This window comes from Oryzomicrobium sp. (assembly GCF_021287045.1).
Taxonomy (GTDB): domain Bacteria; phylum Pseudomonadota; class Gammaproteobacteria; order Burkholderiales; family Rhodocyclaceae; genus Oryzomicrobium.
Window position 1 is genome coordinate 1 of sequence record NZ_JAJTBG010000001.1, and the last position, 55,628, is coordinate 55,628.

Annotated in this window: 52 protein-coding genes, 1 other RNA gene and 1 pseudogene (1 of these 54 running past the window's edge); 38 read left to right on the forward strand and 16 right to left on the reverse strand. The window is 68.3% G+C overall.

Annotated elements, in window-relative coordinates:
- Nucleotides 1–102 precede the first annotated feature (102 nt).
- Nucleotides 103–348 (forward strand): annotated as a pseudogene (locus tag LWW89_RS00005) (transposase); the annotation flags it as partial.
- A gap of 192 nt (nt 349–540) precedes the next feature.
- On the opposite strand, the gene LWW89_RS00010 reads toward LWW89_RS00005, so the two are convergent.
- Complete coding sequence (locus LWW89_RS00010) at nt 541–1,785, reverse strand: nitronate monooxygenase (RefSeq protein ID WP_293259201.1); 1,245 nt, start codon at nt 1,783–1,785, stop codon at nt 541–543.
- 112 nt (nt 1,786–1,897) lie between these two features.
- Complete coding sequence (gene chrA / locus LWW89_RS00015; protein WP_293259204.1) at nt 1,898–3,283, reverse strand: chromate efflux transporter; 1,386 nt, start codon at nt 3,281–3,283, stop codon at nt 1,898–1,900.
- Nucleotides 3,284–3,452: 169 nt separating this feature from the next.
- On the opposite strand from chrA, the gene LWW89_RS00020 reads away from it, so the two are divergent.
- On the forward strand, nt 3,453–4,979 hold the full coding sequence (locus LWW89_RS00020; RefSeq protein ID WP_293259207.1) for a CoA-acylating methylmalonate-semialdehyde dehydrogenase: 1,527 nt from the start codon (nt 3,453–3,455) through the stop codon (nt 4,977–4,979).
- An 87-nt stretch (nt 4,980–5,066) separates the two neighbouring features.
- On the opposite strand, the gene LWW89_RS00025 is transcribed toward LWW89_RS00020, so the two are convergent.
- The 4 genes from LWW89_RS00025 to LWW89_RS00040 all read right to left on the reverse strand — a co-directional run bounded on the left by LWW89_RS00025 (nt 5,067) and on the right by LWW89_RS00040 (nt 7,211).
- Nucleotides 5,067–5,759: a BON domain-containing protein gene (locus tag LWW89_RS00025; RefSeq protein ID WP_293259210.1), complete on the reverse strand. Its 693-nt coding sequence runs from the start codon at nt 5,757–5,759 to the stop codon at nt 5,067–5,069.
- Entirely contained in the window at nt 5,756–6,349 is a 594-nt protein-coding gene (locus LWW89_RS00030; protein ID WP_293259213.1) for a phosphoheptose isomerase, read from the reverse strand. Before LWW89_RS00030 ends, LWW89_RS00025 begins: the two co-directional genes overlap by 4 nt.
- Before the next feature lie 105 nt (nt 6,350–6,454).
- A complete protein-coding gene (locus LWW89_RS00035; protein WP_293259216.1) occupies nt 6,455–6,850 on the reverse strand; it encodes an HIRAN domain-containing protein in 396 nt (131 codons plus the stop codon).
- Nucleotides 6,837–7,211 carry a YraN family protein gene (locus tag LWW89_RS00040; protein WP_293259219.1) on the reverse strand — a complete coding sequence of 125 codons (375 nt, stop codon included), beginning with the start codon at nt 7,209–7,211 and terminating at the stop codon, nt 6,837–6,839. Before LWW89_RS00040 ends, LWW89_RS00035 begins: the two co-directional genes overlap by 14 nt.
- Before the next feature lie 112 nt (nt 7,212–7,323).
- Here LWW89_RS00040 and rsmI point away from each other — a divergent pair, with 112 nt between their 5' ends.
- The 22 genes from rsmI (at nt 7,324) to LWW89_RS00150 (ending at nt 30,043) form a co-directional block, all read left to right on the forward strand.
- On the forward strand, nt 7,324–8,181 hold the full coding sequence (rsmI, locus tag LWW89_RS00045; protein WP_293259222.1) for a 16S rRNA (cytidine(1402)-2'-O)-methyltransferase: 858 nt from the start codon (nt 7,324–7,326) through the stop codon (nt 8,179–8,181).
- A gap of 512 nt (nt 8,182–8,693) precedes the next feature.
- Nucleotides 8,694–9,740 (forward strand): dihydroorotase, encoded by a 1,047-nt coding sequence (gene pyrC, locus LWW89_RS00050; RefSeq protein ID WP_293260291.1) that lies wholly within the window; start codon nt 8,694–8,696, stop codon nt 9,738–9,740.
- A gap of 46 nt (nt 9,741–9,786) precedes the next feature.
- On the forward strand, nt 9,787–10,257 hold the full coding sequence (locus tag LWW89_RS00055) for a hypothetical protein (RefSeq protein WP_293259225.1): 471 nt from the start codon (nt 9,787–9,789) through the stop codon (nt 10,255–10,257).
- A complete protein-coding gene (locus tag LWW89_RS00060; protein WP_293259228.1) occupies nt 10,254–11,063 on the forward strand; it encodes a DUF3025 domain-containing protein in 810 nt (269 codons plus the stop codon). The genes LWW89_RS00055 and LWW89_RS00060 overlap by 4 nt, the downstream gene beginning before the upstream one ends.
- A 10-nt stretch (nt 11,064–11,073) precedes the next feature.
- An RNA gene (gene rnpB / locus LWW89_RS00065) (RNase P RNA component class A) lies at nt 11,074–11,513 on the forward strand.
- A gap of 511 nt (nt 11,514–12,024) precedes the next feature.
- Nucleotides 12,025–12,474 (forward strand): division/cell wall cluster transcriptional repressor MraZ, encoded by a 450-nt coding sequence (mraZ, locus tag LWW89_RS00070; protein WP_293259231.1) that lies wholly within the window; start codon nt 12,025–12,027, stop codon nt 12,472–12,474.
- Nucleotides 12,471–13,403, forward strand: coding sequence for a 16S rRNA (cytosine(1402)-N(4))-methyltransferase RsmH (gene rsmH, locus LWW89_RS00075; protein ID WP_293259234.1), 933 nt, complete (start codon nt 12,471–12,473; stop codon nt 13,401–13,403). Before mraZ ends, rsmH begins: the two co-directional genes overlap by 4 nt.
- Nucleotides 13,404–13,410: 7 nt before the next feature.
- A complete protein-coding gene (ftsL, locus tag LWW89_RS00080; RefSeq protein WP_293259237.1) occupies nt 13,411–13,701 on the forward strand; it encodes a cell division protein FtsL in 291 nt (96 codons plus the stop codon).
- Nucleotides 13,698–15,434 carry a penicillin-binding protein 2 gene (locus LWW89_RS00085; protein ID WP_293259240.1) on the forward strand — a complete coding sequence of 579 codons (1,737 nt, stop codon included), beginning with the start codon at nt 13,698–13,700 and terminating at the stop codon, nt 15,432–15,434. Before ftsL ends, LWW89_RS00085 begins: the two co-directional genes overlap by 4 nt.
- Nucleotides 15,434–16,915 (forward strand): UDP-N-acetylmuramoyl-L-alanyl-D-glutamate--2,6-diaminopimelate ligase, encoded by a 1,482-nt coding sequence (locus tag LWW89_RS00090; protein ID WP_293259243.1) that lies wholly within the window; start codon nt 15,434–15,436, stop codon nt 16,913–16,915. The genes LWW89_RS00085 and LWW89_RS00090 overlap by 1 nt, the downstream gene beginning before the upstream one ends.
- Complete coding sequence (murF, locus tag LWW89_RS00095; protein ID WP_293259246.1) at nt 16,912–18,309, forward strand: UDP-N-acetylmuramoyl-tripeptide--D-alanyl-D-alanine ligase; 1,398 nt, start codon at nt 16,912–16,914, stop codon at nt 18,307–18,309. The genes LWW89_RS00090 and murF overlap by 4 nt, the downstream gene beginning before the upstream one ends.
- Complete coding sequence (gene mraY, locus LWW89_RS00100; protein ID WP_293259250.1) at nt 18,309–19,412, forward strand: phospho-N-acetylmuramoyl-pentapeptide-transferase; 1,104 nt, start codon at nt 18,309–18,311, stop codon at nt 19,410–19,412. The genes murF and mraY overlap by 1 nt, the downstream gene beginning before the upstream one ends.
- Before the next feature lie 6 nt (nt 19,413–19,418).
- Entirely contained in the window at nt 19,419–20,822 is a 1,404-nt protein-coding gene (gene murD, locus LWW89_RS00105) for a UDP-N-acetylmuramoyl-L-alanine--D-glutamate ligase (protein WP_293259253.1), read from the forward strand.
- 44 nt (nt 20,823–20,866) lie between these two features.
- On the forward strand, nt 20,867–21,979 hold the full coding sequence (ftsW, locus tag LWW89_RS00110) for a putative lipid II flippase FtsW (protein WP_293260294.1): 1,113 nt from the start codon (nt 20,867–20,869) through the stop codon (nt 21,977–21,979).
- Nucleotides 21,976–23,061: an undecaprenyldiphospho-muramoylpentapeptide beta-N-acetylglucosaminyltransferase gene (gene murG / locus LWW89_RS00115; protein ID WP_293259256.1), complete on the forward strand. Its 1,086-nt coding sequence runs from the start codon at nt 21,976–21,978 to the stop codon at nt 23,059–23,061. Before ftsW ends, murG begins: the two co-directional genes overlap by 4 nt.
- Nucleotides 23,062–23,074: 13 nt before the next feature.
- Entirely contained in the window at nt 23,075–24,475 is a 1,401-nt protein-coding gene (gene murC / locus LWW89_RS00120) for a UDP-N-acetylmuramate--L-alanine ligase (RefSeq protein ID WP_293259259.1), read from the forward strand.
- Nucleotides 24,476–24,482: 7 nt separating this feature from the next.
- A complete protein-coding gene (locus tag LWW89_RS00125) occupies nt 24,483–25,403 on the forward strand; it encodes a D-alanine--D-alanine ligase (RefSeq protein WP_293259262.1) in 921 nt (306 codons plus the stop codon).
- Nucleotides 25,404–25,425: 22 nt separating this feature from the next.
- On the forward strand, nt 25,426–26,232 hold the full coding sequence (locus LWW89_RS00130) for a cell division protein FtsQ/DivIB (protein ID WP_293259265.1): 807 nt from the start codon (nt 25,426–25,428) through the stop codon (nt 26,230–26,232).
- Nucleotides 26,229–27,458, forward strand: a complete 1,230-nt coding sequence (gene ftsA, locus LWW89_RS00135) for a cell division protein FtsA (protein WP_293259268.1) — start codon at nt 26,229–26,231, stop codon at nt 27,456–27,458. Before LWW89_RS00130 ends, ftsA begins: the two co-directional genes overlap by 4 nt.
- Before the next feature lie 127 nt (nt 27,459–27,585).
- On the forward strand, nt 27,586–28,728 hold the full coding sequence (gene ftsZ / locus LWW89_RS00140; protein WP_293259270.1) for a cell division protein FtsZ: 1,143 nt from the start codon (nt 27,586–27,588) through the stop codon (nt 28,726–28,728).
- Nucleotides 28,729–28,889: 161 nt separating this feature from the next.
- Complete coding sequence (gene lpxC, locus LWW89_RS00145) at nt 28,890–29,816, forward strand: UDP-3-O-acyl-N-acetylglucosamine deacetylase (RefSeq protein ID WP_293259272.1); 927 nt, start codon at nt 28,890–28,892, stop codon at nt 29,814–29,816.
- Between the two features lie 29 nt (nt 29,817–29,845).
- On the forward strand, nt 29,846–30,043 hold the full coding sequence (locus LWW89_RS00150) for a hypothetical protein (RefSeq protein ID WP_293259275.1): 198 nt from the start codon (nt 29,846–29,848) through the stop codon (nt 30,041–30,043).
- 91 nt (nt 30,044–30,134) lie between these two features.
- Here LWW89_RS00150 and LWW89_RS00155 read toward each other — a convergent pair whose 3' ends face one another.
- The gene (locus LWW89_RS00155) at nt 30,135–30,560 is read right to left on the reverse strand and encodes a DciA family protein (protein WP_293259277.1); all 426 of its coding nucleotides are present in this window, start codon (nt 30,558–30,560) and stop codon (nt 30,135–30,137) included.
- A 14-nt stretch (nt 30,561–30,574) separates the two neighbouring features.
- Between LWW89_RS00155 and LWW89_RS00160 the strand changes: the two genes are divergently transcribed.
- From LWW89_RS00160 to LWW89_RS00175, 4 genes are all read left to right on the forward strand, one after another.
- On the forward strand, nt 30,575–31,528 hold the full coding sequence (locus LWW89_RS00160) for a M23 family metallopeptidase (RefSeq protein ID WP_293259280.1): 954 nt from the start codon (nt 30,575–30,577) through the stop codon (nt 31,526–31,528).
- 166 nt (nt 31,529–31,694) lie between these two features.
- Nucleotides 31,695–34,412: a preprotein translocase subunit SecA gene (secA, locus tag LWW89_RS00165; RefSeq protein WP_293259283.1), complete on the forward strand. Its 2,718-nt coding sequence runs from the start codon at nt 31,695–31,697 to the stop codon at nt 34,410–34,412.
- A 63-nt stretch (nt 34,413–34,475) separates the two neighbouring features.
- Complete coding sequence (gene argJ, locus LWW89_RS00170; RefSeq protein ID WP_293259286.1) at nt 34,476–35,726, forward strand: bifunctional glutamate N-acetyltransferase/amino-acid acetyltransferase ArgJ; 1,251 nt, start codon at nt 34,476–34,478, stop codon at nt 35,724–35,726.
- 159 nt (nt 35,727–35,885) lie between these two features.
- Complete coding sequence (locus LWW89_RS00175; protein WP_293259289.1) at nt 35,886–36,089, forward strand: hypothetical protein; 204 nt, start codon at nt 35,886–35,888, stop codon at nt 36,087–36,089.
- Between the two features lie 514 nt (nt 36,090–36,603).
- On the opposite strand, the gene LWW89_RS00180 is transcribed toward LWW89_RS00175, so the two are convergent.
- Together LWW89_RS00180 and apaG are read right to left on the reverse strand one after the other, a co-directional pair.
- Nucleotides 36,604–37,581 carry a cytochrome-c peroxidase gene (locus LWW89_RS00180; RefSeq protein ID WP_293259292.1) on the reverse strand — a complete coding sequence of 326 codons (978 nt, stop codon included), beginning with the start codon at nt 37,579–37,581 and terminating at the stop codon, nt 36,604–36,606.
- A gap of 154 nt (nt 37,582–37,735) precedes the next feature.
- Nucleotides 37,736–38,146 (reverse strand): Co2+/Mg2+ efflux protein ApaG, encoded by a 411-nt coding sequence (gene apaG, locus LWW89_RS00185; RefSeq protein ID WP_293259295.1) that lies wholly within the window; start codon nt 38,144–38,146, stop codon nt 37,736–37,738.
- 138 nt (nt 38,147–38,284) lie between these two features.
- Between apaG and rpe the strand changes: the two genes are divergently transcribed.
- From rpe to LWW89_RS00220, 7 genes are all read left to right on the forward strand, one after another.
- Nucleotides 38,285–38,974, forward strand: coding sequence for a ribulose-phosphate 3-epimerase (gene rpe, locus LWW89_RS00190; RefSeq protein WP_293259298.1), 690 nt, complete (start codon nt 38,285–38,287; stop codon nt 38,972–38,974).
- A gap of 23 nt (nt 38,975–38,997) precedes the next feature.
- Nucleotides 38,998–39,726, forward strand: coding sequence for a phosphoglycolate phosphatase (locus tag LWW89_RS00195; RefSeq protein WP_293259301.1), 729 nt, complete (start codon nt 38,998–39,000; stop codon nt 39,724–39,726).
- Nucleotides 39,727–39,983: 257 nt separating this feature from the next.
- Nucleotides 39,984–41,483 (forward strand): anthranilate synthase component I, encoded by a 1,500-nt coding sequence (trpE, locus tag LWW89_RS00200; protein ID WP_293259304.1) that lies wholly within the window; start codon nt 39,984–39,986, stop codon nt 41,481–41,483.
- Between the two features lie 9 nt (nt 41,484–41,492).
- A complete protein-coding gene (locus LWW89_RS00205; protein ID WP_293259307.1) occupies nt 41,493–42,065 on the forward strand; it encodes an aminodeoxychorismate/anthranilate synthase component II in 573 nt (190 codons plus the stop codon).
- A complete protein-coding gene (gene trpD, locus LWW89_RS00210; protein ID WP_293259310.1) occupies nt 42,062–43,093 on the forward strand; it encodes an anthranilate phosphoribosyltransferase in 1,032 nt (343 codons plus the stop codon). The genes LWW89_RS00205 and trpD overlap by 4 nt, the downstream gene beginning before the upstream one ends.
- Nucleotides 43,090–43,893, forward strand: a complete 804-nt coding sequence (trpC, locus tag LWW89_RS00215) for an indole-3-glycerol phosphate synthase TrpC (RefSeq protein WP_293259313.1) — start codon at nt 43,090–43,092, stop codon at nt 43,891–43,893. The genes trpD and trpC overlap by 4 nt, the downstream gene beginning before the upstream one ends.
- A gap of 237 nt (nt 43,894–44,130) precedes the next feature.
- The gene (locus LWW89_RS00220) at nt 44,131–45,357 is read left to right on the forward strand and encodes a porin (RefSeq protein ID WP_293259316.1); all 1,227 of its coding nucleotides are present in this window, start codon (nt 44,131–44,133) and stop codon (nt 45,355–45,357) included.
- A 173-nt stretch (nt 45,358–45,530) separates the two neighbouring features.
- On the opposite strand, the gene LWW89_RS00225 is transcribed toward LWW89_RS00220, so the two are convergent.
- From LWW89_RS00225 to LWW89_RS00240, 4 genes are all read right to left on the reverse strand, one after another.
- Nucleotides 45,531–46,352 (reverse strand): peptidoglycan DD-metalloendopeptidase family protein, encoded by an 822-nt coding sequence (locus LWW89_RS00225; RefSeq protein ID WP_293259319.1) that lies wholly within the window; start codon nt 46,350–46,352, stop codon nt 45,531–45,533.
- A gap of 1 nt (nt 46,353) precedes the next feature.
- Nucleotides 46,354–47,175 carry an orotidine-5'-phosphate decarboxylase gene (gene pyrF / locus LWW89_RS00230; RefSeq protein WP_293259322.1) on the reverse strand — a complete coding sequence of 274 codons (822 nt, stop codon included), beginning with the start codon at nt 47,173–47,175 and terminating at the stop codon, nt 46,354–46,356.
- 11 nt (nt 47,176–47,186) lie between these two features.
- Complete coding sequence (locus LWW89_RS00235) at nt 47,187–48,986, reverse strand: glutamine--tRNA ligase/YqeY domain fusion protein (RefSeq protein WP_293259324.1); 1,800 nt, start codon at nt 48,984–48,986, stop codon at nt 47,187–47,189.
- A 168-nt stretch (nt 48,987–49,154) separates the two neighbouring features.
- Nucleotides 49,155–50,135: a DMT family transporter gene (locus LWW89_RS00240; RefSeq protein ID WP_293259327.1), complete on the reverse strand. Its 981-nt coding sequence runs from the start codon at nt 50,133–50,135 to the stop codon at nt 49,155–49,157.
- A gap of 170 nt (nt 50,136–50,305) precedes the next feature.
- Between LWW89_RS00240 and LWW89_RS00245 the strand changes: the two genes are divergently transcribed.
- Nucleotides 50,306–51,235 (forward strand): LysR substrate-binding domain-containing protein, encoded by a 930-nt coding sequence (locus LWW89_RS00245; protein ID WP_293259330.1) that lies wholly within the window; start codon nt 50,306–50,308, stop codon nt 51,233–51,235.
- Between the two features lie 94 nt (nt 51,236–51,329).
- Nucleotides 51,330–51,722 carry a fluoride efflux transporter CrcB gene (gene crcB, locus LWW89_RS00250; protein WP_293259333.1) on the forward strand — a complete coding sequence of 131 codons (393 nt, stop codon included), beginning with the start codon at nt 51,330–51,332 and terminating at the stop codon, nt 51,720–51,722.
- A 21-nt stretch (nt 51,723–51,743) separates the two neighbouring features.
- Here the strand turns inward: crcB and LWW89_RS00255 are convergent, their stop codons facing one another.
- The 3 genes from LWW89_RS00255 to LWW89_RS00265 all read right to left on the reverse strand — a co-directional run bounded on the left by LWW89_RS00255 (nt 51,744) and on the right by LWW89_RS00265 (nt 54,331).
- On the reverse strand, nt 51,744–52,703 hold the full coding sequence (locus tag LWW89_RS00255; RefSeq protein WP_293259336.1) for a bestrophin family ion channel: 960 nt from the start codon (nt 52,701–52,703) through the stop codon (nt 51,744–51,746).
- 312 nt (nt 52,704–53,015) lie between these two features.
- Nucleotides 53,016–53,429, reverse strand: coding sequence for a YidB family protein (locus LWW89_RS00260; protein ID WP_293259339.1), 414 nt, complete (start codon nt 53,427–53,429; stop codon nt 53,016–53,018).
- Nucleotides 53,430–53,584: 155 nt separating this feature from the next.
- Nucleotides 53,585–54,331: an SDR family oxidoreductase gene (locus LWW89_RS00265; RefSeq protein ID WP_293259342.1), complete on the reverse strand. Its 747-nt coding sequence runs from the start codon at nt 54,329–54,331 to the stop codon at nt 53,585–53,587.
- A 354-nt stretch (nt 54,332–54,685) separates the two neighbouring features.
- Here LWW89_RS00265 and hrpA point away from each other — a divergent pair, with 354 nt between their 5' ends.
- Nucleotides 54,686–55,628: the 5' end (the start) of an ATP-dependent RNA helicase HrpA gene (gene hrpA, locus LWW89_RS00270; RefSeq protein ID WP_293259345.1), read on the forward strand. The gene runs 3,104 nt beyond the window's last position; only the first 943 of its 4,047 coding nucleotides appear in the window; it begins with the start codon at nt 54,686–54,688; its stop codon lies beyond the right edge, outside the window.

Below are 55,628 nucleotides of genomic sequence, written 5' to 3' on the forward strand. Positions count from 1 at the left end.
GTAAATTAACCTCGGATTCTAAAGCCCACTGCTACTGAAAACGGGGGGACGTCGATCCGTAGACACCTTTGAGCCTTAAACTTGAGGTACTAGGGAGGTGTCATGAGCAGCAAGCGTTACACGGAAGAGTTCAAAGTCGAAGCGGTCAAGCAGGTCACCGAGCGAGGCCATCCGGTGGCCGAGGTGGCGAGCCGGATTGGAGTGTCACAGCACAGCCTGTATGCGTGGCTGAGGCAGTACAGCCTGCCGGCGGAAGCACGGCAAGAACAGCAGAGCCAGTCCGTCGAGATCCGGCGGCTGACGGCCGAGTTGAAGCGCGTCACCGAGGAGCGCGATATCTTTAAAAAAGCCGCAGCGTACTTTGCCAAGGCGACGTCGGCACCTCAGGGTGAGAGAAGGGCTTGAGGCATTAGTCAGTCTTTCGAGAGGAGGTTGTCGCGCCTCACACAAGCTTGCGACGTCAAGATATGTAACGGCCAGAGAAAATCTCTGGCCGTTTGGATTTTGGCTCCCGGATAAGCAGGAACTGAGAGGGGCGGGTCACTCCGGCAGCGCAATCTTCCCATCAGTGCTGAACTGGTAGTCATGGAACACATGTTCAGCCGTCAGCAGCTGGTAGCTGCCATCCTCGTTCTTGCGGGTGGTGTCCTTCAGTCGATACGTGTAGTAGCCACAGGTCCAGCAGTCGAAGTTGCGCATGTGGGTGCATAGGCAGGTCTTGTCGAATACCTTGACCTTGCGTGCCTCGGGGTGGGCGGCCACTTCGCGGTTGTAGGCTTCGATGTACTGACAGTTGCCGGAGGCGTCGAGCAGGTAGCCGTAGGCTTCGCAGTTGGGGCGGATGCCGCTGCCGATGGCGGGGCTATTCTTGAGCATGCGCATCGGATAGCCGGTGGGCGAGATCTGGTTGACCTCGATCTGGTCTTCGCTGGCCTTGAAGTATTCCTGCTGTACATCTTCAGGCAGGCCGCATTCGTGGGTCACGGTGAAGCGGGTCGCGACCTGGACGGCGCCGGCGCCCATCTCCAGGAAGTTTGCCGCGTCGCTACCGGTGAAGATGCCGCCGGCGGGGATCAGGGGAATGTCCAGCTTTTCCGCCACCAGCCAGGCGTGGATCTCGGCGACGATGGCGGCCAGGTCGTACTTGGCCCAGTCCATGCCGAAGCCCAGGTGGCCGCCGGCGAGGGGGCCTTCCACCACCACGTAGTCGGGCAGACGGCCGTGGCGGGAATTCTTCTTGAGGAAGATCTGCAGCGCGCGCAGGGATGAGACGATGATGCCCAGCTTGGCGTCGTTGTAGCGCGGGTGGTCCTCGATCAGCGAAAAAGTGCCCAGATGCAGGCCGGCCGCCAGGGTGACGCCGTCGATGCCGGCGTCCAGGGCGGCGGAAAGGCGCACCCGTAGGGTGTCCTTGGGGGCGTTCATCGTCAGCTTTTCCATGCAGTTGATGAACACCAGTCCGGGGCCGCGCTTGGCTTCCATGGTGCGGCTGACGTGCAGCTTGGTGGCTTCCGCAAGCAGCCCCAGGTCGAACTTGACCACCGACTTGTCCGGGTTGGCCACGTTGAACTTGTACTGAGCGAGCTTGTTGCGCACGTACTTGGTGTTGAAGCGCCGGTCCGACACGGTCGGGACCATGGCGTCCGAGATATGGCCGATGCCACCCAGGCGTGCGGCCTCCAGCGAAAGCTCGGCGGTCGAGATATCGACCCCCATGCCACCAATTACGATCGGAACCAGCTCCTGGTTGCCCAGGCGCAGGCGAAAGTCATCCACTCGCTTCATGTAATTTTGAATCCGGTTTTTTTATGCCTAACCCCGCATTATCGCCGCTCGTGGGGGGGAAGGGGAAATTTCCACGAAAAAAACCGTGGGTCAGCGGGTAATAGGCGGCCGCTTAGTGGGGGAATTGGCTCAGCAGAAGCCCCAGCAAGGCGCAGCCGCCGATTACCTCCACCACGCCGCGCTTGAAGCGCAGCAGGGCCGTGGCCGCCAGGGCGGCGATGACCAGCGATGGCCAGTCGGGCCGGGCCAGGGCTGCCAGGTCCGGGCCGAAGCCGGCGGGCCAGAAGACGTGGTAGGCGAAGAACAGGGCCAGGTTGACGATCACCCCCACCACGGCAGCGGTGATCGCCGAAAGGGGGGCGGTGAAGCGCAGGTCGCCGTGGGTGGATTCCACCAGGGGGCCGCCGGCCAGAATGAACAGGAAGGAGGGCAGGAAGGTGAACCAGGTGACCACGGCCGCGGCGGCGGCGCCGGCCAGGAACGGGTTGGCCCCGGCCATGGCCAGGGTGGCCTCGGCGTGGCCGTAGCCACCGATGAAGCCGACGAAGGCCACCACCATGATCAGCGGTCCCGGGGTGGTTTCGCCCAGGGCCAGGCCGTCGATCATCTGGGCGGGCGACAGCCAGCCATAGTGGACCACCGCCCCCTGGTACACGTAGGGCAGCACCGCGTAGGCGCCGCCGAAGGTCAGCAGGGCCGCCTTGGTGAAGAACCAGCCCATCTGGGGTAGGGGGGCCTGCCAGCCGCCGGCCAGTGCCAGCAGGGCCAGGGGCAGCAGCCATAGCAGCAGTCCGATGCCCGCCACCCGGGCGAGCAGCGGCCAGCGGAAGCGGGCGTGGGGCGGCGATGGGGTGTGGTCGTCGATCAGGCAGGGGGCATGCCCGTCCTGGGCCTGGGAATTGGGTGCGGCGGCTTGTGCCGCCGCCGTGGCCGGGGCGAATCGGTTGGCCAGGTAGCCCGTCAGGGCGGCACCGGCAACGATCAGGGGGAAGGGAAGCGCGAAGGCGAAGATGGCGATGAAGGCCGCCGTGGCTATGGCCCAGTGCAGGGGGCGCCCCAGGGCCCGGCCGCCGATGCGCAGGGCGGCGTGGAGGACGATGGCGGTGACCGCCGGTTTGATGCCGTAGAACAGGCCGCTCACCAGGGGCGTGTGGCCCTGGGCGGCATACAGCCAGGACAGGCCGGTCAGGATCAGCAGGGACGGCAGCACGAACAGCCCGCCGGCGACGATGCCGCCCCAGGTGCGGTGCATCAACCAGCCGATGTAGGTAGCCAACTGCTGGGCCTCCGGGCCGGGCAGCAGCATGCAATAGTTGAGGGCGTGGAGAAAGCGCCGCTCCGAAATCCAGCGGCGCTTTTCCACCAGCTCCTGGTGCATCACCGCGATCTGCCCAGCCGGCCCGCCGAAGCTGATGAAGCCCAGCTTGAGCCAGAAGCGGAAGGCGGTGGCGAAGGAAACTGCGGGTGGCGGCGGGTGATTGGGCGGGGCGTCGGTCATGGCGGTGGGCGAATGGGTATGGCCGCTGGCGTGGCAGCATTGTTGGCGGCCTGCGGCATCCGGCGCAGTATGCGGCCTGGTTCTGGCAGGCCCATGACACAGTATGGAGTGGCGCGCCGCCGGACCGGCCGCCAGATTTTAGCCAGGCATGGACAAAGGAGATGCATCGATGACCGAACCGCAACAACAGGCCGCTTCCGGCCTGCCTCTGCTCGGCCACTGGATCGCTGGCGCCAATACGCCGGGGAGTTCCGGGCGCCGGGGCGACGTGTTCGATCCGGCCCGGGGCGTCGTGGCGCGCCAGGTGGCCCTGGCCGACGCCGCCGACGTGGCGGCCGCCGTGGCCGCGGCGAAGGCGGCCTTTCCCGCCTGGGCCGAGACTCCGCCGCAGAAGCGCGCCCGGGTGCTATTCCGCTTCCGCGAACTGGTGGAGCGCCACGCCGAGGAACTGGCGCGCTGGATCACCCGGGAGCACGGCAAGACCCTGCCGGATGCCCTGGGCGAGGTGCAGCGCGGGCTGGAGGTGATCGAGTTCGCCTGCGGCGCGCCGCAACTGCTCAAGGGCCAGCATTCGCCGGCCATTGGCGGCGGCATCGACCACTGGAACCAGCGCATGCCCCTGGGCGTGGTGGCCGGCATCACGCCGTTCAACTTCCCCTTCATGGTGCCGATGTGGATGGCGCCGGTGGCCATTGCCTGCGGCAACGCCTTCGTGCTCAAGCCCTCGGAGCGGGACCCCTCGGCCTCCCTGATGACCGCCGCCCTGTGGGCCGAGGCCGGGCTGCCGGCCGGGGTGTTCAACGTGCTGCAGGGCGACAAGGTGGCGGTGGACGGGCTGCTCGCCCACCCCGACGTGCAGGCCGTGTCCTTCGTCGGCTCGACGCCGATCGCCCGCCATATTTACGAGACCGGCGCCCGCCACGGCAAGCGCGTGCAGGCCCTGGGCGGGGCCAAGAACCACCTGGTGGTGATGCCCGACGCCGACCTGGACCAGGCTGCCGACGCCCTGGTGGGGGCGGCCTACGGCTCCGCCGGGGAGCGCTGCATGGCGGTGTCGGTGGCCGTGGCGGTGGGCGACATTGCCGACGAGCTGGTGGCCAAGGTGGCGGAGCGGAGCCGCCGCTTGACCATCGGCGACGGCCTGGAGCCGGGCGTGGACATGGGGCCGGTGGTTTCCGCCGCCCACCGGGAGCGCATCCTTGGCTATATCGAATCGGGCATCGCCGCCGGGGCCGAGCTGGTGCTCGACGGCCGCGCCCATCCGGTGCCGGCGCGGCCCCAGGGCTACTTCCTCGGCGCCACCCTGTTCGACCGGGTGCGGCCGGAGATGGACATCTACCGGGACGAGATTTTCGGCCCGGTGCTGGGCGTTGTGCGGGTGAATACCTTTGCCGAGGCGGTGGCCCTGGTCAACGGCCACACCTTCGCCAACGGCGTCGCCTGTTTCACCCGGGACGGCCGCACTGCCCAGGAATTCGCCCAGCGCATCGAGGTGGGCATGGTCGGCATCAACGTGCCGATTCCGGTGCCTATGGCCTGGCATTCGTTCGGGGGCTGGAAGCAGAGTCTGTTCGGCGACCACCATGCCTACGGCGAGGAGGGCGTGCGCTTCTACACCCGCTACAAGAGTGTCATGCAGCGCTGGCCGGACAGCATCGGCAAGGGGCCGGAGTTCGCCATGCCGGTCAACGGCTGAACCGCGGCCCCCGCGATTCGCACGGGTATGAAAAAAGCCGGAGCGTTGGCTCCGGCTTTTTTCGTCCTCGCGGCGGGAACGGGACGTTCAGCGCGAGGTGGCGTCGTTGTTGGCGTCGGTGGCCGGCTTGGCGTCGATCTCCTTGGCCTGGGCGTCGCTGATGATCTCCATCAGGTTCACCACCTTGCGCACGTCCCCGGTGGTGCGGGCGATCTGCACCGCATCGTCGGCCTCGCGCTGGGTGACCAGGCCAAGCAGGTAGACCACGCCGGCCTCGGTCACCACCTTGACGTGGTTGGCGGAGAACTTGTTGGCATCCACGAAGCGGCCCTTCACCTTGGAGGTGATGAAGGTGTCGGCGGAGCGGGAGGTGAACGGCGTCGGCGGGGCGATCTTGATTTCGTTGTACACGCCTGCCACGTTGGGGATGCCGCGCACCGTCTCTTCCATCTTGGCGCGCAGCTCTTCGCTGTCGGTCTCGCCGGTCAGCAGCACCTTGCGGTTGTAGCTGGTGGAATTGATGTGGGAGTTCTCGCCCATGATGTGGCCGATGCGCTGGCCGGCCTTGAGCGAGATGCCCTGGTCTTCGGTGTAGGTGCCGCTGGTGCGGCGGTCGGCCACGATCAGGGCGCCGGCGCCGACGCCGGCGGCGACCACCGGGAAGCAGCCGGCCAGGCCCGAGGCCAGGGTGGCGGCCACCAGGGCGGCGGCCACGCCGCGGACGGCGCGGCGGGGGAAGGTGTTGCGGGTGGGGGCGGATCGGGAAACGCGCTCGGTCATTCGTCTTCTCCTAACAGCATGCAGTCGATGCCATCGCACAGGCAGTGGATGGTCAAGAGATGCACCTCCTGGATGCGCGCCGTGCGCTTGGCCGGCACGCAGAGGTGGATGTCGTCGTCACGCAGCAGTTCCCCGATTTTTCCGCCTCCCTTGCCGGTCAGCGCCACCACTTTCATATCGTGGTCATGGGCGGCGCGGATGGCCTCGATCACGTTGGCCGAGTTGCCCGAGGTGGAAATGGCCAGCAGCACGTCCCCCGGATGGCCGAGCGCCCGCACCTGCTTGGCGAAGATCTGCTCGAAGGCGTAATCGTTGGCCACGGCGGTGATGATCGAGGTGTCGGTGGACAGGGAGATGGCGGCCAGTTCCTGACGCTCGCGCTCGAAGCGGCCCACCAGCTCGGCGGCGAAGTGCTGGGCGTCGCCGGCGGAGCCGCCGTTGCCGCAAGCCAGAATCTTGCCGCCGTTGAGCAGGGCACCGGTCATCAGCTCGGTGGCCGCCGCGATGGGGGCGGCGAGGAGTTCCACGGCCGCCAGCTTGGTGTCGGCGCTGTCCTGAAATTGCTGGCTGATGCGGGCGATGAGATCCATGGCGAGTCGTCGTCGGGCGTAGGGAGAAATGAAGCTTCAAGTTTAACACGGGGCCGTTTTTGCTCCGGCAGGCCGGTCATGGCGGAGCAGCGTTCGGCCGGCGCGTCAGGGGGCGATCCACACTTCGACGCGCAGGCGTTTCCAGGGGTTGGAATGGGGCACCAGGGCGGCGATGCGTCCCTCCACCGCCAGCCCGCCGTCCATGGCTGCCGCCACCGCCCGATTTTCTGCCCGGGGCAGGTAGCCGAGCTTCTCGCCGTACCAGTCTACCCGCACCGCGTTGCGGTCGTGGCGGTTGTCCGACTCCCGGGTCAGGGCCAGAGGATCGCCTACCCGCATGTCGGCAAAGCGCGTCTCCAGCGCGTAGTACTGGCTGCCGGCCAGGGGCGAGTCCTGCACCAGGATGCGCACCGTCTGGGCGGCGGCGGGCGCCGCCCAGACCGCAAGCAGCAAGATGAGGGTGGTCAGCCGTACGGCCCGGGCGGCCTCAGTCCGGTGCATGGAAGGCGTCCTTCAGCCAGGTCAGCCGGCCGGCGTCGAACAGCACGCAGTCGAAGCGGCAGGGCATGTCGTCCTGGCGGGTCCGTTGCAGGTAATGCCGGGCAGCCAGCACCAGGCGGGCCTGCTTGCGCGGGTCGATGCTCGCCGCCGCGCCGCCGAAGGCCCAGCCGGCCCGGGCGCGCACCTCGACGAACACCAGCGCCCCCCGGTCGCGGCAGATCAGGTCGATCTCGCCTCCCTTGACCCGGTAGTTGCGCGCCAGCACCGCCAGCCCGTGGCGAGCCAGGTGGTCGGCGGCCGCCTGCTCGGCGGCGGCGCCCCGGGCGGTGGTGCCGGACGGTGTGCTATCGTGCGTCGCCATTGCGCTTCCCCTTTGTTTCCGAAGCCGCCCCGCGCCTGTGCCTGCGCGCTTGCGGCCGCCTGCTCCGCGTGGTTGCACCTTGCCGGCGGCGGCCGATGTGAATGCAAAAAAAATGACGATTGAATCTTCCGCATTGTATGTGGTGGCCACCCCCCTGGGGAACCTGGCCGATCTTTCCCCCCGGGCCCAGGAGGTGCTGCGCGGGGTGGGCTGGATCGCCGCCGAGGACACCCGCCACACCCAGGGGCTGCTCAGCCATTTCGCCATCTCGGCGCGCCTGTTGGCGGCCCACGAGCACAACGAGCGCCAGGCTGCCGGGCAGATCATCGACAAGCTCACCGCCGGCGAATCCGTGGCCCTGGTTTCGGACGCCGGCACCCCGGCGGTGTCCGACCCGGGCGCCAAGGTGGTGGAGGCGGTGCGCGCCGCCGGCTTCAAGGTGATCCCCATCCCCGGGCCGAGCGCGGCGGTCACGGCCCTTTCCGCTGCCGGACTGGCGGATGCCCGCTGGCTGTTCGTCGGCTTCCTGCCGGCCAAGGCCGGCGAGCGGCGGCGCGAACTGGAGGCCCTCAAGGCGGTGGACGCCGCCCTGGTCTTCTACGAGGCGCCCCACCGCATCGTGGACATGGTGACCGACCTGGCCGCCACCCTGGAGCCGGTGCGCCCCCTGGTGATCGCCCGGGAGCTGACCAAGACCTTCGAGCAGATCCACGCCTGCCCCCTGGCCGACGGCCCGGCCTGGCTGGCCGAAGACCCCAACCACCAGCGCGGCGAGTTCGTGGTCATCGTCGGCGCGGCGCCAGCGGCGGTGGAAGAGGGGCTGCCCGCCGAGGCCGAGCGCGCCCTGGTCCTGTTGCTGGACGAGGGGCTGCCGGTGAAGCAGGCGGCCAAGCTGGCGGCGGCCCTGACCGGCTCCGCCAAGAACGCCCTCTACGCCCGGGCCTTGGAGCTTAAGGACGGGGCGGCGTGACGCGACACCGGCCGCAGCAGGCGCGGCTTGTGTGGCTTGTGAGCCGCTGCTGTCGGCTGATGTATTAAAAAAATTCAAGTAAGCAGCGGGCGAAAAAACCAAGGTCCGCGCCAGTATTGGAGTTTGGCCTGGTGTCTCCAGAAATACATTAAGAAAATTAATGTATCGATGATGGCCTCCCATGTGCCCATGTTCCGGCGCGGCATCGGGGGCGGCTGGGGGCGGCGCCTATTTAGTATGGTGCGACCGGAAGGCGGGGGCAGGCGCGAGGTTGGCGAGTCCGCCGAATCCCGCACCAGCCCTGGCGCTTGGCGGTGGGGCGGCGGAAGCCGGCCCGGGATGCGGGCCTTCCCATGGGATGCCCGGAAAGCAAGCACTGGCGCGAGGTTTCGACCGGTGCCGGCGGCACCTGTGCGGATTCCATCGGAGCCGGGGCGGTTCCCCGGTAAAATCCCGCCATTGTCCGTAACCCGCCGTCTGCCGAGCCTGCCGTGACCCAGCCTTCTTCCGCTTTGACCTCCCTGACCATCGCCCGTCCCGACGACTGGCACCTGCACGTGCGCGACGGCGCCGCCCTGGCCGCGGTGATGCCCCATACCGCCCGCCAGTTCGGCCGGGCCATCATCATGCCCAACCTGCGCCCGCCGGTGACCACCGTCGAGGCCGCCGCCGCCTACCGGGAGCGCATCCTGGCGGCCCTGCCGCAGCAAGGCCCGGGCGCGGCCTTCGAGCCGCTGATGACCCTGTACCTGACCGACAACACCCCGGCGGCCGAGATCGTCAAGGCGGCCGAGTCGGGCTTCGTCAAGGCGGTCAAGCTCTACCCGGCGGGTGCCACCACCAACTCCGACGCCGGCGTCACCGCCCTGGAAAAGGCCTTCCCGGCCATCGCCGAAATGGAAAAGCGCGGCATCCCCTTCCTGGTCCACGGCGAAGTCACCGACCCGGCCATCGACATCTTCGACCGGGAAGCGGTGTTCATCGAGCGGGTGATGCTGCCCCTGATCGCCAAGTTCCCCGGCCTCAAGGTGGTGTTCGAGCACATCACCACCAAGGATGCGGCCGAACTGGTCAAGGCCGCCGGCCCCAACGTGGGGGCCACCATCACCGCCCACCACCTGCTCTACAACCGCAACTCCATCTTCCAGGGCGGCATCCGCCCCCACTATTACTGCCTGCCGGTGTTGAAGCGCGAAACCCACCGGCTGGCCCTGGTGGAGGCCGCCACCAGCGGCAACCCGAAGTTCTTCCTCGGCACCGACTCGGCGCCCCACGCCCGCCACGCCAAGGAAGCCGCCTGCGGCTGCGCCGGCTGCTATACCGCCCACGCCGCCCTGGAGCTGTACGCCGAGGCCTTCGAGGCCGCCGGTGCCCTGGACAAGCTGGAGGGTTTCGCCAGCTTCCACGGCGCCGACTTCTACGGCCTGCCGCGCAATGCCGGCACCGTCACCCTGGTCAAGCAGCCCTGGACCGTGCCGGACGCCTACGACTACGCCCCGGGCGAAACCCTTACCCCGCTGCGTGCCGGCGAGACCCTGGCCTGGCGCTTGCAGGACTGACCCCGCGACCTTCTTCCCCCTACCGCCCAGCCCAGCCGAGGCCCCCATGCGCGCCCACCTGCTCCTGCCCCTCGTCGCCCTGCCGCTTCTCGCCGGGTGCATGCACGACGCTGCGTCCTACCAGATCGCCGGCCGCGACCATGCCCTGACCCTGATCGCTGACCAGCCCCGGTTTTGGAAGCCGGAGGCCGACCTGGCCGTGGTGGCGGCGCGCCTGCCCGACTGCCAGCGCCGCCACAACCTGAAGGCGGTGCCGATCGCCAGCATCGCCATGGAAGTGCATCGGGCCGGCGACAAGACCTACGTGCTGCGCCAGGGCAAGAGGCTTTACCTGGTGGAAACTCAGACCTGCGAGGGCTTCCGCGCCCTGGAGGAGGAGCCCCCGGGCGGCCTGGGCGAGTGGCTCGGCACCTTCAAGGTCGAGGGCGGCAAGCTGCGCTTCGCCGCCAATCCCGACCTCCAGGCTAAGGGCGCCAGCGGCACGGCCGGGGTTGCCGGGGCTGCCGCCGGGCAATGACCGGCGGTTCGGGCGCCTACGCCCATCCCCTATTCGACCCGCTGCGCCCCTGGCTCGACCGCCTGCCCGGCCGGCCCGACGGGCAGGCCCTGGCGGCGCTGGCCGCGGCCCTGCCGGTGTTCACCGAATCCGGATTGCCGGTGCGCTTCGTCCCGCCGGCCGACGACGGCCTGGGCTATGAGCGCCGGGTGTGGGAGCGGGGCGAGGTGGAAACCCGCCCCGACAACTGGCATGACTTCTTCAACGCCCTGGTCTGGCTGGCCTTTCCCCGGGCCAAGGCGGCGCTCAACGCCCGCCATCTGCGCGGCATCGCCGAGGCGGGCGGCGAACCGGCCCCCGGCCAGGCCCGCGGCCATGCCCGGGACGCCATGACCCACTTCGACGAGTGCGGCATGGCGGTGCTGTCCTCCGATCCGTCCCTGCTCGACCTGCTGCGCGGCTTCCAGTGGAAGACCCTGTTCTGGGAGCGCCGCGCCGACGTGGCCCGGCACATGCGCTTCATCGTTTTCGGCCACGCCACCTACGAGGCCCTGCTGGCGCCGTTCTTTGGCCTCACCGCCAAGGCCATCCTCTATCCGGTGGCGGCGGACGCCCTGGCCCTGCCCGCGGACGAACTGCGCGCGGCCCTGGACGGCTGGCTGGCCCGGGACCTGGCCGCCGGCACTTACGATGCCCCCCGGGCGCTCCAGCCGGTGCCGCTGCTGGGCATTCCCGGGGCGACTGCGGCCAACGCCGATCCGGCTTACTACGACGACACCCGGCAATTCCGCCCGGGGCGGCGGGAGAGGGCGTCTCTCGGGGTATAATCCGCCCCGGGAAGTCGGCCAGGCAGCCGCCGCGTGCGCAAGCACGGGGAGGAAAGTCCGGGCTCCGCAGAGCAGGATGCCGGCTAACGGCCGGGCACTATAACCAAGGTGACGGAAAGTCCCGCCCGCAGGGGTGGGCGGATCAGGCGGCGGTGCGGCTTGAAGGGCAACCTTCGCGCCGCCTGATTCCGGCAACAGAGAGATACCGCCGATGGCGCCGCACGCCAGGTAAGGGTGAAATGGTGGGGTAAGAGCCCACCGCGTCCGGGGCCAACGCCGGACGGCACGGTAAACCCCATCCGGAGCAAGGCCAAATAGGGGAGCAATGGCGTGGCTCGCGCTGCTCCCGGGTAGGCTGCTTGAGCGGCGTGGCAACGCGTCGCCTAGAGGAATGGCTGCCACGGTGCCTTCGGGCATCGACAGAACCCGGCTTACCGGCCGGCTTCCCACTTCGCGTTTCTTGCCGCGGCACACCTGTCCGGGTGCCGGGCTGTTTTATCGGTATTGGCTGTCTGGCGTTATCTGCTGTGTCGCACTTCCTTCCGGCCGTGCCCCTTCTGGGTCGGCCATCCGCCCCGCGCCGAGCGCGCCGTGGCGTCTCCTCCGGGCATCGCGCCTGCCGCTGCCCTCACTGCCGTTTTCCCCGCCTGTTCGCCCCTGGTATCGGCCGATGCGTCCGGCATGACCGTCCGTCGCCCGGGAATAACGGTTGTATTCCTCACAAAGCACTTTCAGATGCTTTTGTATCCCCATTGATTCATAAGGTTTATTTTTCGAGGTTTTTTGCGCAAAAGCGCTTCTAAGTCATTGTCTCCATTGAGAAAAACCCGTTTTCTTGCTTGACCGTGGGAAATCATTCCTCTAAAGTGGGTGAAAGTGGTAGGAAGTGGGAAAAACGGGTTTTTTGGGCTTCGCCTCGGTGAGGCGAAAACGGGTTTAACAGGGGAAGCGACAGGGCGCCATGTTCCAGGGGACGGTTTCGATCAGCCTCGACGCCAAAGGGCGGCTCGCCATTCCGGCGCGTCACCGGGAGGCGCTCGCCCAGGCGTCGGCCGGCGGGCTGGTGCTGACCGCCCATCCCCACGGCTGCCTGCTGCTCTACCCCCTGCAAGCCTGGGAGCCGATCCGCGACCAGATTCTCAAGGCCCCCAGCTTCGATCCCCGCTCCGCCGCCCTCAAGCGCGTGCTGGTGGGTAACGCCCGGGAAGAAGAGATGGATTCCGCCGGGCGCCTGCTGATCGCCCCCGAGCTGCGCGGCCACGCCAAGCTGGAAAAGCAGGTGTGGATGGTGGGTATGGGTTCCCACTTCGAAATCTGGAGCGACGAGGGCTGGCAGGCCCAGAACGCGGCGGCCCTGGCGGCGCTGCAGAGCGACGTTCCCCCGCCGGGCTTCGAGGCGATTTCGCTGTGACCGCGCCCCTCACCCACGTCACGGTCCTGCTTGAAGAGGCGATCGAGGCGCTGGCGGTGAAAGCCGACGGCGTTTACGTCGACGGGACTTTCGGCCGTGGCGGCCACAGCCGCCTGCTCCTTTCCAAACTCGGCCCCAATGGCCGGCTGCTGGCCTTCGACCGCGATCCCCAGGCGATCGCTGCGGCCGGCAACATCGACGACCCCCGCTTCACCCTGTTCCACGCCCCATTTGCCGAAATGGGCGAGGTGGTCCGGGGTGCGGGTTACCCGGCGGTGGATGGCGTGCTGCTCGATGTGGGCGTCTCGTCTCCCCAACTGGACGAAGCGGAGCGGGGGTTTTCCTTCCGTTTCGACGCGCCCCTCGACATGCGCATGGACACCACCCGGGGCGAAACCGCCGCCGAGTGGCTCGACCGCGCCAGCGAGCGGGAAATTACGGAGGTGATCAGGGACTATGGCGAAGAACGGTTTGCTTTCCAGATTGCAAAGAAGGTTGTGGCTGCTCGGCGGGAACGGCGTATTGCAACCACAGGTGAATTCGCTGCGCTCGTGCGCGAGGCCGTGCGTACCCGCGAGCCAGGGCAGGATGCGGCGACGCGGAGCTTTCAAGCTCTACGGATTCATATCAATCAGGAGCTCGAGCAGCTGGCGCTAGCCCTGCCCGCGGCCATGGGCCTGCTCGTCCCCGGCGGCCGCCTGGCGGTGATCAGCTTCCACTCCCTGGAAGACCGCATCGTCAAGCGCTTCATGAAGGCCGAGGCCAATCCGGACGACCTGCCCAAGAACCTGCCCCTGACCGCCGCCCAGTTGCCCCAGCCGCGCCTCAAGATCGTCGGCAAGCCGGTCAAGGCCTCCGCCGCCGAAGTGGCGGCCAACCCCCGTTCGCGCAGCGCCGTGATGCGCGTCGCCGAAAAACTGGCGGCCTGAGGCGACCATGCTGCGCTTCAACATGGCCCTGCTCCTCGCCGTGATGCTCTGCTCCCTGGGAGTGATCACCGCCCAGCACAAGGCGCGCAAGCTGTTCCAGGCCCTGGAGGCCGAACAGGAGCACGCCCGCGGCCTGGACGTGGAGTACGGCCAGATCCAGCTCGAACTGTCCACCTGGGCGACCCATCCGCGCATCGAGAAAATCGCCCGGGAGCGCTTGAAAATGCAGACCCCGGACCCGGCCAAGGTGGTGGTGGCCCGGGAGTCCTCGCCCCGGGGCGGCGGGGGGGCGAAATGAAGCCCCACAAATACACCGAGAGCCCCGTGCTCCACCTCAAACTCGACGCCTGGCGCAGCCGGGCGATCGTCGTTTTGTTGATGGCCGCCATGGTGTCCCTGGTGGGGCGCTCGTTCTACCTGCAGGTGATCAACAACGATTTCCTCCAGGAAAAGGGCGAATCCCGCTACCGTCGCGACATCGAGGTGTCCGCCTCCCGCGGCCGCATCACCGACCGCAACGGCGAGGTGCTGGCCATCTCCACGCCGATGAAGTCGATCTGGGCCATCCCCAGCGACGTCAAGCTGGCCCCGGACCAGTCCCGCGCTCTGGCCCAGCTGCTCGACCTGGAGCAGCGCGAGCTGAACCGCAAGCTGGCCACCGACCGCAACTTCGTCTTCCTGCAACGGCAGATCCCGCCGGACGCCGCCGACCGCATCGCCGCCCTCAAGCTGCCCGGTATCCACCAGGAAAAGGAATACCGCCGCTACTACCCCTCCGGCGAAATGACTGCCCACATCGTCGGTTTCACCGGTGTGGACGCCAAGGGCCTGGAAGGGGTGGAGCTGGCCTTCCAGAACCAGCTCGAAGGCAAGAACGGCAGCCGCAGCGTGATCAAGGACCGGCGCGGCCAGATCGTCGAGGACGTGGGCTCGATCAAGCCGCCCCAGGACGGCCGCGACATCCAGCTCGCCCTGGACGGCAAGATCCAGTACCTGGCCTTCAGCACTCTCAAGCAGACCGTGACCGACAACGCCGCCAAGGCCGGCAGCGTGGTGGTGCTCGACGCCAAGAGCGGCGAAGTGCTGGCCCTGGCCAACTGGCCCACCTACAACCCGAACAACCGGGAGCGGCTGTCCGGCGCCCAGCTGCGCAACCGGGCGGTGACCGACACCTTCGAGCCCGGCTCGACCATGAAGCCGTTTACCGCGGCGCTCGCCCTGGAAAAGGGCAAGTTCCGCTTCGACAGCCTGATCAACACCGCCCCGGGCAAGCTGACCATCGGCACCGCCACCATTTCCGACGCCCACCCCCACGGCGTGCTGACCCTGGCTCAGGTGATCCAGAAGTCGTCCAACGTGGGCACCGCCAAGGTGGCCGGCACCTTCGCCCCCAAGGAAATGTGGGAAATGTTCGACAGCGTCGGCTTCGGCAAGCCGCCGCGCCTGGGCTTCCCCGGCGAAGTCGGCGGCCGGCTGCGGCCCTACGCCCACTGGCGCCCCATCGAACAGGCCACCATGTCCTACGGCCACGGCATCGCCGTGTCCCTGGTGCAGATGGCCCGGGCCTACTCGGTGTTCGCCACCGACGGCGAGCTGCTGCCCCTGTCACTGACCAAGCTGCCTCCGGGCCCGGTCACCGGCACCCGCATCTTCTCGCCCCAGACCGTGCAGGAAGTGCGCACCATGCTGGAGATGGCCACCCAGCCCGGCGGCACCGCGCCCAAGGCCCAGGTGCCGGGCTACCGCGTCGCCGGCAAGACCGGCACTGCCTACAAGATCGAGAACGGCGTCTACGCCCGGAAGTACGTAGCCTCCTTCATCGGCCTGGCCCCGGCCTCGGACCCGCGCCTGGTGGTGGCGGTGATGATCGACGAGCCCTCCAACGGCCGCCACTTCGGCGGCGACGTGGCCGGCCCGGCCTTCTCGCGCATCATGGCCGGCGCCCTGCGCACCCTGGGGGTGCCTCACGACGCGCCCCTGAACAGCAATCTGCAAGTGGCCCAGGTGGTCGCCGAACCGGAGGGCATGTGATGGACGCCCAAACCGTGATCGCCTCCGTGCTCGATGCCCTGCGCGCCCAGGGCGTGGCTGTGGCCCGGCTGGAAAACGACAGCCGCCGGGTGCGTCCGGGCGACGTCTTCCTCGCCTACCCGGGCGATGCTGCCGACGGCCGCCGCTACATCGGCGACGCCATCGCCCGGGGCGCCGTGGCGGTGGTCTACGAGGCCGCCGGCTGGAATGCCGCGTCCCTGGCCGTACCCGCCGTGGCCGTCCCGCAGCTCAAGCACTGGTGCGGCGCCCTGGCCGACGCCGTCTATGGCGCGCCCACCGGCAAGCTGGCCCTGGTGGGGGTCACCGGCACCAACGGCAAGACGTCCTGCACCCAGTGGATCGCCCAGGCCCTGGACGGCGCCGGCCGGCGCTGCGCCGTGGTCGGCACCCTGGGCGACGGCTTCCCGGGGGCCCTGGTCCCGTCTGGCTTCACCACCCCGGAACCGGCCCACCTCCAGGAAAAGCTGGCCGGCTTCGTCGCCGCCGGCGCCAGGGCCTGCGCCATCGAGGTGTCCTCCATCGGCCTGGCCGAGGACCGGGTGGCCGGCTGCCGCTTTGCCACCGCCGTGTTCACCAATCTGACCCGGGACCACCTGGACTACCACGGTTCCATGGAGCGCTACGCGGCGGAAAAGGAAAAGCTGTTCCGCTGGCCCGGCCTCGACGCGGTGGTGGTGAACCTGGACGACCCCTACGGCGCCCACCTGCTGGCCGTCACCGACGCCCGGGAGCGCATCGCCTACAGCCTCGCCGGCGCCAGCCATCCCCGGGCCACCCGAACCCTGGTCGCCGAGGACCTGGCCATCGCCGCCACCGGTCTGCACTTCACCCTGAGCGACGGCCATCGCCGCGCTCCCGTGGCCTCCCGCCTGATCGGCCGCTACAACGCCGCCAACCTGCTGGCGGTGGCCGGCGCCCTCGTTAGCCTGGCCCTGCCCGTGGAAGAGGTGGCCGAGCAACTGTCCCGCCTGGCGCCGCCCCCCGGGCGCCTCGAATGCCTGGGCGGCGACGGCCAGCCCCTGGTGGCGGTGGATTACGCCCACACCCCGGACGCCCTGGACAACGCCCTGGCGGCCCTGCGCGAAGTGGCCATGGCCCGGGGCGGCAAGCTGGTCTGCGTGTTCGGCTGCGGCGGCGACCGGGACGGCGGCAAGCGCCCCTTGATGGGCGAAGTGGCGATGCGCCGCGCCGATCGGGTGATCGTCACCAGCGACAACCCGCGCAGCGAGGACCCGGCGGCCATCGTCGCCGCCATCCTGGCCGGCGCCCCGGGCGCCGAGCACGACCTGGACCGGGAGCGGGCCGTGGCCCGCGCCATCGCCGAAGCCGGCGCCCGGGACGTGGTGCTGCTCGCTGGCAAGGGGCACGAGAACTATCAGGAGGTCGGCGCTGTGCGCCGGCCCTATTCCGACGTGGTCCAGGCCAAGGCGGCCCTGGCTGCGTGGAGCAACCAACAATGAGCCAACACGTGATCCTGGATCTGGCTGAAATCGCCGCCGCCGTCGGCGGCACCGTCCATGGCGGCCTGGCCAACGTCGCCGGCGTGAGCACCGACAGCCGGGCCGTGGCCCCCGGGCAGCTGTTCGTCGCCTTGAAGGGTGAGCGCTTCGACGCCCACGACTTCATCGCCCAGGTGGCCGCCCAGGGCGCCGCCGCCGCCCTGGTGGCCGACGACCAGCTGGCCAAGGCGCGCGCCGCGGCGCCGGCCCTGCCCCTGGTGGCCTGCGCCGACACCCGCCACGGCCTGGGCCGGCTGGCCGCCTACTGGCGCGCCAAGTTTGCCATTCCGGTGATCGCCCTGACCGGCTCCAACGGCAAGACCACCACCAAGGAAATGATCGCCAGCATCCTGGCGGGGGCCTTCGGTGCCGAAGCGGTGCTGGCCACCCGAGGCAACTTCAACAACGACATCGGCCTGCCCCTGACCCTGCTCGGCCTCACCGCCGCCCACAAGGTGGCGGTGATCGAGATGGGCATGAACCACCCCGGCGAGATCGCCTACCTGACCGGCCTGACCCGGCCCACCGTGGCCCTGGTGACCAACGCCCAGCGCGCCCACCTGGAAGGCATGGGCACCCTGGACGAGGTGGCCCGGGAGAAAGGCAGCATCTACGCCGGCCTCGACGCCAAGGGCGTGGCGGTGGTCAATGCCGACGACGAGTTCGCCGGCTACTGGCAGGGCCTCAACTGCGGCCGCACCGTGCGTACCTTTGGTTTTGCCGAGGGCGCTAGCGTGCGCGGCGCGGTGCGCACCCACGGCCTCGACCTGGAGCTGGATCTCGCCTGCGCCGAGGGCAGCGCCATGGTGCGCCTGGCCGTTCCCGGCCGGCACAACGCCGCCAACGCCCTGGCCGCCACCGCCGCCACCCTGGCCGCCGGCATCCCCCTGGCCCAGGTGGCCGAGGGGCTGGCCCGCTTCACCGGCGTCGCCGGGCGGCTGCAACGCCGCGCCGGCAAGAAGGGCGCCCAGTTGCTCGACGACACCTACAACGCCAACCCGGATTCGGTGCGCGCCGGCATCGACGTGCTCGCCGCCACCGTCGGCCGCAAGGTCATGGTGCTCGGCGCCATGGGCGAGATCGGCGAGATGAGCGGCCAGTTCCACGACGAGGTGGGCGGCTACGCCAAGAGCCAGGGGGTGGACCGGCTGTACACCCTGGGCGACCTGGCCGAGGTGGCGACCCGCAACTTCGGCGAGGGCGCCCAGCACTTCGGCAGCCCCGAGGCCCTGGCCCAGGCCCTGATCCCCGAGCTGGGCCCGGACGTCACCGTCCTGATCAAGGGCTCCCGATTCATGAAGATGGAGCGGGTCGTCGCCCTGCTCGCCGACGAACCCGTGCAGGAGTCCCACTGATGCTGCTGCTTCTCGCCCAGTGGCTGGCCCAGGACATCCGGGCCTTCAACGTTTTCAACTACATCACTCTGCGCACGGTGCTGGCGGCGATGACTGCCCTGCTGATCGCCTTCTGGGCCGGCCCCGGCGTGATCCGCTGGCTGGCGGCCAAGAAGATCGGCCAGGCGGTGCGCCAGGACGGCCCCCAGACCCACCTCAAGAAGTCGGGCACCCCGACCATGGGCGGGGTGCTGATTCTCATCGCCATCGGTATCACCACCCTGCTGTGGGGCGACCTGACCAACCGTTACATTTGGGTGGTGCTGATCGTTTCCCTGGGCTTCGGTGCGGTGGGCTTCTACGACGACTGGAAGAAGGTGGTGTACCGGGACCCGAAGGGCCTGGCCTCGCGCTGGAAATACTTCTGGACCTCGGTGCTGGCCATGGGGGCGGCCCTCTACCTGGCGCTGACCGCCAGCGTGCCGTCCCAGATGGAACTGATCGTGCCCTTCTTCAAGACCGTGGCCTACCCCCTCGGCGCCATCGGCTTCGTCGTGCTGACCTACTTCGTCATCACCGGCACCAGCCACGCGGTGAACCTCACCGACGGCCTGGACGGCCTGGCCATCATGCCCACCGCCATGGTCAGCGGCGCCCTGGCGATCTTCGCCTACGTGGCCGGCCACGCTGTGTTCTCCCGCTACCTGGGGGTGCCCTACATCCCCGGTGCCGGCGAACTGGCGGTGTTCTGCGGCGCCATGGCCGGCGCGGCCCTCGGCTTCCTCTGGTTCAACGCCTACCCGGCCGAGGTGTTCATGGGCGACGTGGGCGCCCTGGGCCTGGGCGCGGCCCTCGGCACCGTGGCGGTGATCGTCCGCCAGGAGATCGTACTGTTCATCATGGGCGGCGTGTTCGTCGTCGAGACCCTCTCGGTGATGCTCCAGGTCGGCTACTTCAAATACACCAAGAAGCGCTTCGGCGAAGGCCGCCGCATCTTGCTGATGGCGCCTCTGCACCATCACTTCGAGCAGAGCGGCTGGAAGGAAACCCAGGTGGTGGTGCGCTTCTGGATCATCACCATCATGCTCGTGCTGTTTGGCCTCTCCACCCTGAAACTGCGGTAAGCGAACATGGAACTCAAGGGTAAAACGGTCGTGGTGGCGGGGCTCGGCGAGTCCGGGCTGGCCATGGCCAAATGGCTGGATCGGCAAGGCGCCCGGGTACGGGTCGCCGACAGCCGTGCCGTGCCGCCCAACCAAGCCGAACTGGCCGCCGCCGTGCCGGCGGCCGAACTCGTTTGCGGCGCCTTCGCTGCCGACACCTTCGCCGGCGCCGACGTGGTGGCCATCTCCCCCGGCGTGCCTCGGGAAAGCCTGCCGGCCCTGGCCGTGCCGGTGGTCTCGGAAATCGAACTGTTCGCCTGGGGCCTGCGCGCCCTGGCCTCGGCCACCAAGGTGGTGGCCATCACCGGCAGCAACGGCAAGACCACCACCACGGCGCTGACCGCCCACCTGCTCAACGGCGCCGGCGTCACCGCCCGGGCCGCCGGCAACATCTCGCCCTCGGCCCTGGACGCCCTGATGGACGCCGTGGACCACGACGACCTGCCCCAGGCCTGGGTGCTGGAGCTGTCCAGCTTCCAGCTGGAGGCCACCCATACCCTGAACGCCGACGCGGCTACGGTGCTGAACGTCTCCGAGGATCACCTGGACCGCTACCAGGGCAGCCTGGCCAACTACGCCGCGGCCAAGGCCCGTGTCTTCAAGGGGGCCAAGGTGGCCGTGCTCAACCGGGACGACGACTGGAGCCTGGCCAATGGCCGCTGCGGCGTGCCCTTCGTTACCTTCGGCCTGGACGCCCCGGGCCGGGCCGGCGACTTCGGCCTGGCGGGCGACTTCGGCCTGGCGGGCGGTGCCCTGGTAAAGGGTGACAAGGCCCTGGTGCGCCAGGACGAACTCAAGCTGACCGGCGCCCATAACGCCGCCAACGCCCTGGCCGCCATCGCCCTGTGCGAGGCGGTGGGCGTGGCCGCCGAGCGGGTGCTGCCGGCCCTCAGGGCCTTCGCCGGCCTGCCGCACCGGGTCGAGACCGTGGCCGAGGTCGGCGGCGTGACCTACATCGACGATTCCAAGGGCACCAACGTGGGCGCCACCCTGGCCGCCATCGAGGGCCTGGGCCGCAAGGTCGGCATCGTCCTGGGCGGCGACGGCAAGGGTCAGAATTTTACCCCCCTGGGTGCCGCCCTGGCCGCCCACGGCCGCGCCGTGGCGCTGATCGGCCGCGACGCCAGGCTGATCGATGCCGCCATCGCCGCGCCCCTGGCCGCCGCCGGGGTGCCCGTGCAGCGCTGCGCCGACCTGCCCGCCGCCGTGCGCTGGCTGGCGGGCCGGGCCCAATCCGGCGACGCCGTGCTGCTCTCGCCGGCCTGCGCCAGCTTCGACATGTTCCGCGGCTATGCCCACCGGGCTCAGGTGTTCATCGATACCGTGGCCGAGCTGGCCGCCGTGGCCAAGGGCCAGGGGGAGGGGCGGTGAGGGCCATCCTCGACAACACCCGCCGCGCGCCCACCGAGGTGGACATGCTGCTGCTCTGGTCCGGCCTGGTCCTGCTGTTGCTCGGCATGGTGATGGTCTATTCGGCCTCCATCGCCACCGCCGAGGGCAGCCGCTTCACCGGCCACCAGCCGGCCTACTTCCTGGTGCGCCACGGGGTCTTCCTCACCGTCGGCATCGTCGCCGCCGTGGTGGCCTTCCAGGTGCCGCTCACCGCCTGGCAGCAGTGGGCGCCCTACCTGTTCATGGCCGGGGTGCTGCTGCTGGTGGTGGTGCTCATCCCCGGCCTGGGCCGGGACGTGAACGGCGCCCGGCGCTGGCTGCCCCTGGGGCCGGTGAACCTGCAGCCGTCCGAGCTGATGAAGCTGTTCGCCGTGCTCTACGCCGCCGACTACACGGTGCGCAAGATGCCCCACATGCGCGACCTGAAGAAGGCCTTCCTGCCCATGGCGGCGGCCATGATCTTCGTCGGCATGCTGCTGCTCAAGGAGCCGGACTTCGGCGCCTTCGTGGTGATCATCTCCATCGCCATGGGCATCCTCTTCCTCGGCGGTCTGCGCGCCCGCCTGTTCGCCGTGCTGATCGTGGTGATGCTGGTGGCCTTCGCCATCCTGATCATCGTCTCGCCCTACCGGCGCGAGCGCATCTTCGGCTTCATGGACCCGTGGACCGACGCCTTCGGCCGCGGCTACCAGTTGTCCCACGCCCTGATCGCCTTCGGCCGCGGCGAGCTGTTCGGCGTAGGCCTGGGGGCCAGCGTCGAGAAGCTCTTCTACCTGCCCGAAGCCCATACCGACTTCCTGCTGGCGGTGATCGCCGAGGAACTGGGCTTTGCCGGCGTGCTGCTGGTGGTGGCCCTGTTCGCGGTGCTGGTGCAGCGCTGCTTCGCCATCGGCCGCCAGTGCGTCACCCTCGACCGCCTCTACCCGGCCCTGGTGGCCATGGGCGTGGGCATCTGGCTGGGGGTGCAGTCCTTCATCAACATGGGGGTGAACATGGGCCTGCTGCCCACCAAGGGCCTGACCCTGCCCCTGATGAGCTTCGGCGGCTCCGGCATCCTCGCCAACTGCATCGCCCTGGCCGTGCTGTTGCGCATCGACTGGGAAAACCGCCAGCTGATGCGGGGAGGAAAGCTGTGAGCACTAGCCCGAAAACCCTCCTGGTGATGGCCGGCGGCACCGGCGGCCACATCTTCCCCGCCCTGGCCGTGGCCAAGGTGCTGCGCAGCCAGGGCTGGCGCGTGGTCTGGCTGGGCAACCCGGACGGCATGGAAGCCCGCCTGGTGCCCGAGCAGGACTTCGAGTGCGTCTGGATCAAGTTCGGCGCCCTGCGCGGCAAGGGCCTGGCCCGTAAGCTGCTGCTGCCGTTCACCCTGCTGTCCGGCTTCTGGCAGGCCCGCCGCGCCCTGAAGCGGATCAAGCCCGACGTGGTGCTGGGCATGGGCGGTTACATCACCTTCCCGGGCGGCATGATGGCCTCCCTGGCCGGCATCCCCCTGATCGTCCACGAGCAGAACGCCGTGGCCGGCCTGGCCAACAAGGTCCTGGCCAAGGTGGCCGACCGCGTCCTCACCGGCTTCCCCGACGTGCTGCCCAAGGGCGAGTGGGTCGGCAACCCGGTGCGCGCCGAGATCGCCGCCGTGGCCGACAAGGCTCCGCCGGCCGCCCGCTACGCCGAGCGCAGTGGCGTGCGCCACATCCTGGTGGTGGGCGGCAGCCTGGGCGCCGCGGCCCTCAACACCGCCGTGCCCCAGGCCCTGGCCCTGATCGCCGAGGAAGAGCGGCCCGAGGTGGTGCACCAGGCTGGCGAAAAGCACATGAAGGCCCTACGCGAGAACTACGAGGTGGCCGGCGCCAACGGCTTCCTGGTGCCCTTCATCACCGACATGGCCGGTGCCTACGAGTGGGCCGACCTGGTGGTGTGCCGCGCCGGGGCCCTGACCGTGGCCGAACTGGCCGCCGCCGGGGTGGCCAGCGTGCTGGTGCCCTTCCCCCATGCGGTGGACGACCATCAGACCGCCAACGCCCGCCATCTGGCCGACGCCGGCGGCGCCGTGCTGATGCCCCAGGACCAATTGACCCCGGCGGCCCTGGCCGAACTGGCCGCGATCCCCCGGGAACAACTCGCCGAAATGGCCGCCAAGGCCCGGGGCGTGGCCCGCACCGACGCTGCCGAGCGGGTGGCGGCGATCTGCGCCGAAGCGGCGGAAAAGAACGTTTGAGGAATCGACGACCATGAAACACAAGGTCAAACACATCCACTTCGTCGGCATCGGCGGCTCCGGCATGTCCGGCATCGCCGAGGTGCTGGTGAACCTGGGCTTCACCGTGTCCGGCTCGGACCTGGCGGAAAACGCCACCACCGCCCGCCTGGCCGCCGCCGGTGCCCGGGTGCTGCTCGGCCACGACGGCGCCCACGTGGCCGGCGCCGACGCCGTGGTGGTGTCCACCGCGGTCAAGGCCGACAACCCGGAAGTGATCGCCGCCCGCGCCGCCCACATCCCGGTGGTGCCCCGGGCCCAGATGCTGGCCGAGCTGATGCGCCTCAAGCAGGGCATCGCCGTGGCCGGCACCCACGGCAAGACCACCACCACCAGCCTGGTGGCCTCGATCCTGGCCGAGGGCGGCTTCGATCCGACCTTCGTCATCGGCGGCCGACTCAACGCCGCCGGTGCCAATGCCCGGCTCGGCACCGGCGAATTCCTGGTGGCCGAGGCTGACGAGTCGGACGCCTCGTTCCTGTTCCTGACGCCGGTGATGTCGATCGTGACCAACATCGACGCCGACCACATGGAGACCTACGGCCACGACTTCGGCAAGCTCAAGCACGCCTTCATCGACTTCCTCAACCGCCTGCCCTTCTACGGCGTGGCGGTGGTGTGCGTGGACGACCCCAACGTGCGCGAGATCCTGCCCTTCGTCTCCAAGCATGTGGTGCGCTACGGCATCGATCCGGAGCACGCCGCCGAGGCCCACTTCCGCGCCGAGAACATCGAGGCTGCCGGGGCCCAGATGAAGTTCGACCTGGTGCGGGTCAATGGCACCACCGTGCGCTACCCGGTGACCCTCAACCTGCCCGGCCTGCACAACGTGCGCAACGCCCTGGCCGCCGCCGCCGTGGCCACCGAGGTCGGCGTGTCGGACGAGGCCATCGCCAAGGGCCTGGCCGAATTCCGCGGCGTCGGCCGGCGCTTCCAGCGTTACGGCGAAGTGGCCCTGGAAAGCGGCGGCAGCTTCACCCTGATCGACGACTACGGCCACCACCCGGTGGAAATGGCCGCGACCCTGGCCGCCGCTCGCGGCGCCTTCCCCGGCCGCCGCCTGGTGCTGGCCTTCCAGCCCCACCGCTACACCCGCACCCGGGACTGCTTCGAGGATTTCGTGAAGGTCCTGTCCACCGTCGATGCCCTGGTGCTGGCCGACGTCTATGCCGCCGGCGAGGCGCCCATCGTCGCCGCCGACGGCCGGGCTTTGGCGCGGGCCCTGCGGGTGGCGGGCAAGGTGGAGCCGGTGTTCGTCGAGGACATGGCCGAGATGCCGGCCACCATCTGCGCCGTGGCTCAGGACGGCGATGTGGTTTTGACGATGGGAGCGGGGTCGATCGGCGCCGTTCCCGCCAAACTTGCAACGGTGTGACGTGGTTATGAACAAGGAATTCGGAAAAGTGGCGGTGCTGTTCGGCGGCACCTCGGCAGAACGGGAAGTTTCCCTGAACAGCGGCTCCCGCGTGCTGGCGGCGCTGCAACGGCAGGGTGTGGACGCCCATCCCTTCGACCCGGCGGAACAGCCCCTGGACGCCCTCAAGGGCTACGACCGGGCGTTCATCGCCCTGCACGGCCGCCACGGCGAGGACGGCACCATCCAGGGCGCCCTGGAACTGATGCACATCCCCTACACCGGCCCGGGCGTGCTGGCCTCCGCCGCGGGCATGGACAAGTGGCGCACCAAGCTGCTCTGGCAGGCCGCGGGCCTGCCGGTGCCGGCCTACCGCATGCTCGACGCCGGCAGCGACTTCGACGCCGTGGCCCGCGAGCTGGGCCTGCCCCTGTTCGTCAAGCCGGCCTGCGAGGGTTCGTCGATCGGCGTGACCAAGGTCAAGACCGCCGCCGAGCTGCGCAGCGCCTACCAGGAGGCCGCCCGCCACGATTCCCTGGTGATCGCCGAGCAGGCGGTGCTGGGCGGCGAATACACCGTGGGCATCCTGGGCAGCGGCGAGGACATGCGCGCCCTGCCCATCGTCAAGATCGAGCCGGCCACCGAGTTCTACGACTACGAGGCCAAGTACCTGCGCGACGACACCGCCTACCGTTGCCCCTGCGGCCTGTCCGCCGAGCAGGAGGCCGCCATCCAGGCCCAGGCCCTGCAGGCCTTCCGGGTGCTGGGCGGGCGCGGCTGGGGCCGGGTGGACTTCCTCATGGACGAGGCCGGCAACCCCTACTTCCTCGAAGCCAACACCTCCCCGGGCATGACCGACCACTCCCTGGTGCCGATGGCGGCCCGGGTGGCCGGCCTCGACTACGAGGCCCTGGTGCTCCAGGTCCTGGCCCTGGCGGCCAACGATTGATCCGACGAAATGGCTCCCGCGCATGTGGCACAAACCGCACCTGCTGAATGTCCTGGCCGACCTGCTGTTCGCAGCGGGAGCGGCGGCCATTCTCGCCGCGGGCGTGCTGGCGGCGGCGCGGCTGCCTCTTTTTCCGCTGCACCAGGTGGTGCTGCTGGAGCGGCTCCAGTCGGTGCGTCCGGACGAGCTGGAAGGCGCCCTGGCCGGGTCCGGGCTGCTGCGCGGCAACTTCTTCAACGTGAACCTGGAAGCGGTGCGCGGCGCCCTGGAAAAACTGCCCTGGGTGCGCAAGGCCGAGGTGCGGCGGCGCTGGCCGGGCAAGCTGGAAGTGCGCCTGGAAGAGCATCAGGCCGCCGCTCGCTGGGGTGCCGAGCCGGGGCAGATGGTCAATACCTACGGCGAGGTCTTCGCCACCGGGGCCACGGCGCCGGTGCCGGGGGAAGAGGGCGATGCGCGCAGCCTGGCGCTGGCGCGCCTGCCCATGCTCTACGGACCGGCCGGCTCCAGCGCCGAGGTGCTGCGCCGCTACGTGGATACCCAGGCCGCCCTCAAGCCGATCGCGCGACGGCCGGTGGAGCTGACCCTGTCGCCCCGGCTGGCCTGGCACCTCAAGCTGGACGACGGGATGGTGGTGGAACTGGGGCGGGAGCAGGCCAAGGCGCCGGTGGCGGCGCGGTTGGCCCGCTTCGTCACCTACTACCCCGGCACCCTGGCCGTGCGCACGCCGCGGCCGGATGTGGTGGACATGCGGTACCCCAATGGATTTGCGCTGCGGGTGATGGGCACCGGCAACGCTGGAACGAAGCCTGACGGCAAGGAAAAGAAATGAGCAGGGATACCAAGGATCTGGTGGTCGGCCTGGATATCGGCACCTCGAAGATCGTCGCGCTGGTGGCGGAGATCACGCCGGAAGGACGCCTCAACGTCATCGGCATGGGCACCCAGGAGTCGAAGGGGCTCAAGAAGGGCGTGGTGGTCAACATCGAGGAAACCGTGGCCACCATCTCCCGGGTGGTGCAGGAAGTCGAGCTGATGGCCGACTGCAAGGTCAAGGACGTCTACACGGGCATCGCCGGCAGCCACATCAAGAGCTTCAATTCCCACGGCATGGTGGCGATCAAGGACAAGGAAGTCACCCCGATGGATGTGGACCGGGTGATCGAGACCGCCCGCGCCATGCCGATCCCGGCGGACCAGGAAATCCTGCACATCCTCACCCAGGAATTCGTCATCGACGGCCAGGACGGCATCCGCGAGCCCATCGGCATGAGCGGCATGCGCCTCGAAGTGAAGGTGCACATCGTCACCGGCGCCGTGTCCGCCGCCCAGAACATCGTCAAGTGCGTGCGCCGCTGCGGCCTGGAAGTGAACGATCTGGTGCTGCAACCCCTGGCGTCGAGCTACGCCGTGCTGTCCGAGGACGAGAAGGACCTGGGCGTGTGCCTGGTGGACATCGGCGGCGGCACCACCGACATCGCCGTGTGGACCCAGGGCGCCATCCGCCACACGTCGGTGATCCCCATCGCCGGCGACCAGGTGACCAACGACATCGCCATGGCCCTGCGCACCCCGACCCGGGAAGCGGAAGAGATCAAGCGCCAGTACGGCACCGCCCTGTCCGACCTGGCCGATCCGGAAGACGTGTTCGAAGTGGCCGGCATGGACGACCGCCCCTCGCGCAAGCTGTCGCGCCGGGCCCTGGCCGACGTGATCCAGCCGCGCATCGAGGAACTGTTCGACCTGATCCACGCCGAGCTGCGCCGCTCCGGCTTCGAGGACGTGTTGTCCTCGGGGATCGTCATCACCGGTGGTGCTGCCCTGATGCCGGGCATGGTCGAGCTGGGGGAGGAAATCTTCCACATGCCGGTGCGCCTGGGCATCCCCAAGTACGTGGGCAGCCTGGCCGACGTGGTGCAGAGCCCGCGCTTCTCCACCGCCTACGGCCTGCTGCTCGAAGCCCAGACCCAGCACAAGCGGGGCATGAAGGTGCGCGAGACCCGTTCGGTGAAGGACGTGTTCTCGGTGATGAAGGGCTGGTTCGAGAAGAACTTCTAAGGTTTCGCGGCATCCCGGGCGACCTTTGCAGCCCGGGCGCTTCAGGTGTCAGGCAGTACCCGTGTTTTCGGTAGTTCCGTTTTAAGCAGCAAACAATATCAATGAATCTCTTGTAACGGAGGCGAGTATGTTTGAAATCATCGATAAGGAAGTGGGCGGCACCATCATCAAGGTGGTGGGCGTGGGTGGCGCCGGCGGCAACGCCGTCGACCACATGATCCGGGAAGGGGTGCAGGGGGTGGAATTCATCGCCGCCAACACCGACGCCCAGGCGCTCAACCGCAGCGTGGCCGTCCAAAAGCTGCAACTCGGGGCCACCGGCCTTGGCGCCGGCGCCAAGCCGGAAGCCGGCCGCAGCGCCGCCATGGAGCAGCGTGAGCAGATCGCCGAAGCCCTCAAGGGCGCCAACATGGTGTTCATCACCGCCGGCATGGGCGGCGGCACCGGCACCGGCGCCGCCCCGATCGTGGCCGAAGTGGCCCGCGAGCTGGGCATCCTCACCGTGGCCGTGGTGACCAAGCCCTTCGGCTTCGAAGGCAAGCGCATGAAGCTGGCCGAAGCCGGCCTGGCCGAGCTGCAACAGCACGTCGATTCCCTGATCGTGATCCTCAACGACAAGCTGATGGAAGTGCTGGGCGACGACGTGTCCATGGACGAGGCCTTCAAGGCCGCCGACAACGTGCTGCGCAACGCCGTGGGCGGCATCGCCGAGATCATCACCTTCCCCGGCCTGGTGAACGTGGACTTCGAAGACGTGCGCACCGTGATGAGCGAGATGGGCCGCGCCATGATGGGTTCCGCCGTCGCCGCCGGCGTGGACCGCGCCCGCATCGCCGCCGAGCAGGCCGTGGCCAGTCCGCTGCTCGAAGGCATCAACCTGTCCGGCGCCAAGGGCGTGCTGGTCAACATCACTGCTTCCCGCTCCCTGAAGATGAAGGAAGTGAACGAGGTGATGAACACCATCCGCGCCTTCGCCGCTGAGGACGCCCACATCATCTTCGGCGCCGTGTTCGACGAGAACGTGGGCGACGCCCTGCGCGTCACCGTGGTCGCCACCGGCCTCGGCCAGGCGGTCAAGCAGCCCCAGCTGGTGGTGGCTGCCCGTACCGGCACCGACGACGCGCCCATGGCCGCCGGTCCCGACTACGCCAGCCTGGAAGTGCCGGCTGTGTTCCGCACCAACCGCAGCAACGCCAAGGTGGAGGCCATGGTCTCCTCCGGCGTCGATCGCTACGACATCCCGGCCTTCCTGCGCCGGCAGGCTGATTAATCCAGCCTAACGTATCGATACTCGCCTCTTGAAAGGGGGAAGGACGTGCGCGTGCTAAAATGCGTTCTTCCCCCCTTTTTCAACGCGAAAACGAATTTTTGCCTTCCGTTGCCGGCCCGTTGCGGGCCATCGGCGACGCGGAGGTTCGCTTCGGTATAAAAATGCTCAGGCAGCGCACCCTCAAATCGACGATTCGCGCCTCCGGCGTGGGCCTCCATTCCGGCGCCCGGGTCACCATGACCCTGCGCCCGGCCGCCCCCGACACCGGCATCGTCTTCCGTCGCGTGGACCTGCCCGAGCCGGTGGATCTGCCCGCCTCCGCCCTGCTGGTGGGGGATACCCGCATGTGCTCCTGCGTCGAGCGCGACGGGGTCAAGGTCGGTACCGTCGAGCACATCATGTCGGCCATGGCCGGCCTGGGCATCGACAACGCCACCGTGGACCTGGATGCGGCCGAGGTGCCCATCCTCGACGGTTCCTCGGCACCCTTCGTCTTCCTCATCCAGTCGGCGGGGATCGAGGAGCAGCCGGCGGCCAAGAAATTCATCCGCGTGCTGAAACCCATCGAGGTGCGCGACGGCGACAAGTGGGCCCGCTTCGAGCCCTACGACGGCTACCGGCTGTCGTTCTCCATCGTCTTCTCCCACCCGGCCATCGACCGCACCGCCCAGGAAACCACCTTCGACTTCGCCGAGCAGTCCTACGTGCGCGAAGTCTCCCGGGCCCGCACCTTCGGCTTCATGCAGGAAGTCGAGTGGCTGCGCGAGAACGGCCTGGCCCTGGGCGGCGGCCTGGACAACGCGGTGGTGCTGGACGAGTTCCGGGTGCTCAACGCCGACGGGCTGCGTCTGCCGGACGAGTTCGTCAAGCACAAGGTGCTGGACGCCATTGGCGACCTCTACCTGCTCGGCCACCCGCTGCTGGCCTCCTTCACCGCCCACAAGTCCGGGCATGGGGTGAACAACCAGTTGGCCCGGGCCCTGCTGGCCCAGCAGGACGCCTGGGAGTTCGTCACCTTCGAGAAGGAAGGCGAGGCCCCGCCCGCCGTTTCCCGCTGGCTGGAACAGCCGGCCGCCCTGGCCGCCTGAGCCGGGTGCTCTGACTCCGCGCCGCCGCCATGCTCGTCCTGCGGATATTGGCGGTGCTGGTGGTGATCGGCGTGGCCGGCTGCGTGGCCGCCTACTTCTTCACCGCCGACCGGCGCTACCTGACCATCGCGTTCCGCCTGTTCCGCTGGGCCTTGATCGTCGCCCTGTGCTTCTTCGGCCTGTTGCTGCTGGAGAGGGTGGCGGTGATTGCGCCGTTGCTGGTCTGAGGTGCTTGTTGGCCGGAGGCGCGACGCTGCTTCCTGGCTGATCGACCTACTGAAATCGCTGAATCACCACGCCCAGGGTGGGGAACAGCGCTCAGGCGCTACGCTTGAGCAGGGATTCCAGAGCGCGGCGCAGGGGGCTGTCGGCCATGCCGGCGGCCAGTTCGCCGAGGCCCTGGCGGGCGTTGGGGGTGAGCGCCCGGTTCGGGCGGGGACGGGCTTCCGGGCCTTCCGGGGCGGGTTGCACCCTCACCTGGATGCCGCTACACTCGATCCCCATTCCAAGAAAAACACCGGTCAATGAGGGGCTTAGCTGCTTCAGCTTGACCGCCACGCCGCCGCTGTCGGCGTGGATAACCACCATTCCCTGCTTGTAGTTCGCCACTCGGCTCGCTTGTCCCAGATAGGCTGGTGCCGCCTGTTCATAGGCGGCTTGCAACCGCTTGAGCAGACGAGCGTGGGCCATCATTCGGCCCAGGCCGTCGGGGGCGTCGAAATAAGCGTTGATGAAGTTGGGCATGGGGAGATCAGCGTATGCACATCATTGTAGTCTCAAACCGGTTGGCCACCGCCAAGACCGTCACCCTGACCGGGCGCCACCTGCTGTTGGCGGGCCTGGCGCTGCTGGGTGGCGTCCTGCTGGTGGGCCTGATCCTCGCCTACCTGTCGCTGCACTTCCGGCTGCCCGTGGCCGAGCAGATGCTGACGGCGGTCCGTGAGCATGAAGCGCAAAAGCGCGAGGCCTTCCTGCGCGACAACGTCAACGCAATGGCTCTGCGCCTGGGGCAACTCCAGGCGCAGGTACTGCGCTTAGATTCCATGAGCGAGCGCCTGATGGGCCTGGCCGGGGTGAAGTCCGGCGAGAAGGTGGGCCAGGGCGGGGCGGCCCTGAAGCCCCTGGACGCCCTGTCCGCCGGCGGACAGGGCGGGCCCCTGGTGCTGGCCCGGCCGGCCATGTCCCTGGGCGACCTGCACCAGGAGCTGGACCGCTTCTCCGAACGCCTGGACGTGCAGAGCGAACAGTTTTCCCTGCTCGAATCCGAGCTGCTCGCCCGTTGGGCGGAAAAGAGCCGGCTGCCCACGGTGCTGCCGGTCAATTCCCAGTGGAACGCCTCCACCTTCGGCTGGCGCATCGATCCCTTCACCGGCGCCCGGGCCCTTCACGAAGGGGTGGATTTCGTCGCCGGCGTGGGCACCGAGATCGTCGCCGCCGCCGGCGGGGTGGTGATCGCCGCCGAACTCCATCCCCAGTACGGCAACATGGTCGAGATCGACCACGGCAACGGCCTGACCACCCGCTACGCTCACTGCTCCAAGCTGGTGGTGCGCGAAGGTCAGGTGGTCAAGCCGGGAGAGCGGATCGCCGAGGTAGGCACCACCGGCCGCTCCACCGGCCCCCACCTGCACTTCGAGGTGCGCATGAACGGTGTGGCGCAGAACCCCAACCGCTTCCTGGAGCGGGCCCTGCCGCGCCTGGCGCAGCGCTGATCCTCTCAGAGGCTGGCCCCGCCCCGCCTCGGCCTTCCGCTTTCCCCCGGCGGTTCGTCCCCGCCGCCTTCTGGTACCGCCCCGGGCTCACCCCGTCGGGGCGGTCATTCCCCCATGCTAGAATCCTGCCTTTCGCGATTTGCGTGAGTTCAGGGTCCTTCCCGACATGATTTCCGGCCTTCTCAAAAAGCTTTTCGGCAGCCGCAACGACCGGCTGATCAAGCAATACACCCAGACCGTCCGCCGCATCAACGAGCTGGAAACGGGCATCGCCGCCCTGAGCGACGAGGCCCTGACCGCCAAGACGGCCGAGTTCAAGCAGCGCCACGCCCAGGGCGAATCCCTGGACGCCCTGCTGCCGGAAGCCTTCGCCGTGGTCCGGGAGGCCGGCAAGCGGGTCATGGGCATGCGCCACTACGACGTGCAGATGATCGGCGGCATGGCCCTGCACTACGGCAAGATCGCCGAAATGCGCACCGGCGAGGGCAAGACCCTGATGGCCACCCTGCCGTCCTATCTCAACGCCATCACCGGCAAGGGCGTGCACATCATCACGGTGAACGACTACCTGGCCAGCCGCGACGCCGAGTGGATGGGACGCCTGCACCGCTTCCTGGGCCTCACCGTGGGCGTGAACCTGTCCCAGATGGACCACGACTCCAAGCAGGCCGCCTACGCCGCCGACATCACCTACGGCACCAACAACGAGTTCGGCTTCGACTACCTGCGCGACAACATGGTCTACGACGAGGACGACCGGGTGCAGCGCGGCCTGCACTTCGCCATCGTGGACGAAGTGGACTCGATCCTCATCGACGAGGCCCGTACCCCGTTGATCATCTCCGGCCAGGCCGACGACCACACCGACCTCTACCTCAAGCTCAACCAGGTGGCGCCCCGCCTGACGCGCATGGAGACCGAGGACGGCGAGGGGGATTACTGGGTGGACGAGAAGGGCCACCAGGTGCACCTGTCCGACGCCGGCCACGAGCACGCCGAGCAGCTGCTGGTGGAAATCGGCCTGCTCGCCGACGGCCGCAGCCTGTACGACGCCGGCAACATCACCCTGATGCACCACCTGAACGCCGCCCTGCGCGCCCACAATCTGTTCCACCGGGATCAGCACTACGTGGTCAGCCCCCAGGGCGAGATCGTCATCGTGGACGAATTCACCGGCCGCCTGATGGCCGGCCGCCGCTGGTCCGACGGCCTGCACCAGGCGGTGGAGGCCAAGGAAGGCGTATCGATCCAGCCCGAGAACCAGACCCTGGCCTCGGTGACCTTCCAGAACTACTTCCGCATGTACGAAAAGCTCGGCGGCATGACCGGTACCGCCGACACCGAAGCCTACGAATTCCACCAGATCTACGGTCTGGAAACCGTGGTCATCCCGCCCAACAGGCCGGTGGTGCGCCAGGACCTGAACGACCAGGTGTTCCGCACCGCCGACGAGAAGCACGCCGCCATCGTCGCCGACATCCGCGAGCAGTACGGCAAGGGCCGGCCGGTGCTGGTGGGCACCACCTCGATCGAGAACTCCGAGCTGCTCTCGGCCCTGCTCGACAAGGAAAAGCTGCCCCACCAGGTGCTCAACGCCAAGCAGCACGCCCGCGAGGCCGAGATCGTGGCCGAAGCCGGCCGCCCGGGCATGATCACCATCGCCACCAACATGGCCGGCCGCGGCACCGACATCGTGCTCGGCGGCGCCATCGACAAGAAGGTGGACGCCATCCGCGAGGACGAGGCCCTGTCCGCCGAGGAAAAGGCCGAGCGGATCGCCGCCCTCAAGGCCGAGTGGAAGCCCCTGCACGAGCAGGTGGTGGCCGCCGGCGGCCTGCACATCATCGGCTCCGAGCGCCACGAATCCCGCCGCATCGACAACCAGCTGCGCGGCCGCGCCGGCCGCCAGGGCGACCCGGGTTCGTCCCGCTTCTACCTGTGCCTGGACGACCCCCTGCTGCGCATCTTCGCCGGCGACCGCCTCAAGGCGATCATGGAGCGGCTGAAGATGCCTGAGGGCGAGGCCATCGAGCATCCGCTGGTGACCCGCTCCCTGGAGTCGGCCCAGCGCAAGGTCGAGGCCCGCAACTTCGACATCCGCAAGCAGCTGCTCGAATACGACGACGTGGCCAACGACCAGCGCAAGGTGATCTACGCCCAGCGCAACGAGCTGCTCGAAAGCGCTGACATCTCCGAGACCATCACTGCCATGCGCCACGGCGTGGTGGAAGAACTGTTCCGCGCCCACGTGCCGGAAGAGTCGGTGGAAGAGCAGTGGGACATTCCGGGCCTGGAACGGACCCTGGCCGCCGAACTGCTGCTGGAAGCCCCGGTGGGCGAATGGCTGAAGAGCGAGCCCCAGTTGCAGGAGAACGACCTGCTGCACCGCCTGGTGGAAACTGCCGACGCCGCCTACGCCGCCAAGATCGCCCTGGTGAGCGACGACGCCTTCCACCAGTTCGAGCGCAACGTCATGCTGCAACGCCTCGACGAGCGCTGGCGCGAGCACCTGGCGGCCCTGGATCACCTGCGCCAGGGCATCCACTTGCGCGGTTACGCCCAGAAGAACCCCAAGCAGGAGTACAAGCGCGAGTCCTTCGAGCTGTTCGAGCAACTGCTCAACGCGGTGCGCAACGAGGTGACCCGTCTGCTCATGACCGTGCAGATCCGTTCCGCCGAGGAAGTGGCCGAGACTGCGCCCCATGCCGACGTGGAGAACGTCCAGTACCACCACGCCGACTACGACGAAGCCCTGTCCAGCGCCGACGGTGCCGAAACCGAACTGACGCCCCTGCCGGCCGGTGCCGACAAGGTCGGTCGCAACGATCCCTGCCCCTGCGGCAGCGGCAAGAAGTACAAGCACTGCCACGGCAAACTCAACTGACGACCGTGCGGCTGGGCCGGGGATGACCCCGCGCCCGGCCGGTTTTCTTTCCAGGTACCCGCCATGCCCGTCAATTACGCCACCCCCGCTCCCGCAGCCCTGTTTCCCGTCGCCGGCGTCCGCCTCGGCGTTGCCGAGGCCGGCATTCGCAAGGCCAACCGCCGCGACCTGACGGTGATCGCCCTGGACGAGGGCAGCACCGTGGCCGGCGTGTTCACCGCCAACCGCTTCTGCGCCGCGCCGGTGCAGGTGTGCCGCAGCCACCTGGCGGCGGCCCGGGACGGCGCTGCGGGCATCCGCGCCCTGGTGGTCAACACCGGCATCGCCAACGCGGGCACCGGCGCCCCGGGGCTGGCCACGGCCAACGCCACCTGTGCCGCCCTGGCCGAAATGCTGGGCCTGGCGGCAGGCCAGGTGCTGCCGTTCTCCACTGGGGTGATCCTCGAGCCCCTGCCGGTGGATCGCCTGGTGGCCGGCTTGCCGGCGGCCATTGCCGATCTCAAGGCCGACAACTGGCACGCCGCCGCCCACGGCATCATGACCACCGACACGGTGGCCAAGGCCGCCTCGCGCCGCGTGGTGGTGGGCGGCAAGACCGTGACCCTGACCGGCATCTCCAAGGGCGCCGGCATGATCCGCCCGAACATGGCCACCATGCTCGGCTTCCTCGCCACCGACGCCGGCATCGCCCAGGACCTGCTGGAGGCGGTGACCAAGGAGGCGGCGGACCAGTCGTTCAACTGCATCACCGTGGACGGCGACACTTCCACCAACGATTCCTTCGTCGTGGCCGCCACCGGCCAGGCCGGCGTGGCTTTTGCCCGCGGCGACGAGCCGGGTTGGGCCGAAGTGCGCGCCGCCCTGATCGAAGTGGCCCGGGAACTGGCCCAGGCCATCGTGCGCGACGGCGAGGGCGCCACCAAGTTCATGGCCATCGCCGTGGAAGGGGGCAAAACCCGGGAGGAATGCCGCCAGGTGGCCTACGCCGTTGCCCATTCTCCCTTGGTCAAGACCGCCTTCTTCGCCTCCGACCCCAACCTGGGCCGCATCCTGGCGGCGGTGGGCTACGCCGGCATTGCCGACCTGGACGTGGACGGCATCCGCGTCTGGCTGGCGGCCGGCGACGACGCCGTGCTGGTGGCCGAGAACGGGGGGCGCGCCGCGGCCTACCGGGAAGAGGATGGCGCCCGCATCATGCAGTCCGCCGAGATCACCGTGCGCATCGACCTGGGCCGGGGCAGCGCCGCCGGCACCGTGTGGACCTGCGACTTCTCCTACGACTACGTGAAGATCAACGCCGACTACCGCAGCTAACCGTAGGTTTTGGGCCTGAGGCCCGAAGAGTTCCGGCTCCGACAAAGCCCGCCGCATCTGCGCGCGGGCTTTTTCATTGGCGACCGCGCTGACCCCCGGCAGGAAGGCGGCGGGCGAAAGGGCGGATAATAGGCGCTTTACCTTGTGGAGCCGACAGCCATGAACGATCACCAGGAGCCGGCCGCGGCCAAGCGGGCGGCGGAACAGGCGGCAGCGCGCTCGGAACGGCGCGGCACCCTGATTTTCGGGGCGATCGCCTGCGCCGTGATCGTGGCCCTGATCGCCGGGCTGATGGCGGTGGAAATCTACGGCGAGCGCATGGACGAGGGGCGCATCCCGCCCGCCAACGCGGCGGATCACTGATTCCGCCAGCGTGCTCTGGCGATGATGGCGGCGGCGCGGCAATTCCCCGTGCCTTGCCGTGACCCCGGACCAGTTGGCGGCGCTGTGTCGGCCTGGCGTCCCAGCGGCCGGATTCTCTCCAGCCATCGTCAACGGCGATGGCGCTTTTGACGCACCGCCAAACCCCGCGCCAGTCGCGGAGTTTCAGCATGGTCTGAAAACAGCCATCGCGGTTGACGATGGCTTTCCGGCTGGGGGGGGGCCTTGATTGGGTCTGGAAGATCCGGGCGATACTCCGGGCCGGAGGGCGCGCTGGTCAGGCTTGGCCGGTTCCTAGCCTTGCACAGTTCCGGGGCGGGCCATCGCGCCAATCCCACGCAAGCCGGTTGTTCCTGATTTCGCTGCGAACGCCGTGTCTGCGCGCCCTGTCCCGGAGAAGGGCGCTTCCCTGTGCCGCACCCGGGGCGGGGCAGCGGGACTCCCAACGCAAACGGGGGCTTGCGCCCCCGTTTGTGGTTGCTGCGCGCCTGACGGCTTACGGCAGGGCCGGGATGGTGAACTTGGGCATCTCGCCGGTCAGGCCGTGCAGGAAGGCCACCAGGTCGTCCACCTCATCCTTGCTCAGGTCGGTCTTGAGCATTTCCTTGCCCATGATCTTCACCGCCTCGTCGAGCTTCCACACCGAGCCGTTGTTGAAGTACGGGTAGGTCAGGGCCACGTTGCGCAGGGTCTGGGTGCGGAAGGCGTGCTTGTCGCTCTCCTTCTTGGTCACCGTGTAGCGTCCTTCGTCGGTGGAGCCCGGCACCTTGATGGCGTAGAAGTTGCCGTCGGTGAAGTTGGGGCCGTTGTGGCAGCCGACGCAGCCCTTTTCGACGAAGGCCTTCATGCCCTTCTTCTGCTGGGTGCTGATCGCCGATTCATCCCCGGCCAGGTAGCGGTCGAAGGGGGAATTCGGCGTGATCAGGGTGCGCTCGAAGGCAGCGATGGCCTTGGCCAGGTTGTCCGGATTGACCGGGTCCTTGCCGCCGAACACGTCGGCGAAGCGCTTCTGGTACTCGGGGAAGCCCTTCAGCACGGCGATCGCCTTGTCCAGGGTGATGTTGTGCTCGATGTTGGCCTGGAGGGGGCCCAGGGCCTGGGCTTCCAGGGTGGGGGCGCGGCCGTCCCAGAACTGGGAGGTGAGGAAGGCGGCGTTCAGGGTGGTGGGCGAGTTGCGCGGCCCGCGGGCGGCGCCGTGGCCGATGGCCCGGGGGATGCGGTCGGTGAAGCCTAGGGCCGGGTTGTGGCAGGTGGCGCAGGCGATGGTGCCGTCGCCGGACAGGCGGGCGTCGAAGTAGAGCATCTTGCCCAGCTCGACCTTGGCCTCGGTCTGGGGGTTGTCCGCCGGAATCGGGGCGATGGCCGGCAGGGGCTTGAACAGTTCCTTGAACTTGCCGTAGGGGTCGGCGGCCTGGCTGGCACCGGCGACGAGGAGCCCCGCGACGAGGAGGGGCAATGCGACTCTCTTTTTCATGACATCTCCCTTGCTGGTTGAAAAACCTTGTTACTAGCAGGGGATTGTCCGTTTCACGTCAGGGTCAATGTTGATTTAAATCAATGGCTTGCAATAGGCGTGCCCTATGGCTGCGATAGGGCATGCCTATTCATGACGGGGGCAAAAGGCCGGCTCAGTGCAGCACCCGGGGGGCAGCCAGGGTGAATTCCGGGATGTCGGCGTCGAAGGCGGTGCCGTCGTCGGCTTCCATGCGGTAGGTGCCGCGCATGGTGCCCACCGGGGTGGGCAGGGAGCAGCCGCTGGTGTATTCGAAGCGCTCGCCGGGACGTAGCAGGGGCTGCTGGCCGATTACGCCGATGCCGCGCACTTCCTGGACCTCGTTCCGGGCGTCGGTGATGATCCAGTGGCGCGACACCAGCTTGGCAGCGACGCGACCGACGTTCTCGATGGTGATGGTGTAGGCGAAGATGTAGCGTCCGGCGTCGCTGTCGGACTGCTCGGGGATGAACTGGGGGACGGCGCTGACGCGGACGGCGTAGTCGTCCCGGGGCTGCTCGGGGTCGGGGCTGGTGATGGTGGCCATGGCGGTCTTGTTGTAAGCGTTCGTGGGCCGGGCGCCGGGATGGCGGCGTCCGGGTTGGGGTTGCATTCTGACAGCGGAGTCAGGATGGGGTTCGCGGTAAAATCGCCCCTTCGCCTTTTTGCCCCTTCGGCCTCCGCCATGCACGTCATCGCCCCCAGCATCCTTTCCGCCAACTTCGCCAAGCTGGGCGAAGAAGTCTCCGCCGTGATCGCCTCCGGCGCCGACTGGATCCACTTCGACGTGATGGACAACCACTACGTCCCCAACCTGACCATCGGCCCCCTGGTGTGCGAGGCGATCCGCCCGTGCACCGCCGCGCCGATCGACGTGCACCTCATGGTCAAGCCGGTGGACCGCATCGTCCCGGACTTCGCCAAGGCCGGCGCCAACATCATCACCTTCCACCCTGAAGCCTCCGACCACGTGGACCGCACCCTGGGCTTGATCCGCGATTCCGGCTGCCAGGCCGGCCTGGTGTTCAACCCGGCCACGCCCCTTACCTACATGGACTACGTCATGGACAAGCTCGACGTGGTGCTGCTGATGAGCGTGAACCCGGGATTCGGCGGGCAAAAATTCATTCCCGGCACCCTGGACAAGCTGCGCGAGGCCCGGACCAAGATCGACGCCTACACCGCCCGTACCGGCCGCAGCATCCGCCTGGAGATCGACGGCGGAGTGAAGGTGGACAACATCGCCGAGATCGCCCGGGCCGGGGCCGACGCCTTCGTCGCCGGTTCGGCCGTGTACGGGGCCGGCAAGGACAGCGATCCCAACCGCTACGACTCGGTCATCGCCGCCCTGCGCGCCGAACTGGCCAAGGCCTGAGCGGCGACGGGCCGGTGACCGCCATGGCGCTCCTTTCGGTAACCCTGGACCTGGACGGCACCCTGCTCGACACGGTGCCCGACCTGGCCGCCGCCTGCCATGCCATGCTGGCCGAGCTGGGCCAGCCGCCGCGCAGCGACGACGAGGTACGCAATTTCGTCGGCAAAGGCATGGCGGTGCTGGTGGAGCGCTGCCTGACCTGGAGCGCGCCGCCGGAACCCGCCTTGGTGCAGGCCGGCATCGCCGCCTTTCGCCGCCACTACGCCGAAACCAATGGCCGGACGGCGCAGCCCTATCCCGGTGTGTTCGCCGGGCTGGACGCCCTGGCGGCCCAGGGGCTCAAGCTCGGGGTGGTGACCAACAAGCCCGAGGCCTTCACCCTGCCGCTGCTCGAACGCCAGGGGCTGGCCCACTACTTCGCCGCGGTGGTATCCGGCGACACCCTGGCGCAGAAAAAGCCGGACCCGGCGCCGGTACGCCACGCCTGCGAGCTGCTGGGCTGCCTGCCGGCGGAGAATGTCCACGTCGGCGATTCGAGCAACGACTTCATCGCCGCCCGGGGCGCCGGCTGTCTGACCATCGGCGTACCCTACGGCTACAACGAGGGACGGCCGGTGACAGAGTCATCGGTAGACGTCGCTTCCTGCCATGCGCTAGTATCGGACCTTCATGACGCCGCCCGCATGGTGGCGGCATGGAACGAAAGCCTCCGCCAAGGCGGGGAGCTTCCACCGCCGGCGCGGCACTCGTGATTGAAGCGTAACGATTCCGCCGGCAATGACCCTGAGCTAGAACCTCACTTCCCACCCATCGTGACCCGCAAGAACGTCGTTTTCCGGACGGAATGCCTGATCGGCCAGCAGCGCTGGCAATCGTGGCAGGGTTGGTGGCGCTCGCCGCGCCAACATTAATCCCCCGTCCGGGCCCGGACGGCTGACACCCGGGCAACGACGCGCCCCTCCCCGCACGGGGGCGTTCAAAGAAGTAAAAACCTGCTTGCGAGGTTGCTGTGACCGAAACCGAATTCAACGCGCTTGCCGCGCAGGGGTACAACCGTATCCCGGTGACCCTCGAGACCTTCGCCGATCTCGACACCCCCCTCTCCATCTATCTGAAGCTGGCCGACGCGCCCTACACCTACCTGCTCGAATCGGTGCAGGGCGGCGAGCGCTTCGGCCGCTACTCGATCATCGGCCTGCAGAGCCCGACCCGCATCGCGGTACATGGCCACCAGGTGCTGGTGCTCAACCACAACCGCATCGCCGAGCGGGAGGACGACACCAATCCCCTCGATTTCGTCGCCCGCTTCCAGAAGCGCTTCCGCGTCGCCCCGGTGGCCGGCCTGCCGCGTTTCTGCGGCGGCCTGGTGGGCGCCTTCGGCTACGACACGGTGCGCTACATCGAAACGCGCCTGACCCGCACCGCCAAGGCCGACGACCTGGGCACCCCGGACATCCTGCTGCTGCTCTCGGAAGAGATCGCGGTGGTGGACAACCTGTCCGGCAAGCTGACCCTGGTGGTCTATGCCGAGCCGGGCTTCCCCGGGGCCTACCAGAAGGCCCAGGCGCGCCTCAAGGAACTGCTCGCCAGGCTGCGCCAGCCCGCCGCCGTGCCCACGGAAACCCCCTGCACCTCCCAGCCCGCCGTCTCGGTGTTCGGCGAGGCCCGCTTCAAGGAAGCCGTGGTCAAGGCCAAGCGTTATATCACCGAGGGCGACATCATGCAGGTGGTGCTCTCCCAGCGCATGGTCAAGCCCTTCGGCGCCACGCCCCTGGCCCTGTACCGGGCGCTGCGCAGCCTGAACCCCTCGCCCTACATGTTCTATTTCAACCTGGAGGACTTCCATATCGTCGGCGCCTCGCCGGAGATCCTGGTCCGGGTCGAAGGGCAGGGCGATGAGCAGGGGCAGGGCAAGCGCGTCACCCTGCGGCCCATCGCCGGCACCCGCAAGCGCGGCGCCAGTCCGGAAGAGGACGCCGCCCTGGCCGCCGAGCTGCTGGCCGACGAGAAGGAGCGGGCCGAGCATGTGCAACTGCTCGACCTGGGCCGCAACGACGTGGGCCGGGTGGCCACCACCGGATCGGTGAAGCTCACCGACACCATGGTGATCGAGCGCTATTCCCACGTGATGCACATCGTTTCCAACGTGGAAGGCCGTCTCAAGCCGGGCCTGGACGCCCTGGACGTACTCAAGGCCACCTTCCCGGCGGGCACCGTCTCCGGCGCCCCCAAGGTGCGGGCCATGGAGATCATCGACGAGCTGGAGCCGGTCAAGCGCGGCATCTACGCCGGCGCCGTGGGCTACCTGGGCTTCAACGGCGACATGGACCTGGCCATCGCCATCCGTACTGCGGTGATCAAGGACGGCCAACTGCTCGTCCAGGCCGGGGCTGGCATCGTCGCCGATTCCAACCCGGACGCCGAATGGCAGGAAACCCAGAACAAGGCCCGCGCCGTGCTGCGTGCCGCGGAAATGGCCGAAGGCGGCCTCGACACCCGCTTGCAGTGAGGAATTGCCATGTTGCTGATGATCGACAATTACGACAGCTTTACCTACAACATCGTCCAGTACTTCGGCGAGCTGGGGCAGGACGTGCGGGTGTACCGCAACGACGCCATCACCCTGGCCGAGATCGCCCGGCTCGATCCGGAGTATCTGGTGATCTCTCCGGGGCCCTGCGCGCCGGCCCAGGCCGGGGTCTCCCTGGCCGCCATCCGCGAGTTCGCCGGCAAGATTCCGCTCCTCGGCGTGTGCCTGGGGCATCAGTCCATCGGCGAGGCCTTCGGCGGCAAGGTGGTGCACGCCAAGCAACTGATGCACGGCAAGACGTCGCCGGTGCACCACCAGGACGTGGGCGTGTTCAAGGGGCTGCCCAATCCGCTCACCTGCACCCGCTACCACTCTCTGGCGGTGGAGCGTGAGTCCCTGCCCGATTGCCTGGAGATCACCGCCTGGACCGACGACGGCGAGATCATGGGCCTGCGCCACAAGACCCTGGCGGTCGAGGGCGTCCAGTTCCACCCCGAATCCATCCTCACCGAGCGCGGCCATGACCTGCTGGCCAACTTTTTGAAGGAGCACGCACGATGACCCCGCAGGATGCCCTGACCCGCTGCATCGAGCACCGGGAGATCTTCCACGACGAAATGCTCGATCTGATGCGTCAGATCATGTCCGGCGAGATGAGCCCGGTGATGATCGCCGCCATCACCACCGCCCTGCGGGTGAAGAAGGAAACCATCGGCGAGATCGCCGCCGCCGCCCAGGTGATGCGCGAGTTCGCCACCCCGGTGCCGGTGGCCGATCCCAACGCGGTGGTGGACATCGTCGGCACCGGCGGCGACGGCGCCCACTCCTTCAATATTTCCACCACCTCCATGTTCGTGGCGGCGGCGGCCGGGGCCAAGGTGGCCAAGCACGGCGGCCGTTCGGTTTCGAGCAAGTCGGGCAGTGCTGACGCTTTGGAGGCCCTGGGCGCCGACATCAACCTGACCCCGGAGCACATCGCCCGCTGCATCGACCAGGTGGGCATGGGCTTCATGTTCGCCCCCAACCATCACGGCGCCATGAAGCACGCCGCCCCGGTGCGGCGCGAGCTGGGGGTGCGCACCATCTTCAACATCCTCGGCCCCCTGACCAACCCGGCCCGGGCCGAGCGCCAGGTGCTCGGCGTGTTCCACGCCGATCTGGTGGGCATCCTGATCCGGGTGCTGCAACGGCTCGGCTCCAAGCGCGCCTTCACCGTGTTCGGCCTGGAAGGGCTCGACGAGATTTCCGTGTCCGGCCGCACCCTGATCGGCGAGCTCAAGGACGGCAAGATCCGCGAGTACGAGATTCATCCCGAGGACTTCAACCTGCCGGTGCACGATCCCCGCGCCCTGCAAGTAGGGTCGGTGCAGGAGTCCCAGGAGATGGTCATCGCCACCCTGGAGAATCGCCACACCGCCGGCCGCGACATCGTCGCCATGAACGCCGGGGCGGCCCTCTACGTGGCCGACCATGTGCCGAGCCTGGCCGAGGGCGTGGAGCTGGCCCTGGACACCATCGCCAGCGGCGCGGCCCGGGCAAAGCTCGACCAGTTCATCGCCTTCACCCGGCAGTTCAAGGAGTCGGCATGAGCGACGTCCTGAAGAAAATCCTCGCGGTAAAAGCCGAGGAAGTGGCCGCCGCCCGGGCCGCCAAGCCCCTGGCGGCGCTGCGCGCGGAGGCCGAGGCCGCCAATCGGGATAACCCGGTGCGCGACTTCGTCGGCGCCATCGAGGCCAAGATTGCCGCGGGTCAGGCCGGGGTGATCGCCGAGGTGAAAAAGGCCAGCCCGTCCAAAGGCGTGCTGCGCGCCGACTTCCGCCCGGCCGAGATCGCCGCCAGCTATGCCGCCCACGGCGCCGCCTGCCTGTCGGTGCTCACCGACAGGCAGTTCTTCCAGGGCGCCCCCGAGTATCTGCAACAGGCCCGGGCCGCCTGCACGTTGCCGGTGATCCGCAAGGATTTCCTGGTGGACGAGTATCAGGTGGCTGAAGCCCGCGCCATGGGGGCGGACGCCATCCTGCTGATCGTCGCCGCGCTTGACCTGCCGCGCCTCAAGGACCTGGAGGCCGCCGCCGAAGCCCTGGGCCTGGCGGTGCTGGTGGAGGTGCACGACGCCGCCGAGCTGGACTTGGCATTGCAACTGCGCACACCCCTGGTCGGCATCAACAACCGCAATCTGCGCACCTTCGAGGTCAGCCTGCAAACCACCCTGGACCTGCTCCCGCGCATCCCCGCCGGGCGCCGGGTGGTGACCGAGTCGGGCATCCTGGCGGCCGAGGACGTAGCTTTGATGCGTGGGCATAACGTTGACGCCTTCCTCGTCGGCGAAGCCTTCATGCGCGCCCCGGACCCGGGTTTGGCCCTGGCCGGGCTGTTTCATTCGCGCTAAGGCTGGGCTGGCAGTCTTTGGTGCCTTAAGACGATTCGAATCATAAGCTTGTGGGCGAATGTTGAAGTACGGCCCGATTTGATCCACAGCGTTGTTGTTTTTTTGCAACGTATTGCGGATTCATAGCCACCCAAGGCTAAAACCGGGTTGCCCCGGCCCGGTGCCCCTTGCCAGAATGCGTTCAACTCTCGAATGAGAGCTTTCCGGGAACACCCCGCCAATTATTAGGAGATCGATATGCAGAAGAAGCTGATCGCCCTCGCCGTCGCCGGCCTCGCCGCCGCTCCGGCTTTCGCTCAGACCAACGTCACCATCTACGGTGTTGCTGACGCCACCTTCGACAACGTGCGTGCTTCCAGCACCGCTGCTGCCGGCGACAAGCTCGGTTCCACCAACCGCGTCTCCACCAACTCCTCCTACCTGGGCTTCAAGGGTACCGAAGACCTGGGTAACGGCCTGAAGGCTGTGTTCCAGTTTGAAAGCGGTATCAGCTCCGACCAGGCCACTGGCACCTGGGCCAGCCGTGACAGCTTCGTGGGTCTGGCCGGTGGCTTCGGTACCGTCGTCGCTGGTAACCTGACCGGCCCGACCCGTGCCCTGGGCGCTGCTCTGGACGTGAACGCTGGTGCGACTGGTATCGGTGCTAACACTGCCCTGATCGGCAAGCTGAGCAATGCTCTGGTTGGTACCACTAACGCCAATGGCAACTTCACCCCGACCTCCTATGGCACTTCCTCTACTGCCAGCCTGGTGAACGGTAAGGTTACCAATACTTCCCTGGTTGGTTGCGATCGTTCCTCCACCTGCACCTCCCTCTTCGATACCCGTTGGAAGAATGCCATTGCCTACGTGTCTCCCAGCTTTGCTGGCGTGACCGTGACCGCGGCTTATGTGGCTAACGAGAACCATGGCTTCGATGCGGCTCCTGCGTCTGCTGCCAATACCCAAGGTTACGACCTGGGCGTGAACTACAACAATGGCCCGATCCTGGCTGGCCTGACCTACAACGCCGTGACCCTGCGCGACACCAACGAAACTCGCGTTTCCGACCTGCGTCTGGGTGGTTCCTACAACTTCGGCGTGGCCTCCGTCCGTGCCCTGGTGGAACGTACTAGCTTCCAGAACGTTGTTGGCAACATGCACCAAATCGTTTGGGGCCTGGGTGCTACCTATAACGTGACCACCAACGGTAAGATCGTTTCTCAGTTCTACCGTGCTCAGAACGTAACGGGTGATCTGGTTGCTGGTATCCCCGCTCAAACTGGCGCCAAGCTGTTCGAACTGGGCTACGAGCACAGCCTGTCCAAGCGCACCATCGTCAAGGCTGTCTACTCCTACCTGGGTAACGACAAGAACGCCAACTACGACTACGGTATCAATGCCGCTGGTATCAACACCGCCGCCAATGGTGGCCTTGGTGCCAAGCTGAACGGCGTCCAAGTGGGCGTGCGTCACTCCTTCTAATCGTCTTCCGACGATCTGAAGTTGAAACGGGCACCTTCGGGTGCCCGTTTTTCGTTTGTGGATTTTCTCAGGGTTACGAGTGCCGAAGCAACAGCTGGCTCACTATTCCGCAGTGGTACTGCGCGCGAGCGGGTGCCTTAAGGACAGGCGTCCTTGTGGACGGCTCCCTTGCTTCAGCGTTTGGGTGCTAGAAAAACCTCAGGCTCAACGGCCGTGCCATTGAGAAAAACTGCCCAATGCAGGTGCGGGCCGGTAACCCGGCCGGTGGCGCCGGCGGCGCCGAGTTGTTGGCCTTGGGCGATGCGGTCGCCTTCGCGCACGTCGATATGCGAGAGGTGCATGTAGGCGGTGATCAGGCCCTGGCCGTGGTCGAGGAAGACCGTGTTGCCGGTGAAGAAGTAATCGCCGGTATTGAGCACGGTGCCGGCTGCCGGGGCGTGGATCGGGGTGCCGGTACCGACAGCGACGTCTAGTCCGGTGTGGGGGTTGCGCGGCTCGCCGTTGAAGAAGCGGCGCAGGCCGAAGCGCGACGAGAGGCGGCCCTGGGCGGGCAGTTGGAAATTAGTTTGCGGTGCCGCTGCCGAGAAATGACGCTTTGCCTGGGTGAGCACGCTGGTTTCTCGGGCGATGCGGACCTCGTCGTCGGGATTGGGATTGACGTGGCGCGGGTTGCGGACCGTAAGGCGCTGCACCGGGTACGTCTTGTCGCGCACCGAGATCGGCACGAAACCAGTGTTCCCGCCGCTTTCCACGGTAAGGGGAAGCTCCCCGGCTGGCGTGTCCAGGGGAATGCCGACCAGGGCGAGCCAGCGGCCGCGTTCCTGGATGACTGCGACCGGGGCGTCACCGAGGCGGGCTTTGGGCGCTTGGCCCTTGGGTGCGTTGAGCGGCACCACGGCAACGCCGCCGGGCACGGGCAGGTTTTGCGGGGCCGCCTGGGCCCCCTGGATAGACCCGGCCAAGGCTAGCAGTGTGGTCAGCAGTACGGGGCGCATGTCAGCGATAGCGGTTGATCGCATTCCGGGTTTCCTGTGCGACCTGGTGGGAGGCCGTGGCGAAGTTCTCGTCCTTGCCGGCGTAGAGAATGGCCCGGGACGAGCTGATCATCAGCCCGGTCCCGCCGGCGGTCTTGCCCGCTTCCACCGTGGCCTGAATGTCGCCGCCCTGGGCGCCGATGCCCGGCACCAGCAGGGGTAGGTCGCCGACGATGCTGCGCACCCGGGCGATCTCAGCCGGGAAAGTGGCCCCCACCACCAGGGCGCATTGGCCGGTGGTGTTCCATTCGGTGGCGACCAGCTTGGCGACCCGCTCGAACAGGCGCTCGCCGTTGCCCACGTCGAGGAATTGCAGGTCGCTGCCGCCGGGGTTTGAGGTACGGCAGAGCAGGATCACGCCCTTGTCCGGGTAGGCCAGGTAGGGGGTGACCGAATCCCGGCCCATGTAGGGGCTGGCGGTGATGGCGTCGGCCTGGAAGCGTTCGAAGGCTTCGATGGCGTACTGCTCGGCGGTGCTGCCGATGTCGCCGCGCTTGGCGTCGAGGATCACCGGAATGCCCGGGTGGCGCTCATGGATGTGGGCGATCAGGGCTTCGAGCTGGTCTTCGGCGCGATGGGCGGCGAAGTAGGCGATCTGGGGCTTGAAGCAGCACACCAGGTCGGCGGTGGCATCGACGATGCCTTTGCAGAACTCGAAGATGGCATCCGGCCGGCCCTGGAGGTGGGCGGGGAACTTGGTCGGCTCGGGATCGAGGCCGACGCACAGCAGCGAGTCGTTCTTCTGCCAGGCGGCAGCCAGGGACTGGGTAAAGGTCGTGGTCATCGTCTCGTCCCTTACTTGGCCCCGTGGCCCCAGGAATCCTTAAGGGTCACCGCCCGGTTGAACACCGGGGTGCCCGTCTTGGAATCGACACGGTCGGCGACGAAGTAGCCGTGGCGTTCGAACTGGAAGCGTTCCTCGGCCCGGGCGTCCTTCAGTGCGGGCTCCAACTGGGCGGTGATGACCACCTTTGAATTCGGGTTGATGTCGTCGAGGAAGTTGCGTTCCAGGTCCTCCGGATCGCCCTCGCGGCGGGCGCCCGGGTGGGGCACCTTGAACAGGCGGTCGTAGAGGCGCACCTCGGCGGTGTAGGCATGGGCGGCGGACACCCAGTGCAGGTTGCCTTTGACCTTGTAGTTGTCGGCGCCCGGGGTGCCGGACTTGGAGTCGGGCAGGTACTCGCACAGTACAGCGGTGACGTTGCCGGCGGCATCCTTCTCGCAGCCGGTGCACTTGACCACGAAGCCGTAGCGCAGGCGGGCCATATTGCCCGGATAGAGGCGGTGGTACCCCTTGACCGGCTCCTCCATGAAGTCCTCGCGCTCGATCCACAACTCCCGGCTGAACGGCATGGCCCGCTTGCCCAGTTCGGGCTTGAGCGGGTGGTTGGGGGCGTGGCACTCCTCGCTCTGGCCCTCCGGGTAGTTGGTGATGATGAGCTTCAACGGATCGAGCACGGCGATGCGGCGCTCGGCGGATTCGTTGAGGGTCTCGCGCATGCACTCTTCGAGCACCGAATAGTCGATCAGGGAATCGGACTTGGTCACGCCGATCCGTTCCATCAGCAGACGAAAGCCTTCGGCCGTGTAGCCCCGCCGGCGGGCGCCCACTAGGGTGGGCAGGCGCGGGTCGTCCCAGCCCTCGACGTGCTTTTCCTCCACCAGCTGGATCAGCTTGCGCTTGGAGAGGACCACGTAGGTCAGGTTGAGGCGCGAGAACTCGTACTGGTGGGGCAGGGGGCGCAGCAGCAGGCCGGCGTCGGCCAGGCGCTCCAGCAGCCAGTCGTAGAAGGGGCGCTGGTCCTCGAACTCCAGGGTGCAGATGGAGTGGGTGATGTTCTCCAGCGCATCCTCGATCGGGTGGGCGAAGGTGTACATGGGGTACACGCAGAACTTGTCGCCGGTGCGGTGGTGAGTGGCGTGGCGGATGCGGAAGATGGCCGGGTCGCGCAGGTTGATATTGGGCGAGGCCATGTCGATCTTGGCGCGCAGGATGTGGGCGCCGTCGGCGAATTCGCCGGCCTGCATGCGGCGGAACAGGTCCTGGTTCTCGGCCACGCTGCGGTTGCGGTAGGGGCTGTCCTTGCCCGGCTGGGTCAGGGTGCCCCGGTTGGCGCGCATTTCCTCGGCGGATTGGCTGTCCACGTAGGCGTGGCCGGTGGCGATCAGGCTTTCGGCAAACTGCACCATCCAGTCGAAGTAGTCGGAGGCGTGGTAGAGGTTGTCCTCCTGGCCGTCCTGCCAGTCGAAGCCGAGCCACTTCACGGCGTCGATGATCGAATCGACGTATTCCTGCTCTTCCTTCTCCGGGTTGGTGTCGTCGAAGCGCAGGTGGCAGCGGCCGCCGAACTGCTTGGCCAGGCCGAAGTTGAGGCAGATCGACTTGGCGTGGCCGAAGTGCAGGTAGCCGTTGGGCTCCGGCGGGAAGCGGGTGCGGATCTTGGCAGCATCCGGGGGGGCCTCGGCCTGGGAGGCGGCGGGGCCGGGACGGCCGGCCCAGCGGCGGCTGGCGAACTTGTCGGCAGCCAGGTCGGCCTCGACGATGTTGCGGATGAAGTTGGCGGCTGGGACGTGCTCGTTCTTGCGGTCGGTCATGGCGCGGGCGGAAAGAGGGGTGGCGGGGCGGTGCGTTGGCGTGCCGGCGTACTGCGCGGCGGCACGGGGCCCGCCCCGGGGCGCGGGCCGGAAAGCTCGTCCGGGCAGGCCTGCCGGAGCAGGGCCGGGGCGGACGTTTCCAGCCGGTCGCGCAAAACCCCGATTTTATCAGTCCGGCCGGGTCCCCGGGGCGGTGCGGGGCCTTCCGTTGCCGCTACCGCGAGCCACCAGCACGATGCCGACGGCGATCGGCACCACCCCGAGCAGGTCGCTGGCGTAGAGCGGCTCGCCGAGCAGGACCACCGCGAACAGGGTACCGAAGAAGGGGTTGAGGAAGTGGAAGCTGCTGGCGGTGCCGGCCTGGCCGTGGCGCAGCATCCAGAACATCAGCAAGGTGGTGCCTAGGGAGGCCACGCCGGCGCTGTAGGCCAGGCTCCACCACAACCCGGCGGCGTTTTCGAAGCGCAGCCCCTCCCAGCCCCAGGCGGGCAGGAGCAGCACCAGACCGCTGCACAGCATCTGCAAGGTCACCGCCACCAGCATGTCCTGGCTACCCGCCACCCGCTTGGTCAGCACCGTGCCCAAGGCCAGGGCCAGGGTGCCGGCCAGGATGGCAGCCAGGGACAGCGGATCGAGATGGTCCACCGCCAGCCGATGCTGGGTGATCCACACCACCCCGGCCAGGCCCAGGAGAACGCCGAGAACCTTGGCCGGGGTCAGCCGCTCTCCGCCGATCAGGGCGGCGAAGAGCAGGGTGAGCAGGGGGCAGGTGCTCACCAGAATCGAGGTGAGGGCCGCCGGGGTGGCCTGCATGCCCCAGTAGGCCAGACCCAGGTAAACCGCGTTGTACAGCACCCCGGCCACCAGGGTGCGGCCCGGCAGGGTCATGCCGCCCAGGCGGCGGCCCTGGAGGGTGCACACCGCGGCGAGCAGCAGGCCGGCGGCGAGAAAGCGCATGGCCAGGATGGTGAGCGGGCCGGCGTAGTGGAGGCCGACCTTGCCGGCAATGAAGGCCGAGCTCCAGATGACGCTGAAGGCCAGGCCGGCGGCCGCCAGGGCGGCTCGGGAGGGGGCGCCGGCGGTGGGGCGGGGCCCGGTTGCGGTGGCTCCCGAGGCAAGGGGAAGAGGGGCGGCGGTGGCGTTGTTCATGAAAGGCTCCGGGGGAGGCGGGTCGGTGTGGTCCGCCGTTTGCGTCGTGCCGGCAGCGGGCCCCGTGGCGGGGCGGCACCGCGTGCCGACGATGTCACCCCGATACCCTAGCGGTCGCGGCAAAATTTGATAAATTGATAATTCTGGATTCAATATGAGCGATTGAAATCATGCCCCGCCACCTGGATATGGACCTGCTGCGCGCCCTGGTCGCCACCGCCGACGCCGCCAGCTTTTCCCTGGCCGCCAGCCGCCTGGGCCGCACCCAGTCAGCGGTCAGTCTGCAGATCAAGCGCCTGGAGGATTTGGTCGGCCACCCCCTGCTGGTGCGCTCCCAGGGGCGCCTCGACGGCCCCACCCCGGAAGGACTGCTGCTGCTCGACTACGCCCGGCGCATCCTGCGTCTCAACGACGAGGCGGTGGGCTGCTTCGCCGAGCCCGAGCTGGCCGGCAGCCTGCGCGTCGGCCTGGCCGAAGAGATCATGGAGCGGGATCTGGCCGGGGTCATGGAGGACTTCCACCAGGCCTATCCCCGGGTGCGCCTGGCCCTGGAGTGCGACCTGTCGGCGCGCCTCGCCGCCCGGGTCCAGGCCGGCGAGCTGGACATGGCCCTGATCAAGCGCATCGGCACCCAGCCCACCGCCGAGGGCCGCCCCCTGTGGCGCGAGCCCATGGTGTGGGTCACGGGCGAGCGGGGCGGCGCGGCGCAGGAACGGCCCCTGCCCCTGGCCCTGTTCCAGGAAACCTGCATCTTCCGCGTAGTGGCCCAGGCCGCCCTCAGCCAGGCCGGCATCCCCTGGCGCCAGGCCTTTTCCGGCCACAGCCACACGGGGCTGCGCCAGGCGGTGGCGGCTGGGCTGGCGGTCACTCCCCTGCCGGCGAGCCTGCTCGGCCCGGGCCTGGCCCGGGTGCGCGACGGGCTGCCGGCCCTGCCGGACGTGGAATGGGTGGCCCTGTTCGCCCCCGACGGCGAATGGCCGGCGGCCACCCGGCTGGTGGAGATGTTCGAGGCCCGTTTGTGGCAGGGCCGGGCCGGTGGCCTGGGGAATGCAGGGGCGGCGGGCGGGGCCGCTCCGCGTCGTGAGCCGCTGCCGGCCTGAGGTTCGGGATGACGGAGGGGCGGCGGGATTCCGCGCATTTCGTACAATGGCGGACAGCCGGGGCCGCCGGCCCCATCCCCTTCGGAACCTTCCCATGAACTACGGTTTGAGTTTTGCCGCCATCGGCGGCGGTGCCGCCCTGGGCGCCTGGCTGCGCTGGGGCCTGGGCCTGCTCCTCAACCCCCTGCTGCCGGCCCTGCCCCTGGGCACGGTGGCGGCCAACCTGCTGGGGGGCTATCTGGTCGGCGTGGCGGTGGCGGTGTTCCACCTCAACAGCGGCCTGCCGGCAGAATTCAAGCTGCTGGTGATCACCGGCTTCCTCGGTGGGCTCACCACCTTCTCGACCTTTTCCGCCGAAGTGGTGGAGCGCCTGCTCTCGGGCCAGCCCGGCTGGGCCCTGCTGCTCGGCGGGGTGCACCTGGCGGGTTCGCTGACCGCCACCTGGCTGGGGCTGGCCACCCTGGGGGCGACCCGCATCTGGGGCTGATCCGGCCGTGGGGCCAGCGGTTCAGGTGAGCCGGTAGTCGCGGTCCGGCACCATGGCCGGCGGTAGCTCCGCCGGCGGCACGCCGACGATTTCCAGCACCGTGCGTTCGATGGTGCGGGACAGGGCGTCCAGGGCCAGGTCGTTGGGCTCCCGGCCGAAGGGGTCTTCCAGTTCGCTGGCGATCGCCTCCAGGGCCATGAAGGTGTAGGCCACGAATACCGCCATCAAGGGGGTGAGCAGGCCGATGCTGTCCACCAGCCCGAAGGGCAGCAGGGCCGAATAGCAATACACGGTGCGGTGCAGCAGCACGTTGTAGGCGTAGGGGATCGGCGTGTTGGCGATGCGCTCGCAACTGGCGATGATTTCGGCGATGCGGTCCAGGTTGGTGTCCATGTTGGCCGCCAGGATGTCCGGCAGCGCTCCCTCGCGGCGCCGCTCCTGCACCCAGCGGGCCAGTTCGGTGAGCAGGGCCACGGGGACGAACCGGGCCGCACCGACGCGGGCCGCCAGGTCCGCCGGCAGCAGCCGCTCCAGGTCGGCCTGGGGCGGCTCGTCCCGCAACTGGTGCTTGAGGCTGTGACTCAGGGCGATCACCAGGGCGGCGAAGTGGCGCACCCGGGCATCGCCGGGGGGCAGGTTTGGCAGGGTGATGGCCTGGCGGCTCAGGGCCCGGGCGGCGATCACCAGTTGCCCCCACAGGCGCCGCCCTTCCCAGAAACGGTCGTAGCTGACGTTGTTGCGAAAGCCCAGGAAAATCGCCAGGGCGATGCCCACCAGGCTGAACGGAGCGGGGTTGAGGCGCACGCCGAAATCGCGGAACCACAGGTGCCCCGCCAGAGCCAGCACCGAAATCGCCAGGATGCCCAGCAGCCGCGGCGCCACCATGCCCAGCACGGACCCGCGCCAGACGAACAGCATGCGGAACCAGTGGAGTTTGGGGCGGACGATCATGGCGGCGGCGGGCGCGGTGGCGTTTGGCAAAGGTCATGATCCTGCCTCGCCCGCCGGGCTCCGGCAAGCCGTAAAAGTGCCCAGGCTGGATGGGCCGGGGCGATGGGAGGGGCCAAGTCAGCGAGGCTGAGTGCAAAGCCCTCGTGAGGCCCACCCGTTCACGCGGGATTAGACAGTACGAGCATGGCGGCAAATGCAGACGTGCTCCGCCCGGAGGTGATTGACCGGGCGCTTCCTCGCACATGCCATAGACCGGGCCTGTATCCGGGGACCGGATTGAGGCCCGCGCTCATCGTCTGCCGGCTACGCCTGGCATGGTTTCAGGTGCTGGCATGCAGCCGTTCAGCGCAGCAGGTCCTTGAGGGAACCCAGCATGCCGGCCAGGTCCCCTCCTTCGGGTACGGTGCCGTTCGGGGTCAGCTTGTCGACGATCTGGGGCAGCAACTCGGCCAAGTGCCCAGAGGCCTCCTGAGAGGTCACCCCCAGTTTTTGGGCGATGGCGTCGACCTGCTCGCTGCCCAGGGCCGACTGCACCTGTTCGGCGGAAACCGGTTGGTTCTGGCCGGTGCCGATCCAGGACGAGACGATGTCTCCCAGCCCCTGCTGCTCGAAGGCGCCGATCAGGCCCCGCAGCCCGCCCGACTGGGGATCGTTGACCAGGGCCAGGATGGCATCGGCCAGGCCGGCGGGACGTTGCGCCCCTTCTCCCGACAGGGAGCCGAGCACCTGCCCGGTGAGTGTGTCCAATAACCCCATGGCGCTCTCCTTGACTCAAATTGGCCGCTACCATTGGCCGCTACCGGTTGCGCTCCGCGTGCCGAGGCGAGCGGCGGTGGCGGGTCGAGAGATCAGCCTAGGAGGGGAAGGGGGGAATGTCCACTACGGAAGCGGGAGATTCATCCACGGCGGCGTCAGCGTCCGCCCCCCACATCGAGGATGGCACCGGTGGTGTAGGAGGCCTCGTCCGAGAGCAGCCACAGGATGGCCCGGGCCACTTCCTCCGGGGTGCCACCGCGCTGCATCGGGATGCCTGCCTTTACCCGCTCCACTCGCCCGGGCTCGCCGCCACTGGCGTGGATGTCGGTGGCGATGACCCCGGGGGCCACGGCGTTTACCCGGATGCCCTCGGCCGCCACTTCCCGGGCCAGGCCGATGGTGAGGGTGTCCACGGCGGCCTTGGAGGCGGCGTAGTCCACGTATTCCCCCGGCGCCCCCAGCCGTGCCGCCCGGGACGAGACATTGACGATGGCGCCGCCCGGTCCGCCGTGGCGCGTGGACAGGCGCTTCACCGCCTCCCGGGCACACAGGAAGCTGCCGGTGACGTTGGTGGCGAACACCCGGGCGATGCGCTCGGCGGTCATGGTCTCCACCCCCATCTGGGGTTCCAGGATGCCGGCGTTGTTCACCAGCCCGTACAGGGAACAGAAGGTTTCATCCAACTGGCGGAAGAGGCGCAGCACCTCGTCCTCCCGGGAAACGTCGGCCTGCACCGCCAGGGCCGTGCCGCCCTGGGCGCGGATCGACTCGACCACGGCGGCGGCCGTGGCATGGTTGTCCCGGTAGCTGATGCACACGGCGTAGCCGGTTTCGGCGGCGAGCCGGGCGGTGGCGGCGCCGATGCCACGGCCGCCGCCGGTGATGAGGAGGGCTCGGGTCATGGTGCGTCCTTTGCAAGTGCCTGACCGGCGTGGAAAACCGGCTGAAGAAAGCCAGGGCGACCACGGCAGCATAGATTCGGTGCGGGCCGTCGTCCATGTTGGTGTGCGGATCGGGGCGGGCGGCGCCAGCCGGCGCCGCCTCGGGTAAGATGCGGGGTTCGTCGTGGGGGCGATTCCCCCTGTGCATTCAAGCGGCTGGCACGGCGGGCCGGGAAAAGCACCGCCGACCCGGTATGCGCCTTTCCATGGCCGCCCGCCGCGCGGCCCGGGTTTTCGGATTGCGCCTTTCCGCCGCCCCATGCCGCCGCCCCACCTACCCCGGCGGGCCCTCTGCCCCCGGCTGGATCAGCATCGATGAAGGTTACCCATTCCCGCGCCGGCGCCCGTCCGGCGCCGGGCGCCGTTGCGCCCGCCACTGCATTTGCCGACTGCCTGGCCGCCGACCGGCCCAAGCTGCGCGCCCTGTCGCGCGAGATGAAGCAGAACGGCCCCCGGGCGGCCAAGGCCCGGGCCGATTTCGACGCCCTGCTGGAGCGCTCCAAGGGCATCGTCGCCGCCCGGCGCAAGCGCCTGCCCCAGCCCACCTTCGACGAGGCCCTGCCGGTTAACGTCCGGCGCGACGAGATCGCCAAACTGATCCGCGACCACCAGGTGGTGATCGTCTGCGGCGAGACCGGCTCGGGCAAGACCACCCAGCTGCCCAAGATCTGCATCGAGCAGGGGCGCGGCGTGTTCGGCCTGATCGGCCACACCCAGCCGCGCCGTCTGGCCGCCCGTTCCGTGGCCTCGCGCTTGGCCCAGGAACTGAACACCCAGGTGGGCATGGGGGTGGGGGTGAAGATCCGCTTCCACGACCGTTCGGTGCCCGAATCGGTGGTCAAGCTGATGACCGACGGCATCCTGCTGGCCGAGACCCAGGGCGACCCCTATCTCAACGCCTACGACACGATCATCATCGACGAGGCCCACGAGCGCAGCCTGAACATCGACTTCCTGCTCGGCTACCTGAAGCAGATCTTGGCCAAGCGGCCGGACCTGAAGGTGATCGTCACCTCGGCCACCATCGACGCCGAGCGCTTCGCCGCGCACTTCGCCACGGACGGCAAGCCGGCGCCGGTGATCGAAGTGTCCGGCCGCCTCTACCCGGTGGAAGTGCGCTACCGGCCGATCCAATCCGCCGATGCGGCACCCACCCCTGGCGGCGCCCCCCGCAGCGACCGGGAGAAGGCCCAGCAGGCCCGGGACGAAGAGCGCGACCTGTACGACGCCATCGTCGATGGGGTGGACGAGTTGTGCC

What these genes read in the sequence shown, in the direction of transcription:
- LWW89_RS00010 (WP_293259201.1), bottom strand. Translation starts at nt 1,785, where the DNA reads ATGAAGCGAGTGGATGACTTTCGCCTGCGCCTGGGCAACCAGGAGCTG.
- chrA (WP_293259204.1), bottom strand. Translation starts at nt 3,283, where the DNA reads ATGACCGACGCCCCGCCCAATCACCCGCCGCCACCCGCAGTTTCCTTC.
- LWW89_RS00020 (WP_293259207.1), top strand. Translation starts at nt 3,453, where the DNA reads ATGACCGAACCGCAACAACAGGCCGCTTCCGGCCTGCCTCTGCTCGGC.
- LWW89_RS00025 (WP_293259210.1), bottom strand. Translation starts at nt 5,759, where the DNA reads ATGACCGAGCGCGTTTCCCGATCCGCCCCCACCCGCAACACCTTCCCC.
- LWW89_RS00030 (WP_293259213.1), bottom strand. Translation starts at nt 6,349, where the DNA reads ATGGATCTCATCGCCCGCATCAGCCAGCAATTTCAGGACAGCGCCGAC.
- LWW89_RS00035 (WP_293259216.1), bottom strand. Translation starts at nt 6,850, where the DNA reads ATGCACCGGACTGAGGCCGCCCGGGCCGTACGGCTGACCACCCTCATC.
- LWW89_RS00040 (WP_293259219.1), bottom strand. Translation starts at nt 7,211, where the DNA reads ATGGCGACGCACGATAGCACACCGTCCGGCACCACCGCCCGGGGCGCC.
- rsmI (WP_293259222.1), top strand. Translation starts at nt 7,324, where the DNA reads ATGACGATTGAATCTTCCGCATTGTATGTGGTGGCCACCCCCCTGGGG.
- LWW89_RS00055 (WP_293259225.1), top strand. Translation starts at nt 9,787, where the DNA reads ATGCGCGCCCACCTGCTCCTGCCCCTCGTCGCCCTGCCGCTTCTCGCC.
- LWW89_RS00060 (WP_293259228.1), top strand. Translation starts at nt 10,254, where the DNA reads ATGACCGGCGGTTCGGGCGCCTACGCCCATCCCCTATTCGACCCGCTG.
- mraZ (WP_293259231.1), top strand. Translation starts at nt 12,025, where the DNA reads ATGTTCCAGGGGACGGTTTCGATCAGCCTCGACGCCAAAGGGCGGCTC.
- ftsL (WP_293259237.1), top strand. Translation starts at nt 13,411, where the DNA reads ATGCTGCGCTTCAACATGGCCCTGCTCCTCGCCGTGATGCTCTGCTCC.
- LWW89_RS00085 (WP_293259240.1), top strand. Translation starts at nt 13,698, where the DNA reads ATGAAGCCCCACAAATACACCGAGAGCCCCGTGCTCCACCTCAAACTC.
- LWW89_RS00090 (WP_293259243.1), top strand. Translation starts at nt 15,434, where the DNA reads ATGGACGCCCAAACCGTGATCGCCTCCGTGCTCGATGCCCTGCGCGCC.
- murF (WP_293259246.1), top strand. Translation starts at nt 16,912, where the DNA reads ATGAGCCAACACGTGATCCTGGATCTGGCTGAAATCGCCGCCGCCGTC.
- mraY (WP_293259250.1), top strand. Translation starts at nt 18,309, where the DNA reads ATGCTGCTGCTTCTCGCCCAGTGGCTGGCCCAGGACATCCGGGCCTTC.
- murD (WP_293259253.1), top strand. Translation starts at nt 19,419, where the DNA reads ATGGAACTCAAGGGTAAAACGGTCGTGGTGGCGGGGCTCGGCGAGTCC.
- ftsW (WP_293260294.1), top strand. Translation starts at nt 20,867, where the DNA reads ATGCTGCTGCTCTGGTCCGGCCTGGTCCTGCTGTTGCTCGGCATGGTG.
- murC (WP_293259259.1), top strand. Translation starts at nt 23,075, where the DNA reads ATGAAACACAAGGTCAAACACATCCACTTCGTCGGCATCGGCGGCTCC.
- LWW89_RS00125 (WP_293259262.1), top strand. Translation starts at nt 24,483, where the DNA reads ATGAACAAGGAATTCGGAAAAGTGGCGGTGCTGTTCGGCGGCACCTCG.
- LWW89_RS00130 (WP_293259265.1), top strand. Translation starts at nt 25,426, where the DNA reads ATGTGGCACAAACCGCACCTGCTGAATGTCCTGGCCGACCTGCTGTTC.
- ftsA (WP_293259268.1), top strand. Translation starts at nt 26,229, where the DNA reads ATGAGCAGGGATACCAAGGATCTGGTGGTCGGCCTGGATATCGGCACC.
- ftsZ (WP_293259270.1), top strand. Translation starts at nt 27,586, where the DNA reads ATGTTTGAAATCATCGATAAGGAAGTGGGCGGCACCATCATCAAGGTG.
- lpxC (WP_293259272.1), top strand. Translation starts at nt 28,890, where the DNA reads ATGCTCAGGCAGCGCACCCTCAAATCGACGATTCGCGCCTCCGGCGTG.
- LWW89_RS00150 (WP_293259275.1), top strand. Translation starts at nt 29,846, where the DNA reads ATGCTCGTCCTGCGGATATTGGCGGTGCTGGTGGTGATCGGCGTGGCC.
- LWW89_RS00155 (WP_293259277.1), bottom strand. Translation starts at nt 30,560, where the DNA reads ATGCCCAACTTCATCAACGCTTATTTCGACGCCCCCGACGGCCTGGGC.
- LWW89_RS00160 (WP_293259280.1), top strand. Translation starts at nt 30,575, where the DNA reads ATGCACATCATTGTAGTCTCAAACCGGTTGGCCACCGCCAAGACCGTC.
- secA (WP_293259283.1), top strand. Translation starts at nt 31,695, where the DNA reads ATGATTTCCGGCCTTCTCAAAAAGCTTTTCGGCAGCCGCAACGACCGG.
- argJ (WP_293259286.1), top strand. Translation starts at nt 34,476, where the DNA reads ATGCCCGTCAATTACGCCACCCCCGCTCCCGCAGCCCTGTTTCCCGTC.
- LWW89_RS00175 (WP_293259289.1), top strand. Translation starts at nt 35,886, where the DNA reads ATGAACGATCACCAGGAGCCGGCCGCGGCCAAGCGGGCGGCGGAACAG.
- LWW89_RS00180 (WP_293259292.1), bottom strand. Translation starts at nt 37,581, where the DNA reads ATGAAAAAGAGAGTCGCATTGCCCCTCCTCGTCGCGGGGCTCCTCGTC.
- apaG (WP_293259295.1), bottom strand. Translation starts at nt 38,146, where the DNA reads ATGGCCACCATCACCAGCCCCGACCCCGAGCAGCCCCGGGACGACTAC.
- rpe (WP_293259298.1), top strand. Translation starts at nt 38,285, where the DNA reads ATGCACGTCATCGCCCCCAGCATCCTTTCCGCCAACTTCGCCAAGCTG.
- LWW89_RS00195 (WP_293259301.1), top strand. Translation starts at nt 38,998, where the DNA reads ATGGCGCTCCTTTCGGTAACCCTGGACCTGGACGGCACCCTGCTCGAC.
- LWW89_RS00205 (WP_293259307.1), top strand. Translation starts at nt 41,493, where the DNA reads ATGTTGCTGATGATCGACAATTACGACAGCTTTACCTACAACATCGTC.
- trpD (WP_293259310.1), top strand. Translation starts at nt 42,062, where the DNA reads ATGACCCCGCAGGATGCCCTGACCCGCTGCATCGAGCACCGGGAGATC.
- trpC (WP_293259313.1), top strand. Translation starts at nt 43,090, where the DNA reads ATGAGCGACGTCCTGAAGAAAATCCTCGCGGTAAAAGCCGAGGAAGTG.
- LWW89_RS00220 (WP_293259316.1), top strand. Translation starts at nt 44,131, where the DNA reads ATGCAGAAGAAGCTGATCGCCCTCGCCGTCGCCGGCCTCGCCGCCGCT.
- LWW89_RS00225 (WP_293259319.1), bottom strand. Translation starts at nt 46,352, where the DNA reads ATGCGCCCCGTACTGCTGACCACACTGCTAGCCTTGGCCGGGTCTATC.
- pyrF (WP_293259322.1), bottom strand. Translation starts at nt 47,175, where the DNA reads ATGACCACGACCTTTACCCAGTCCCTGGCTGCCGCCTGGCAGAAGAAC.
- LWW89_RS00235 (WP_293259324.1), bottom strand. Translation starts at nt 48,986, where the DNA reads ATGACCGACCGCAAGAACGAGCACGTCCCAGCCGCCAACTTCATCCGC.
- LWW89_RS00240 (WP_293259327.1), bottom strand. Translation starts at nt 50,135, where the DNA reads ATGAACAACGCCACCGCCGCCCCTCTTCCCCTTGCCTCGGGAGCCACC.
- LWW89_RS00245 (WP_293259330.1), top strand. Translation starts at nt 50,306, where the DNA reads ATGCCCCGCCACCTGGATATGGACCTGCTGCGCGCCCTGGTCGCCACC.
- crcB (WP_293259333.1), top strand. Translation starts at nt 51,330, where the DNA reads ATGAACTACGGTTTGAGTTTTGCCGCCATCGGCGGCGGTGCCGCCCTG.
- LWW89_RS00260 (WP_293259339.1), bottom strand. Translation starts at nt 53,429, where the DNA reads ATGGGGTTATTGGACACACTCACCGGGCAGGTGCTCGGCTCCCTGTCG.
- LWW89_RS00265 (WP_293259342.1), bottom strand. Translation starts at nt 54,331, where the DNA reads ATGACCCGAGCCCTCCTCATCACCGGCGGCGGCCGTGGCATCGGCGCC.